The sequence below is a fragment of the Paenibacillus oleatilyticus genome (genome assembly GCF_018998565.1).
Lineage (GTDB): Bacteria > Bacillota > Bacilli > Paenibacillales > NBRC-103111 > Paenibacillus_G > Paenibacillus_G oleatilyticus.
The window spans coordinates 1-48,032 of record NZ_JAHNZO010000046.1 but is presented as its reverse complement, the minus strand read 5'-3'; the positions used below and the strand labels follow the sequence as shown (position 1 = coordinate 48,032).

The 48,032-nt window shown below is 53.4% G+C and carries 50 protein-coding genes and 5 tRNA genes; 41 read left to right on the top strand and 14 right to left on the bottom strand.

Annotated elements, in window-relative coordinates:
- From KQX66_RS34575 to KQX66_RS34550, 6 genes are all read left to right on the top strand, one after another.
- Positions 1-75 (top strand) — tRNA-Gly (locus tag KQX66_RS34575).
- Positions 76-78: 3 nt separating this feature from the next.
- Positions 79-152 (top strand) — tRNA-Cys (locus KQX66_RS34570).
- A 13-nt stretch (positions 153-165) separates the two neighbouring features.
- Positions 166-254 (top strand) — tRNA-Leu (locus KQX66_RS34565).
- A gap of 19 nt (positions 255-273) precedes the next feature.
- A tRNA-Arg gene (locus tag KQX66_RS34560) sits at positions 274-350 on the top strand.
- A 3-nt stretch (positions 351-353) separates the two neighbouring features.
- A tRNA-Leu gene (locus tag KQX66_RS34555) sits at positions 354-432 on the top strand.
- 201 nt (positions 433-633) lie between these two features.
- Positions 634-1,260, top strand: a complete 627-nt coding sequence (locus KQX66_RS34550; protein ID WP_216798084.1) for an SGNH/GDSL hydrolase family protein — start codon at positions 634-636, stop codon at positions 1,258-1,260.
- 103 nt (positions 1,261-1,363) lie between these two features.
- Here the strand turns inward: KQX66_RS34550 and KQX66_RS34545 are convergent, their stop codons facing one another.
- The 3 genes from KQX66_RS34545 to glpX all read right to left on the bottom strand — a co-directional run bounded on the left by KQX66_RS34545 (position 1,364) and on the right by glpX (position 4,428).
- Positions 1,364-2,437: a polysaccharide deacetylase family protein gene (locus tag KQX66_RS34545; protein ID WP_216798083.1), complete on the bottom strand. Its 1,074-nt coding sequence runs from the start codon at positions 2,435-2,437 to the stop codon at positions 1,364-1,366.
- Between the two features lie 125 nt (positions 2,438-2,562).
- Positions 2,563-3,381: a sulfite exporter TauE/SafE family protein gene (locus KQX66_RS34540; protein ID WP_216798082.1), complete on the bottom strand. Its 819-nt coding sequence runs from the start codon at positions 3,379-3,381 to the stop codon at positions 2,563-2,565.
- A gap of 75 nt (positions 3,382-3,456) precedes the next feature.
- Positions 3,457-4,428: a class II fructose-bisphosphatase gene (gene glpX / locus KQX66_RS34535; protein WP_216798081.1), complete on the bottom strand. Its 972-nt coding sequence runs from the start codon at positions 4,426-4,428 to the stop codon at positions 3,457-3,459.
- A gap of 211 nt (positions 4,429-4,639) precedes the next feature.
- Between glpX and KQX66_RS34530 the strand changes: the two genes are divergently transcribed.
- The 6 genes from KQX66_RS34530 (at position 4,640) to KQX66_RS34505 (ending at position 10,702) form a co-directional block, all read left to right on the top strand.
- Positions 4,640-5,308 (top strand): helix-turn-helix transcriptional regulator, encoded by a 669-nt coding sequence (locus KQX66_RS34530; RefSeq protein WP_010500069.1) that lies wholly within the window; start codon positions 4,640-4,642, stop codon positions 5,306-5,308.
- A 31-nt stretch (positions 5,309-5,339) separates the two neighbouring features.
- Positions 5,340-6,146, top strand: a complete 807-nt coding sequence (locus tag KQX66_RS34525) for a pyruvate, water dikinase regulatory protein (protein ID WP_010500068.1) — start codon at positions 5,340-5,342, stop codon at positions 6,144-6,146.
- A gap of 133 nt (positions 6,147-6,279) precedes the next feature.
- Positions 6,280-7,575: a molybdopterin-dependent oxidoreductase gene (locus tag KQX66_RS34520; RefSeq protein WP_216798080.1), complete on the top strand. Its 1,296-nt coding sequence runs from the start codon at positions 6,280-6,282 to the stop codon at positions 7,573-7,575.
- Between the two features lie 118 nt (positions 7,576-7,693).
- A complete protein-coding gene (gene mobA, locus KQX66_RS34515; protein ID WP_216798079.1) occupies positions 7,694-8,350 on the top strand; it encodes a molybdenum cofactor guanylyltransferase in 657 nt (218 codons plus the stop codon).
- Between the two features lie 84 nt (positions 8,351-8,434).
- On the top strand, positions 8,435-9,442 hold the full coding sequence (gene moaA, locus KQX66_RS34510; protein WP_216798078.1) for a GTP 3',8-cyclase MoaA: 1,008 nt from the start codon (positions 8,435-8,437) through the stop codon (positions 9,440-9,442).
- 3 nt (positions 9,443-9,445) lie between these two features.
- Positions 9,446-10,702, top strand: a complete 1,257-nt coding sequence (locus tag KQX66_RS34505) for a molybdopterin molybdotransferase MoeA (RefSeq protein WP_216798077.1) — start codon at positions 9,446-9,448, stop codon at positions 10,700-10,702.
- A gap of 48 nt (positions 10,703-10,750) precedes the next feature.
- Here KQX66_RS34505 and KQX66_RS34500 read toward each other — a convergent pair whose 3' ends face one another.
- Positions 10,751-10,846, bottom strand: coding sequence for a YjcZ family sporulation protein (locus KQX66_RS34500; RefSeq protein WP_216798076.1), 96 nt, complete (start codon positions 10,844-10,846; stop codon positions 10,751-10,753).
- 338 nt (positions 10,847-11,184) lie between these two features.
- Here KQX66_RS34500 and KQX66_RS34495 point away from each other — a divergent pair, with 338 nt between their 5' ends.
- The 10 genes from KQX66_RS34495 (at position 11,185) to KQX66_RS34450 (ending at position 18,761) form a co-directional block, all read left to right on the top strand.
- Complete coding sequence (locus KQX66_RS34495) at positions 11,185-12,369, top strand: GNAT family N-acetyltransferase (RefSeq protein ID WP_216798075.1); 1,185 nt, start codon at positions 11,185-11,187, stop codon at positions 12,367-12,369.
- Between the two features lie 393 nt (positions 12,370-12,762).
- Entirely contained in the window at positions 12,763-13,176 is a 414-nt protein-coding gene (locus KQX66_RS34490; RefSeq protein WP_216798074.1) for a VOC family protein, read from the top strand.
- A gap of 283 nt (positions 13,177-13,459) precedes the next feature.
- The gene (locus tag KQX66_RS34485; RefSeq protein WP_216798073.1) at positions 13,460-13,759 is read left to right on the top strand and encodes a LiaF transmembrane domain-containing protein; all 300 of its coding nucleotides are present in this window, start codon (positions 13,460-13,462) and stop codon (positions 13,757-13,759) included.
- Between the two features lie 51 nt (positions 13,760-13,810).
- Positions 13,811-14,491: a PspA/IM30 family protein gene (locus KQX66_RS34480; protein WP_216798072.1), complete on the top strand. Its 681-nt coding sequence runs from the start codon at positions 13,811-13,813 to the stop codon at positions 14,489-14,491.
- Entirely contained in the window at positions 14,488-15,006 is a 519-nt protein-coding gene (locus KQX66_RS34475) for a PspC domain-containing protein (protein WP_216798071.1), read from the top strand. Before KQX66_RS34480 ends, KQX66_RS34475 begins: the two co-directional genes overlap by 4 nt.
- A 2-nt stretch (positions 15,007-15,008) precedes the next feature.
- Positions 15,009-15,707, top strand: coding sequence for a PspA/IM30 family protein (locus KQX66_RS34470; protein ID WP_216798070.1), 699 nt, complete (start codon positions 15,009-15,011; stop codon positions 15,705-15,707).
- Between the two features lie 137 nt (positions 15,708-15,844).
- A complete protein-coding gene (liaF, locus tag KQX66_RS34465; protein WP_216798069.1) occupies positions 15,845-16,495 on the top strand; it encodes a cell wall-active antibiotics response protein LiaF in 651 nt (216 codons plus the stop codon).
- A gap of 19 nt (positions 16,496-16,514) precedes the next feature.
- Positions 16,515-17,591 carry a sensor histidine kinase gene (locus KQX66_RS34460; RefSeq protein ID WP_216798068.1) on the top strand — a complete coding sequence of 359 codons (1,077 nt, stop codon included), beginning with the start codon at positions 16,515-16,517 and terminating at the stop codon, positions 17,589-17,591.
- Positions 17,572-18,219, top strand: coding sequence for a response regulator (locus KQX66_RS34455; protein WP_216798067.1), 648 nt, complete (start codon positions 17,572-17,574; stop codon positions 18,217-18,219). The genes KQX66_RS34460 and KQX66_RS34455 overlap by 20 nt, the downstream gene beginning before the upstream one ends.
- 260 nt (positions 18,220-18,479) lie before the next feature.
- Positions 18,480-18,761 carry a hypothetical protein gene (locus KQX66_RS34450; RefSeq protein ID WP_216798066.1) on the top strand — a complete coding sequence of 94 codons (282 nt, stop codon included), beginning with the start codon at positions 18,480-18,482 and terminating at the stop codon, positions 18,759-18,761.
- A 17-nt stretch (positions 18,762-18,778) separates the two neighbouring features.
- On the opposite strand, the gene KQX66_RS34445 is transcribed toward KQX66_RS34450, so the two are convergent.
- Positions 18,779-19,474, bottom strand: a complete 696-nt coding sequence (locus KQX66_RS34445) for a hypothetical protein (protein ID WP_216798065.1) — start codon at positions 19,472-19,474, stop codon at positions 18,779-18,781.
- Between the two features lie 346 nt (positions 19,475-19,820).
- Between KQX66_RS34445 and KQX66_RS34440 the strand changes: the two genes are divergently transcribed.
- Positions 19,821-20,267: a GNAT family N-acetyltransferase gene (locus KQX66_RS34440; protein ID WP_216798064.1), complete on the top strand. Its 447-nt coding sequence runs from the start codon at positions 19,821-19,823 to the stop codon at positions 20,265-20,267.
- 93 nt (positions 20,268-20,360) lie between these two features.
- Here KQX66_RS34440 and KQX66_RS34435 read toward each other — a convergent pair whose 3' ends face one another.
- Complete coding sequence (locus KQX66_RS34435; RefSeq protein WP_216798063.1) at positions 20,361-20,726, bottom strand: hypothetical protein; 366 nt, start codon at positions 20,724-20,726, stop codon at positions 20,361-20,363.
- Positions 20,727-20,962: 236 nt separating this feature from the next.
- Between KQX66_RS34435 and zwf the strand changes: the two genes are divergently transcribed.
- The 8 genes from zwf (at position 20,963) to KQX66_RS34395 (ending at position 29,733) form a co-directional block, all read left to right on the top strand.
- Positions 20,963-22,483, top strand: a complete 1,521-nt coding sequence (gene zwf / locus KQX66_RS34430) for a glucose-6-phosphate dehydrogenase (RefSeq protein ID WP_216798062.1) — start codon at positions 20,963-20,965, stop codon at positions 22,481-22,483.
- A gap of 147 nt (positions 22,484-22,630) precedes the next feature.
- A complete protein-coding gene (locus tag KQX66_RS34425; protein ID WP_216798061.1) occupies positions 22,631-23,698 on the top strand; it encodes a metallophosphoesterase family protein in 1,068 nt (355 codons plus the stop codon).
- 74 nt (positions 23,699-23,772) lie between these two features.
- The gene (locus tag KQX66_RS34420; RefSeq protein ID WP_216798060.1) at positions 23,773-25,356 is read left to right on the top strand and encodes a peptide chain release factor 3; all 1,584 of its coding nucleotides are present in this window, start codon (positions 23,773-23,775) and stop codon (positions 25,354-25,356) included.
- Between the two features lie 140 nt (positions 25,357-25,496).
- Entirely contained in the window at positions 25,497-25,772 is a 276-nt protein-coding gene (locus tag KQX66_RS34415; protein WP_216798059.1) for a hypothetical protein, read from the top strand.
- Between the two features lie 206 nt (positions 25,773-25,978).
- Positions 25,979-26,659, top strand: a complete 681-nt coding sequence (locus KQX66_RS34410) for a response regulator transcription factor (protein WP_216798058.1) — start codon at positions 25,979-25,981, stop codon at positions 26,657-26,659.
- Positions 26,656-28,065, top strand: a complete 1,410-nt coding sequence (locus KQX66_RS34405; protein ID WP_216798057.1) for a HAMP domain-containing sensor histidine kinase — start codon at positions 26,656-26,658, stop codon at positions 28,063-28,065. The genes KQX66_RS34410 and KQX66_RS34405 overlap by 4 nt, the downstream gene beginning before the upstream one ends.
- Positions 28,066-28,098: 33 nt before the next feature.
- Positions 28,099-28,686 (top strand): undecaprenyl-diphosphatase, encoded by a 588-nt coding sequence (locus tag KQX66_RS34400; protein WP_216798056.1) that lies wholly within the window; start codon positions 28,099-28,101, stop codon positions 28,684-28,686.
- A gap of 273 nt (positions 28,687-28,959) precedes the next feature.
- Positions 28,960-29,733, top strand: coding sequence for a YheC/YheD family protein (locus KQX66_RS34395; RefSeq protein WP_216798055.1), 774 nt, complete (start codon positions 28,960-28,962; stop codon positions 29,731-29,733).
- Between the two features lie 54 nt (positions 29,734-29,787).
- Here the strand turns inward: KQX66_RS34395 and KQX66_RS34390 are convergent, their stop codons facing one another.
- The 5 genes from KQX66_RS34390 to KQX66_RS34370 form a co-directional block, all read right to left on the bottom strand.
- A complete protein-coding gene (locus tag KQX66_RS34390; protein ID WP_216798054.1) occupies positions 29,788-31,266 on the bottom strand; it encodes an ATP-binding protein in 1,479 nt (492 codons plus the stop codon).
- 2 nt (positions 31,267-31,268) lie between these two features.
- The gene (locus tag KQX66_RS34385; protein WP_216798053.1) at positions 31,269-31,964 is read right to left on the bottom strand and encodes a response regulator transcription factor; all 696 of its coding nucleotides are present in this window, start codon (positions 31,962-31,964) and stop codon (positions 31,269-31,271) included.
- Positions 31,965-32,152: 188 nt separating this feature from the next.
- Positions 32,153-32,782 carry an NADPH-dependent F420 reductase gene (locus KQX66_RS34380; protein WP_216798052.1) on the bottom strand — a complete coding sequence of 210 codons (630 nt, stop codon included), beginning with the start codon at positions 32,780-32,782 and terminating at the stop codon, positions 32,153-32,155.
- Positions 32,779-33,207, bottom strand: coding sequence for a MerR family transcriptional regulator (locus KQX66_RS34375; RefSeq protein ID WP_216798051.1), 429 nt, complete (start codon positions 33,205-33,207; stop codon positions 32,779-32,781). Before KQX66_RS34375 ends, KQX66_RS34380 begins: the two co-directional genes overlap by 4 nt.
- Positions 33,208-33,343: 136 nt before the next feature.
- Positions 33,344-34,108, bottom strand: coding sequence for a 4'-phosphopantetheinyl transferase superfamily protein (locus KQX66_RS34370; RefSeq protein ID WP_216798050.1), 765 nt, complete (start codon positions 34,106-34,108; stop codon positions 33,344-33,346).
- 185 nt (positions 34,109-34,293) lie between these two features.
- Here KQX66_RS34370 and KQX66_RS34365 point away from each other — a divergent pair, with 185 nt between their 5' ends.
- The 4 genes from KQX66_RS34365 to KQX66_RS34350 all read left to right on the top strand — a co-directional run bounded on the left by KQX66_RS34365 (position 34,294) and on the right by KQX66_RS34350 (position 38,402).
- Positions 34,294-35,367, top strand: a complete 1,074-nt coding sequence (locus KQX66_RS34365; RefSeq protein WP_216798049.1) for a LacI family DNA-binding transcriptional regulator — start codon at positions 34,294-34,296, stop codon at positions 35,365-35,367.
- A 76-nt stretch (positions 35,368-35,443) separates the two neighbouring features.
- On the top strand, positions 35,444-36,598 hold the full coding sequence (locus KQX66_RS34360; RefSeq protein ID WP_216798048.1) for a Gfo/Idh/MocA family protein: 1,155 nt from the start codon (positions 35,444-35,446) through the stop codon (positions 36,596-36,598).
- Between the two features lie 17 nt (positions 36,599-36,615).
- Positions 36,616-37,296: a ThuA domain-containing protein gene (locus KQX66_RS34355; protein ID WP_216798047.1), complete on the top strand. Its 681-nt coding sequence runs from the start codon at positions 36,616-36,618 to the stop codon at positions 37,294-37,296.
- 2 nt (positions 37,297-37,298) lie between these two features.
- Positions 37,299-38,402: a Gfo/Idh/MocA family protein gene (locus KQX66_RS34350; RefSeq protein WP_216798046.1), complete on the top strand. Its 1,104-nt coding sequence runs from the start codon at positions 37,299-37,301 to the stop codon at positions 38,400-38,402.
- Between the two features lie 59 nt (positions 38,403-38,461).
- Here KQX66_RS34350 and sspI read toward each other — a convergent pair whose 3' ends face one another.
- Positions 38,462-38,665 (bottom strand): small acid-soluble spore protein SspI, encoded by a 204-nt coding sequence (gene sspI / locus KQX66_RS34345; protein WP_025847231.1) that lies wholly within the window; start codon positions 38,663-38,665, stop codon positions 38,462-38,464.
- A gap of 156 nt (positions 38,666-38,821) precedes the next feature.
- Here sspI and KQX66_RS34340 point away from each other — a divergent pair, with 156 nt between their 5' ends.
- Positions 38,822-39,481, top strand: coding sequence for a potassium channel family protein (locus KQX66_RS34340; RefSeq protein ID WP_216798045.1), 660 nt, complete (start codon positions 38,822-38,824; stop codon positions 39,479-39,481).
- A gap of 17 nt (positions 39,482-39,498) precedes the next feature.
- A complete protein-coding gene (locus KQX66_RS34335) occupies positions 39,499-40,332 on the top strand; it encodes a TrmH family RNA methyltransferase (protein ID WP_216798044.1) in 834 nt (277 codons plus the stop codon).
- Between the two features lie 172 nt (positions 40,333-40,504).
- Here KQX66_RS34335 and KQX66_RS34330 read toward each other — a convergent pair whose 3' ends face one another.
- Positions 40,505-41,653 (bottom strand): serine hydrolase domain-containing protein, encoded by a 1,149-nt coding sequence (locus KQX66_RS34330; RefSeq protein WP_216798043.1) that lies wholly within the window; start codon positions 41,651-41,653, stop codon positions 40,505-40,507.
- 33 nt (positions 41,654-41,686) lie between these two features.
- Positions 41,687-43,042, bottom strand: coding sequence for an erythromycin esterase family protein (locus tag KQX66_RS34325; protein WP_216798042.1), 1,356 nt, complete (start codon positions 43,040-43,042; stop codon positions 41,687-41,689).
- A gap of 284 nt (positions 43,043-43,326) precedes the next feature.
- Here KQX66_RS34325 and KQX66_RS34320 point away from each other — a divergent pair, with 284 nt between their 5' ends.
- The 4 genes from KQX66_RS34320 to KQX66_RS34305 all read left to right on the top strand — a co-directional run bounded on the left by KQX66_RS34320 (position 43,327) and on the right by KQX66_RS34305 (position 46,858).
- Positions 43,327-43,503 (top strand): hypothetical protein, encoded by a 177-nt coding sequence (locus KQX66_RS34320; protein ID WP_216798041.1) that lies wholly within the window; start codon positions 43,327-43,329, stop codon positions 43,501-43,503.
- 298 nt (positions 43,504-43,801) lie between these two features.
- Positions 43,802-44,098 (top strand): hypothetical protein, encoded by a 297-nt coding sequence (locus KQX66_RS34315; RefSeq protein WP_253957632.1) that lies wholly within the window; start codon positions 43,802-43,804, stop codon positions 44,096-44,098.
- Between the two features lie 354 nt (positions 44,099-44,452).
- Complete coding sequence (locus KQX66_RS34310) at positions 44,453-45,028, top strand: sensor domain-containing protein (protein WP_216798086.1); 576 nt, start codon at positions 44,453-44,455, stop codon at positions 45,026-45,028.
- Between the two features lie 54 nt (positions 45,029-45,082).
- A complete protein-coding gene (locus KQX66_RS34305; protein WP_216798085.1) occupies positions 45,083-46,858 on the top strand; it encodes a helix-turn-helix transcriptional regulator in 1,776 nt (591 codons plus the stop codon).
- Positions 46,859-48,032: the final 1,174 nt, after the last annotated feature.

The window sequence follows — 48,032 nt, the reverse complement described above, 5'->3', positions numbered from 1 at the left end:
GCGGAAGTGGCTCAGGGGTAGAGCATCGCCTTGCCAAGGCGAGGGTCGCGGGTTCGAATCCCGTCTTCCGCTCCATATGGCGCCATAGCCAAGTGGTAAGGCAGAGCTCTGCAAAAGCTTTACCCCCAGTTCGAATCTGGGTGGCGCCTCCAACTTTCTTTCTTCGCCGGAGTGGCGGAATCGGCAGACGCACAGGACTTAAAATCCTGCGGTAGGTGACTACCGTACCAGTTCAAGTCTGGTCTTCGGCACCACTCCAACAATTTAAAATGTGTGCCCTTAGCTCAGCCGGATAGAGCGTTTGACTACGAATCAAAAGGTCAGGAGTTCGAATCTCTTAGGGCACGCCACTTGCCGATGTGGCGGAATGGCAGACGCGCTCGACTCAAAATCGAGTCCGAAAGGGTGGAGGTTCGAGTCCTCTCATCGGTATAAATAAGCCTTAAAGATCCCAAAAAGATCTTTAAGGCTTATTTTCTATTGTATTGAGCTTGTTTTTTATGCTCTGGAGAATGATTTATTGTATCCTCAACTTCTTTTGTCGATTCTTCACATTGCGATATACAAATCCGGTAACTTTTAGTATGGTACTAGAAGAAGAACTATATATCCTAAATGTTGGAGGAATAGGTCATGACAAAAATCGAAGATGGGGCGGTTGTCTTGTTTCAGGGAGACAGCATTACGGATTGCGGAAGAAACAGGGAAACCGGAGCGGATTTAGGCCGGGGCTACGCGCTCATCGCTTCCGCGTTATTCGCCAGCAAATATCCTGGGAAACAAGTCCAATTCATCAACCGCGGAATCAGCGGCAATCGGGTAAAGGATTTGCAGCAGCGCTGGCAGGAAGATTGCCTCGATTTGAAGCCGACATGGGTTTCGATCTATATCGGAATAAACGATACATGGCGGCGTTATGATCGAAACGACCCGACTTCAGTGGAAGCGTTTGCGGCTGGATACCGTGATCTGATTGTTCGTACCAAGGAGAAGCTTGATGCGAAGCTCATTTTAGTCGAACCTTTTGTGCTGCCGGTGCCGGAAGACCGGAAACGATGGAGAGAGGATTTGGACCCGAAAATAAACGCCGTTCGCGAGCTCGCTCGGGAATTTGAAACGCTGTACGTGCCATTAGACGGGCTGTTCGCAGCGGCAAGTACCAAAGCCCCGTCGGCCTATTGGGCACCTGATGGCGTACATCCGTCACCGGCAGGCCACGCGCTTATTGCCAACGCTTGGCTGGAAGCTGTGCAAGCCTAAAGCAACGTAGCCTATACAAATAACAATCCTAGGGATGCCTTTCTGCTAGTGCGAGGGGCGTCCCTTTTTAAGGTTGAACCGTTCTGATGGTAGAAGGCATTACTCAATCCAATTGCTTGGATACCTTCAAAAGCTCAGGTAAGGTAACCATTTTCAGGTTGCGGGATTTTAAAGTCTGAATGACGGTCGGGAGCGCTTTGACGGTACCGTTCAAATCTTGCCCTGGCCCGCCGCCAGAATGCTGTAGGATGATGGAACCCGGCTTAACGTTCGTGAGAATGTTCGAAGTTACTTTTTCTTGCCCAAGCTGCTTCCAATCAAGCGAGTCGACATTCCAATTCACAATGCGGTAGCCGTGTTCCGATGCCCACAACAATTGGCTTTCGCTGATCTCGCCATAGGGCGGCCGCAGCAAGCGGGGGGAATATCCGATCAGCCGCTTTAAAGTTTGCTGGGTTTGAAGCACCTGCGACTGAAACAAATCGTCGGACAGCTTTGTAAATAGCTTGTGACTGTACGAATGATTGCCGATCACATGGCCTTCGCGGAGGATTCGCTTAACCATCTCCGGATGCTTCTCGGCCTGGGCGCCGACTAAAAAGAAAGTGGCGCGAACCTGATATTTTTTCAATACATCCAAAACTTGCGGAGTAAATGTCGTGTCTGGGGCATCGTCAAACGTTAAAGCGACCTGCCCGGAGGCGGCTGACCCCCGCAGCAGCAACAGCTCCGGATATTTGCGCACAAGCTGGGATAAAGACAGCCTTTGGCTTTGACCAGATGTTTCTTTGGACGGTTTGGCGACAGGCTCCTTAGATTTGGATTTGGGCTTCTTCTGCGTCTTGACCTCCGCCGGCGGAACAACCGCCGGTGTGGGAGTAGGGGCAGGCGGCGCCGGAGGGGGCGGAACCTGCTGCACGGTTGAAGGGGCTGGAGGTCCAGCCAGAGACAGCGGGCTGCCGGTGCCCGTTTCCGTTGCTTTAGCCGTGCTCCGAGGTGCAGCTTCGACAGGCCCGATCTCCGGGGGCATCGCTTGCGGTGAATTTGCGGCAGGCGTACATGCCGTTAAAGCCAAACATAAGGCTAAATTGGACAAAAATAAACTGGTTCTGATTCGAAGCGGGATGAACCGATGAGCGGATAAAAGCAAAAAGGCCGCAGGCGTTCGCTTTTTCATGGGGGCTTAGTCTCCTTTGGGCAACAGGATTACGTTACCTTAGTTTGGGATAAGGAGAGACGAATTATCCACTCATGAAAATGATGACACGAACGCCGCGGCGCATAAAAATATATGGGTATGAATCAGGCAAAGACCAAGCCTTCCCAGATCATTTTGAACGATACGATAACGAAGGTGATACGCAATACCCAAAGCAGTTTTTTGCTGCTCAGCCGACTGGCGATTTTGGCGCCGAGCCAGCCTCCGACAATGGCGCTAGGTGCCAAGCCTAAAACCATCCACAGGTTCACTTCTCCCAAGCTAAAATGCGTAAAGCTGCCCATAAGGGATGACAGCAGGATAACGAACATGGAGGTCGCTGTCGCTACATGGGGAGGGTACCGGAAAAGAAGCACCATCGCCGGCACGAATAGAGAACCGCCGCCGATCCCGAACAGTCCCGAAATGAATCCGACCAGCAGTCCGATGATCAAAGCGGGCAGTACGCTGTAGCCGTAATGATATGTATTGCCATTGCTGTCCGTATACGTGCGCTGAATGTGCCACTTCATGTTCAACGGCTTCAAGTAGTCGCGCAGCACGAGCAGTATGGCCATCAGCAGCATGAAGAGGCCGAAGCTGAGCTGAAACGATTTGGCGTTGACAAATTGCGTGGTATACGAGCCGAGCATGGCTCCCGGGCCGCATGTGATGAACAAGAGCCAACCGCTTTTGAAATCGACTCTTTTCTGCTTGACGAAGGTCAGGGTCGAAGACAATGCCGTGAAGATCAGGACGGCCAGCGAAGTGCCTACCGCCGTCGGTACCGAAATCGTCTGTCCGACGAACGCGGGGCCTAAATAAACGAGAGCGGGCACAATAATAATACCGCCGCCGAGACCGACCAGGCTCCCAAAGGTGGCAGCGATCAACCCGACAGCGGTATAAAATAAGATACTCATGCGCAAACCTTCTTCCGTGTCGAATAGTTACTTTATGGTAATAGTAACACAGGAAGAAAATAGTTCAATACCGGGTTATCCGATATCGTTAAGAATATTTTTATTAGGCAAGTAATGGATCGATTGAATGAATCGGATCGTTTTTGTTTTTGCCCGCATGACGATCGAATGTGTCTCCGCCCGGGAGTCCGGCAAATAGCGGACGCCGTTTAAAAATTCGCCGGGGGTAATGCCCGTTGCGGCAAAAATAACGTCGTCCCGGCCGATCATATCCTCCATGGTCAAAACTTTGTGCGGGTCAGCAAGTCCCATGGCAATGCAGCGGTCGTATTCTTCCTGGTTGGAAGGCAGAAGCTTTCCTTGCAGCTCCCCACCCAGACATTGCAGCGCCGCGGCCGCCAGCACACCCTCGGGTGCGCCGCCAGAACCTACATACATGTCAATGCCGGATTCGGATAAAGCGGGAGCCATAGCCCCTGCGACATCGCCGTCGCTAAGAAACTTAATCCGTACGCCGACCTGACGAAGGGTATCGATCTGCTTACGGTGCCTGTCGCGGTCAAGAATCATAATCGTAAGATTGCTCAGCGGCTTATCCAAAATGTCGGCGGCCCGTTGAAGCGTCGTTTCGAGCGGGTCCGTCAAACTAAGCTTGCCGGCAAGAGCCGGTCCGACAGCCAGTTTTTCCATATACATATCCGGCGCATGCAGCAGATTGCCTTTGTTGGCAATGGCGATGACGGCCAGCGCGTTGTTCAATCCTTTGGCAACCAGCTCCGTTCCTTCGAGCGGGTCGACGGCCACGTCCACCTCTGGACCTTGTCCGTTGCCTACTTGTTCGCCGATATACAGCATCGGCGCTTCGTCCATTTCTCCTTCTCCAATGACGACGGTCCCGCGGACAGAAACGGAATCGAACATGGCGCGCATGGCGGTCGTCGCCGCACCGTCGGCTTGAATCTTATCGCCCCGGCCCATCCATCTTGCCGCGGACAGCGCCGCCAGTTCCGTTACCCGGACGATCTCAAGTGCCAATTCCCTTTCCACCAGCTCAGCCCCCTATAAAATAAATGGTCACGTTTCAACATATATAGTATAATTAATAAATAAATAATGCGCAATAAATACTTGAAATGAATTGAGTAGTGCGCTAGATTGAAAATGGAACCTTCGAATGAAAAACGGTTCTATGAGTTTCGGACTATTTTTGGTACAATTGGATTGGAATGCGGCACAGCGATAAACCGCAAAGGCTGCTTTGAGTGAGGAGGGACCGGTCATCGAACTGACTGCGCGCCAACTGCAGATCGTAGAATTGGTAAAGGCACACGCGCCCATTACGGGCGAACAAATAGCGGAGATGTTAGGTTTAAGCCGCCCAACCCTCCGGTCGGACCTGGCCCTGCTTGTCATGCTCGGGCTTGTGGATGCCAAGCCGAAGGTGGGCTATACGCCGGGCTCTGCCATGACGCCGGGCTCCCAGGTTTCCCGCAAGCTGCTGGGCATGAAGGTAAAGGATGTCCAATCGATTCCTGTCGTTGTCCGGGAAAATGCTTCCGTCAACGACGCGGTCGTGATGCTGTTTATGGAAAACGTCGGCAGCCTGATCGTCGTGGATGACGAGGCTTGCCTGTCCGGCGTCATTTCCCGTAAAGATTTGCTTAAATTCACGCTCGGCAATACGAATGCGGCTTCCATGCCGGTCAGCATGGTCATGACCCGCGAGCCGAACGTCATCCATGTCTCCCCTGACGAGTCGGTGATCGACGCCGCGCGGAAGATGATTCATCATCAAGTCGACAGCCTGCCTGTCGTCGTGGAATCCAAAGCTGCCCAGGTGAGCGGAAGATCCCGGTGGGACGTTGTCGGACGGGTGACAAAAACGATTATGACGAACATTCTGGTCGATCTGGCGATGGACCGTTAGGGCATTCATGGACAAAGGAGAAGAAAACCGGATGAAGGAAGAGCAACAGTACGAGATTACCATCTGCTCGGATTCCGTCGGGGAAACGGCGGAGGCGGTCGTTAGAGCGACTATTCGCCAGTTTGACGCCCACCAAGTGAGAACGAAGCGGATTGGCCATATCAAAACCGAGGATGAAATCCGTACCATTATGGAAGAGGCGGCCAAACGCGGCGGATTTGTGGCGTATACGCTGGTACAGCCGGAGCTTCGGGAAATGATGAAGGAAGAGGCGGTCCGACTGGGCGTCCGTGCGGTCGATATCATGGGACCGATGATGCAGGCGTTCATCGATACGTGGGGCGATGCACCGAAGCGGAAACCGGGCTTGCTTCATCAATTGGACGAGGATTATTTCCGCCGCGTAGAAGCGATCGAGTTCGCCGTCAAATGCGACGACGGGCGCGATACGAGCGCCCTGCTGAAGGCGAATCTGGTCTTGATCGGCGTCTCGCGGACGTCGAAGACGCCGCTGAGTATCTTTTTGGCGCATAAAGGGATAAAAGTATCCAATCTGCCGCTCGTGCCGGAGGTTAAACCGCCCAAGGAGCTGTTTCTGGTGCCGGGCAACCGGATTGTCGGCTTGACGATGGACGCAGACAAGCTGTACAAAATTCGGACAGAGCGGCTGAAAGCGGTCGGTTTGCCGTTCGGGGCGAAGTACGCGGCGATGGAGCGAATCGATGAAGAGCTCCGCTATGCACAAGCGTTGATGAAACAGGTCGGATGCTTGGTGATCAACGTAACGGATAAAGCTATTGAAGAGACGGCCGGCATTATTATGGGGTACTTGAATTGATGGCAGACTAGAGGCTTGAACCGACGGGTTCGGGCCCTTTTTGCCTTTGTCCATAAAAAACCTTCCCCGGCAAACCGGAAAGCCCGCAGCATGCGTATTCTCAAGTAGACGTAAAGCGAAAGGTGGCTGTGTAATGAAACCGAAACGGGTATGGACGAATTGGCTTTCCGGCGTGCCGTATGGAAAAAGGCTGGTCAAGCTTCACCGCTGGAACGCATGGCTGCTGGCGCTGCTTGTGGTGACCGGGATATTGCTGTTTGTGGAGCCGGTACGGGCACTGGGAGCGGGCCGTGTGTGGCTGAAGGAAGGACATCTATGGATCGGTGCAGCTTCAATGGTGGTGGCTGCGCTATATTTGCCGCTGCTCCCCCGGCATTGGAAGCAGCTGTGGACGAAGCCGGCGCAGCGTTGGAATTTGGGACTCGTTCTGTTCCTGCTCGCGGGCTGGAGTGTCACCGGCGTGCTGCTTTGGCTGGTGCGAAGCTTGCCTTCCGATTGGGGCAACGCCGCATTGGTGCTCCACGATCTGTTTACCTGGGTAGGGGTTCCTTACGCCATCTACCATTCGGTCTCCCGAAGCCGGTGGGTCAAAGCGGCCCAAAATCGGCCGGAAAACCACGTGGAAGAAGAGGCGACGGAAGCGGACGACGTACCGTCGTCCGAGCCCGGAAGAATCGTACAGATGCTCAGGAACGCTCCGATCTCCAGGGCCGCGTTCCTCCGTACGGCGGCAGGTCTGCTGCTCGTGTTCGGTTTAGGACCGTCGTTTTACCGGTGGCTGATGTCCGCTTCCGATACGGGAGGCGCGGAGCTTGAGCGGTTAGCCCGGGAGGATGCGAACCGGATGCTGCCGCCGCCGGTTCCGTCTGCGGAATCCAATCCTCCGCTCGGTGGAGGCGGACAAGGGCAGTTTCGGGTATATACGGTGACGCCGATCCCGGCTTTTTCGAGCGAGGATTGGAAGTTCGCCCTTACCGGACTTGTCGACCGGGAATATGCTTGGAATTGGGAGCAGTTTCTGGAGCTCAAACGAACGGTTCAGGTCAGCGATTTTCACTGTGTGACGGGCTGGTCGGTGTACAAGGTCACTTGGGAGGGAATTCCGCTTAAGGAGCTGCTGGAGCTGGCCAACGTAAGGAACGAGGCGAAGTTCGCCAAATTTTATTCCGGGGACCGCGTCTATACGGATTGTTTGTCGCTGGAACAGGCACGGATGGAAGACGTCATGGTGGCGGTCTTGATGGACGGAAAGCCGATTCCTCAGCAGTTGGGCGGCCCGGTAAGGCTGGTCGTTCCTCAAATGTACGCGTATAAATCGGTCAAGTGGCTCCAGGGCATCGAGCTCATCGATAAAGAGCACATCGGGTATTGGGAGCTGCGAGGCTATGATAACGACGCTTGGGTGCCGAAGGGAAGAGAACAGGCGTAGAACTGAAGGATGGGGCGCATGGTGGGCACGTCTGTAAGGGCTAGGCATGAGGCGTATGCAAGGAATGGAAACGAAGTAGATTATAAGGCTGCTAAATAAGATAGGAAAGACGGAAGGAATGAAGGCGATGGAGCGGTACGGCGGACAAAAGCAAGCCATGACAGGCGTAATCTTGGCAGGCGGGCAAAATCGGCGGATGGGCGGACAAAGCAAAGCGCTGCTTATGTACGAAGGCGATACGTTTTTGGCCAGACAGTTGGCCGAGCTTGGAAGCCTGTGCGCGGAGCTGCTTGTCGTGACGCAGGAGCCGGAACGGTACGAGGCCGTCGTCCGTACGTTCTCCGGGGAGTCTCCGGTGCGGATCATTCCCGACCTGGAGCCGGGCCGGGGGCCGCTAGCCGGTTTTCAAGCAGCTATGAGAGCGGCCTCGTACGAGGAGCTGTGGATCGTCGGTTGCGATATGCCGTGGGCCGACGCCGAAGCGGCGAAAGCCCTCTCGGAGCTGCGGAACGGCGTTGGCGCAGATGCTGTAGTTGCGAAAATCGACGGAAGGCTCCATCCGCTGCACGGCGTGTACCTCAAGAGCTGTCTCCCCGAGACGGAGCGGCTGTTGGCTGCGAACGATCTGCGGTTGATGAGGCTGTTGGATTTGGTTGCTCTGCAGGTGGCGGACGAATCGTTTCTGGAGCGGAAGGGGATTTCCACGGGATTTATCCGGAATATTAACGATCCGGACGAATATGAGAGGCTTACCGGCAAACGACTAAGGTTTTAGCCGTTTTTGTGATTTTTGTTAATGGAAGACGGGTCTGTTTTGTGACATAATGGGGGGTATATCCTAAAACGGGGGGCATGCAGGATGTCACAGATATTGAAGGACCGTTTCGGCCGTATTCATGACTATCTTCGAATTTCCGTGACGGACCGGTGTAATTTGCGCTGCGTATACTGTATGCCGGAAGAAGGTATGGAATTCGAGCCGGAGGAAAAGCTCTTGACGTTCGAGGAAATCGCCGAAGTGGTGCGGGTGCTCGCCGGGTACGGAGTTCGCAAGCTGCGGCTGACCGGAGGCGAACCGCTCGTGCGCAAAAACCTGGAGCAGCTCGTGCGGATGCTGAGCGCGATCGACGGCATTGACGATATCGCTTTGACGACAAATGCGATCCATTTCGCTTCGCGGGCGGAAAAGCTGCGTGAAGCCGGGCTCACAAGAATTAACGTGAGCCTCGATTCCTTGCGGTCGGACCGGTTTTCTCTCATTACGCGCGGAGGAGATTTGTCGCGTGTGCTGGCGAGTCTGGAAGCGGCGTACCGGGTCGGGCTCGATCCGATCAAGCTGAACGTCGTCCTGATGAAGGGCTTGAACGACGACGAGATCGAAGATTTTCTGAAGCTGACGTTGGAGCGCAGCCTCCACGTGCGCTTTATTGAATATATGCCGATCGGACATAACGATGACGGCTGGAAAACGAAATATATTTCGCTAAATACGGTACTGGAGCGCTGCGAACAAACAGGATGGCAGGTCGAGACGCTAGAGGGGGCGGTTCTGGGGAACGGGCCTTCGCAAAACTTCCGGATCGCCGGGGCGGCCGGGACGTTCGGGCTGATTCATCCGGTCAGCGACCATTTCTGCGAGACGTGCAATCGGCTGCGCCTCACAGCGGACGGCAACATCAAGCCTTGCCTGTACTGGTCCGACGAGTTCAATGTGCGCCGTTATATCGGTGACGATCAGGCGCTGGCCGAGCTGTTCTTTCGGGCGCTGGACGTGAAGCCGGAAAGCCACGAGATGGCTAAAGCGCTTCTGAGCGAGCAGCATAGTCATACGCCTACCTCCCGGCGCATGTCGCAGATCGGGGGTTGAAGCATGAACGACTTGAAATTCGGGCGACAGACGATCAGCCTGGAAGAGGCGCAGCGGCGTGTACTCCAGCATGTCCGTCTTCAGGAGACGGAAGAGGTGCCGCTATTCGAGGCTTACGGCAGGCGGCTGGCGGAAAATGTTTGCGCCGGCAGCCCGCTGCCGCATTTTCGGAGGTCGGGTGTCGACGGCTATGCTTTGCGTGCATCGGATACGGCTGGCGCTTCCCTTGCGGCGGCGGTCTGCTTAGAAGTGGTGGAAACGGTTCCTTGCGGCTCGGTGCCGGTGAAGACGATCGGCCCGGGCCAAGCGGCCAAAATTATGACTGGAGCTGCCGTTCCCGAAGGGGCGGATGCGGTTGTGATGCTGGAGATGACCGATGCGGTGCATCAGGAGATCGGCCTTGGAGGCACGGTGGCGGTTTGCAAAGCGATGAATCCCGGGGACAATGTGACCCCGGTAGGAGAAGAGGCTGCTGCCGGGGAGCAGCTTCTGCAAAAGGGCTGCATCGTCGGACCGGGGGAAACGGCGGTGCTGGCCGCCTTCGGCCATAGCCTTGTGAAGGTGTACAAGCGGCCGAGGGTAGCGATCTTCTCTACCGGCTCCGAGCTGCTCCCTGTGGACGCGCCGCTCGAACCGGGGAAAATCCGGGGCAGCAACGGCTATATGCTGGCCTGTCAGGTACGGCAGGCGGGCGGAGTGCCTCTGCTGATGCCATTTCTTCCAGACGAAACGGACCGGTTGGAACGGGAACTGCTGGCCGCTGCGGACCAGGCGGACCTGTGGATAACGACCGGTGGCGTGTCGGTAGGAGATAAGGATGTTTTGGCCGAGCTGTTCGGCCGATGGGACGGCAAGCTGCTTTTTAACAAGATCGCGATGCGTCCGGGCAGTCCGACATCAGTCGGTCTTTGGCGGGACAAGCCGTTATTTGCTTTGTCCGGCAATCCCGGAGCTTGCTATGTAGGATTCGAACTGCTGGTACGCCCCTATCTGCGCGCCTCGCAAGAGGCTCCCGACCCGCTGCCTTCCGCAGCGACAGCAATATTGGATGCCGATTACGATAAAGGATCGGCATATCCCCGGTATATCCGCGGAGCTTCGCGTGTGGAACATGGGACAATCCGTGTGAGGCCCGCCGGTCGCGATAAATCCAGCATCATGGTTTCCATGAAAGAGACCGACTGCTTAATCTGTCTTCCGGCGGGCGGGCGAGGAGCCCGGCGGGGCGAGTTGGTGCGGGTTTTGAAGATCGGAGATTGAAGTAAAAACCCCCTGCCAGAGTAAAATACCTGACAAGGGGGCGGTGCATTAAATGAACAATGAACGGGAAACGATGACGAGCAGAATAAACAGCACTAGAATAACACCAGTGGAAGTAAAGCCGAATCCGCCAACGTGGCTCATGTGACATCCCCCTTTCAGAAGGCATGTTAAATGATATGAACGAATACCGGGTGCTGATTGGACGTATGCCCGATTATTCAACGAAAAATACAGCTGTCTGCGAACAGGAGACAGTACCCTGTCTGTACCGGACGAATCAGGGACAACTCATTGCCGCGATTTGTGCTGTGTCCCCCACGGCTTCCAGCGAAAACAAGTAAAAAGGAATTAGAGGTAGAATTTGTTGGAAAATTGGGCTACAATGGCCGAGACAAGGTGCGAAGGCATAAGAAGCGCCGATAAGCGGAGTACCGGACGAAGTCCCCGGTCACCGTAAAAAAGCGGAGAGGGTGGATAGCGTGAACCAGCAGTTGGAGATTCGCAATATTCCGAATGTGCATTTTATGGACAGCCTGCAAATGTCAGCATTCGCCTTTCAATACGAGCTTACTCCCGAAAAAGTGGAGAAGTGGATGACACTTCTCGATTCGAACCAAATGTGGGGAGCTTATGTGGATGATACACTCGCGGCGAAAATGACGATTTTCGATTTTCAGACTTGGATTCAAGGCAAGGCGTTCGACATGGGCGGGATCGCAGGCGTCGTCACATGGCCGGAATACCGGCGCGGCGGTCTGGTGGCCAAGTTGCTATCGCACGGATTGCGGGTAATGCGGGAGAAGGGCCAGACGGTGTCGTTCCTTCATCCATTTCAATTCTCGTTCTACCGTAAATATGGCTGGGAGACGTATGCTGAGTATAAATCGTATGAAATCTCCGTCCAACAGCTTCCAAAACTGGGCCCGCAGCCGGGGCGGATCGTTCGGACCGGCCACGATATCAAGCTGCTGAACGGGATCTACGAGGCTTACGCCAGCAGGTACAATGGTACGCTTATTCGAAACGAATCCTGGTGGCAGCATCGCATTTTCGGCAATACGCAAGGAACTGTAGCCGTATATTATGATGCGGAGAATCAGCCTGCGGGCTACGTATATTATCAGGTAAAGGACAATATCCTTAAGGTTCACGAGCTGGTGTATCTGCATCATGGGGCTTGCTTGGCTTTATGGCGCTTCTTGGCCGACCACGACTCGATGCTGGAGAAGCTGGTGATGAAGGCGCCTGCTGACGACAGGCTGCCGTTTCTGCTGGATAATCCCCGGATCAAGCAAGAGATCGTGCCTTATTTCATGGCGCGGATTGTGGATGTGGCCGGCTTTTTGACCAAGTATCCGTTCGCTTCGGGGGCAGAATGGTCGCTGCAGCTGGAGGTAAAAGACGAGCAAGCGGAATGGAACAACGGTTGGTTCCTGCTGCAGGTGGACGAGTCGGGGACGGCGCGTGTAACGCCTGTCGCAGACGCTTCGCCCGAGCTGCCGGCCGCCAGCTGCACGATCCAGACGCTTGCCGCTATGCTGACAGGGTACCAACGTCCATCCTTTTTGATGGACATCGGCAGGCTTACCGGCACGACGGAGGTGTGCGAATCGCTGGAGCGGCTCATTCCCTCACGCCAGACCTATTTGCCCGACTTTTTCTAACTTCTTCTACAGACAAGTTCAGGCCCCTTCGAGGCTAGCATTCGAAGCGGGCTTTTTTTGTTGTAAGTGGGCCCAAAACAAGCAGGATTTTGAAGGGGACACACGAATATACATTCGTGTCAGAGTGTTGAGAAAGTGGTCAAACGGGATTATAGAGGTAACGAAGGGGTGGGGTATCCACTTCCGACCACTCTTGTCTTCGGGAAATTTGATTGGAAGCCGCTTACTAGCGGACATTTCCCGAAGACAAAGGCGGCCGCTATTCGCTTCTCCAGCGGATACCCCACCTCCGTATGTTTCTCTATTTTTGCTTAGACCACTTTCTCAACAAGCTCACACGAATATACATTCGTGTGTTTACGGATTATAGATTGGAACCGGAGGATGGATGCTATGGCAAACCAAAAGCAAATCGGCAGCTCCCTTACCGTTCTATTGGTATCGGACCTTAAGCGTTCTCAGCAATTTTACCGGGAGCGGCTCGGCTTTAATGTAACGGATTGGTGGGCGGAGCGGGACGGCCTTCAAGGAATCGCCCTCAAGCTGCTGCAAGCGCCGGACCGATCGGCGGTGCGTCCCAACCCCGTAGCACAGGGGGAAATCCGGGCGTATGATGTATACGCTTACGTCGAAAACTGGGCTGCTTTGGACAGTCTGTACGAGGAGTTCCGCAGCAAGGATGTCGTGATCTCCGGCGAGCCTGTCATTTATCCGGACGGCGGTCCGTGGAAAGAGTTCGTTATTCAGGATTGCGACGGGTATGGCCTCGCTTTCGGCGGAATCGACGCTCCTAATAAGGAAGGCTGAAAAACGGCCGCAAAGAAGGGTATAACAATCGAATATGTACAATCGATCCTCAGCGCTGAAAACCGGCAGCTGGGGATTTTGTTTTGGAGAGGAGACCGCGGGGACAAGCACAAGCAATTCCTTGTACATAAGGCGGGGTCTCCTCTTGTCCAAGGCCGGGTGACGTACTGGACTTAGGTCCAGTTCCAAAAACCGCCGCAGGTCCGTTTTGGGAAATGGCGGATTCACCTAGAATAAAGACATAAGCAAAACGACAACAAAAACGAAAGGCGGTGAGTCATCCATGAAAATGAACCGGCATACCGGACTCGCGTTCCTTCTGATCTTCTTCGGAGCGTTGATCCTGAGCAACAAGCTTGGCTTTCACCTCGGGCACCATATTATGAGCTTCTTGTTCCCGGCAGCTATGGTAGGGCTCGGATTCGTAGGACTGAGAAACGGAAAAACGATCATCGGGTGGGGGCTGATCATCCTTGGCGGCCTGTTCCTCTTCGGTAAATTGTCCGGACTGTTCGCCATCCTGATCGCCATCGGCTTGATCTGCTACGGCATCTCGCTGCTGCGTAACAAATCGGTATATTAAATCAAAACAAACGACGGATTGAAATTCGGAGAAAAGGTGGTTGAGCAAAGCATGAGTTTAGGAAAAAGATTCCGGGATATTACGGTTGCGCACTTCAACGAAATGCTGGAAAACGCGGAAGACCCGGTTCGCCTGATCGATAAATATCTTGCGTCCCAGTCGGAGCAAATCCGCGAGTCCGAACGGCTGCTGCAGCAGTGCCTGTCTCACGCCGCTTCGCTGCGCCAGCAGTACGTATCGGCGGAGCAGCTCAAGGAGCGCCGCGAGCAGCAAGCGATGCTGGCGCTGAGAGCCGGCGAGGAAGAAGTGGCGCGCATCGCGCTTCAAGAGAAAATGCAGCAGGAGGAAAAAGCGACGCAGTACCGGGCGCTGTACGATCAAAGCAAGATGGGGATCGTCGAGCTGGAGGAGCAGCTTCAACAGCTTAAGGCCGATTTCGATGAAATCGCCTCGAAACGCAGCTACTATATCGCGCGGCTGGAGTCCGTTAGGCTGCAGCAGCGGATGAACGAAAGGCTGCGTTCGATGGGCACGGGTCCGAATCCGCGGATGTTCGACCGGCTGGACGAGCGGGTCTCCGATATGGAACTGACCGCGCGCACCTTGCGGGAAGTGAGGGGCCAAGTCCGTGAAGCATGGTCCGCCGTAGGCAGTGCGGCATCGCAAGCGCTGGAACAAGAGCTGGCCAAACTGCGGACGAAACTGAAACAGGAGGGCTGGGATAAATCATGAGCAAACTATACCGTTCCCGTTCCGATCGCAAAGTAACCGGCCTGTGCGGTGGTCTCGCGGAATCGATGAACATTGATGCCACACTGCTTCGTCTTATCGTGGTGGTAACGGCTTTCTTTTCCGGAGGCGTCGTGATTCCGTTGTACTTCCTGGCAGCGTTGGTCATCCCAAGCGAGCCTTGGACCGGCGGGCCTCACGGCTACGGACCGTCCTACGGCGGCGAGGGCTACGGGCAACCTGGCGGCCAATATCCCAACTGGAGAGAGTGGAGACGCGCTGAGAAGCACTACCGCAGAGCGCAAAGACATGGCTGGGTTCCGCCGCAAGAAGGCAACCGCTATGAAGGTGAATATGCGGCTTCCTCGAATCCGGGCGGTACCGCTAGCAGCGATCTGGACGATATGATGAAAGATATCGAGAAAAAAGCGATGTGGAAAGAAATCGAAGAGCTGCGCAGCAAAGTGGCGCAATACGAAAAAAACCAAAATCAAAAACCATCTAAAGGAGATGTTTAACAATGGGAGTATTTTCTAGAATTAAAGACATGACGAAGGCATCGCTGCATGAGCTGCTTGACAAGGTTGAAGATCCGATCGTCATGTTGAATCAATATCTGCGCGACATGGAAGAAGAAATCGCTCAAGCCGAAGTGACGGTGGCCCGTCAAATCGCCAGCGAGCGCAAGCTGAAAGAGCGTCTGGAAGAAGCGGTTCGTCTGACGGCGCAGTACGAAGGACAAGCGAAGGAAGCGCTGAAGAACGATCAGGAAGCGACGGCACGCCAAGCTTTGGAGCAAAAGCTGTACTACGAGGGCAAAATCGCGGAGTACACGGAAATGCACGAGCAGGCCAAGGCGCAAGCGGCCGAGCTGGTTCAGCAGCTGCATGAAATGAAAGACGCGTTCTACCAAATGCGCAACAAACGCAGCGAGCTGATCTCCCGCGCTCAATTGGCGAAGGCCAAAAAGCAAATGGCCGAAGTGACGGCAACCAACGTGATCGAAGGCGGCAACGCCGTAAAAGGCTTCCGTCGCATGGAAGAGAAGATCATGTCGCTGGAAGTCGAAGCGGAAATCGCGCGCAAGCCTTACGTCGGCGGTGGCTATGCGGGTTCGGTATACAGCAGCGCCGTGTCGGTCGACCCGGCGAAGCAGCAAAAAATCGACGATCAGCTGCAGCTTTTGAAAGAAAAGATGTCCAGCGAGCAGGGGAAATAATCTTCACGAAAAAGCTGTTGGAGCAAAAGCGGCACTTGTGATATGCTATGTAAGGCAAAAGCCATGGACGTCCTTCCGTAAGGCGCTGTGGCTTTTGCCGGATCAACCAGAATTCACCGGGAAAGGGGGCGACACGGATGAACCGCAAACGAAACCGCAACATCGCGTTGGTCTTGATCGGCGCAGGGCTTTTCCTTCTGGCGGACAATCATCTCGGATTTTTCACCGTGCTTGCCCTCTTTTTGCTTTTGCTGGGAGTGTATAAGGTACGTTCGGGCGCCGAGCGCAAAGGCTACATCATGATGGTTATCGGCCTGCTGCTGCTCGCAGGGGGCAATTTTACGCTAATCTTGGCCATTATCCTCATTTCGCTCGGCTTCTTCTACAATAAATCGCGTAAAATTCACCGCAGCGAACAGCATTACCGCAAGCAAAGCGTCATCGACAGCATCCGGTGGGGACGGGAGCCCTGGGTTCTGCGCAACATGTCGATCTGGAACGTGCTGGGGGAGCTGCAGATGGATTTGACCTACGCGATCCACGAGCAGAAGGAGACGACGATTATTTTGCAGGGGGTCATCGCCGATATCGATCTGATCGTTCCGGAGGATGTGGGACTGTCTGTCACGGCATCCGTCTTATTCGGGCAAACGAGCATCGGGTATGACAAAGAGGCCGGGGTGCTGAACAAGATGGTGTGGCAGTCGCCCAATTACTGGACGGCGGACCGTCAGGTGAAGCTGGAAATTTCGTATATCGTAGCCGATATTGATATTAAAATTGTTTGATGCACGGAGGACGGCAGGAATGGACGGACATGATAAGCGGTTAACCAACATGATATGGAGAAGCATGGCGGAGTCCATCGGGCTCAGCCTTGTTTTGTTTGCCGTGATCGTCTATTTCCTGCAGTCAAACGGCTATTTGAATGCTTTCGAAACATGGCAGGAAGGCGTGCGCATGAGCCTGACGCTGATTGCGATCGTTGCAGCGGTCGGGGGCTCGTACGGCCTGTGGCACAGCAGCCGGATGAAGCACCGGCTGGAGACGCTGCGCGAGGTGATGCTGTCGCTGGAGAAGGGCAACCTGAGCCGTTCGGTGCCGCCGCTCGGCGAGGATGAGATCGGCCGGCTCGGCGATCAGTTGAATGCGATCACCAAAAAATGGGAAGAGCAAGTATCCTCGCTGCAGCGCCTGTCCAGCAATAATGCCCAACTGGCGCAAAAAGCGAAATATTCGGCCATCGTGGAAGAGCGGCAGCGGCTGGCGAGGGAGCTGCACGACGCCGTGAGCCAGCAGCTCTTCGCGATCTCGATGACCGCGACGGCCGTCGGCCGGACGCTGGACAAAGATTTCGAGAAAGCGCAGCGACAAATTTTCCTCATTGAGGAAATGGCCTCGGTAGCGCAGTCGGAGATGCGCGCTTTGCTGCTTCACCTGCGTCCCGTCCATCTGGAAGGGAAGCGTCTGGCCGAAGGCTTGATCGAGCTGGTGCAGGAGCTGTCTTCGAAGGTGCCGATGCAGATCGACTGCGAGCTGACCGAAGACATCAAGCTGCCGAACGGGATTGAGGATCACCTGTTCCGTATCGTACAGGAGGCGTTGTCCAATGCGCTTCGCCACTCCAAAGCGACAAAGCTGGAGGTGAAGCTGACCCAGCCGTCAAGCGATGCGGTGCGGCTGCTCATTCGGGATAACGGCGTCGGCTTCGAGCTGGATATGAAAAAACAGGCTTCGTACGGGCTGGTGACGATGCGGGAGCGGGTGAACGAAATCGGCGGCTCGCTCAACTTAATCACGGCGCCCGGCAAAGGAACGCGCATTGAGATTCGCATTCCGATTATGGCGGAAGGAGGACTTGAGATTGGAAGAGACGACGATTAAAGTGTTGCTGGTCGACGATCATGAAATGGTTCGTATCGGTCTTGCCGCCGTGCTGAGCACGGAGGACGATATCGAGGTGGTCGGCGAAGCGAGCGGAGGACAGGAAGGCATCCGGCTGGCATTGGAATACAAGCCGGACGTGGTGCTGATGGATTTGGTCATGGAGGGCATGGATGGCATCGAGACGACCAGGCGTCTGCTGCAGCAGCACCCGGAATGCAAGGTGATCGTGCTGACCAGCTTTATTGACGACGAAAAGATTTACCCGGTGATCGAAGCGGGAGCGTTCAGCTACTTGCTCAAAACGTCGCGTGCCGCCGAAATCGCCCAAGCGATCCGCTCGGCCATTAAAGGCCAGTCGGTGCTGGAATCCCAAGTCGCTTCCAAGCTGATGAATCGCTTCCGCGGGCCGAAGCAGGCTGCGCAGCCGCATGAAGAATTGACCGAACGCGAGATGGAGGTGCTCCGGCTCATTGCCGCAGGCAAGTCCAATCAGGACGTGGCCGACGAGCTGTTCATCGGGGTCAAAACGGTTAAGTTTCACGTCACCAACATTTTGGCAAAGCTTGGGGTGGAGGACCGCACGCAAGCCGCCATTTATGCGTACAAGCACGGTTTGGTCGAGTAATATCAGGGTAATAAGCTCTCAAGAGGCCCCGAAGATGTCGGGATTGCCTGCTTGGGAGCTTTTTTTGCATGTCGTATTTTGGAGCCTTTTGCGATACTCAATTTTAAAGTTTTCTTAATAAATGTAAGTTTTGACACGTTTCCTTCGTCTATATAAATATAGATGTTCAAGTCGAAGAATTCGTTCCGTTTGTCGGATCATAGGAATAGTAAAATATATACAACGGATCGTGGACATCAAGGAGAGGAGATGAGAGCCGGATGAACGGATTAGCCGTTAAAGACCGGAATGAAACCAGCATTCCATTAACGTTCGGGGAAAAAACGGAACTGTTGAAGCGGTACGAAGTGTATTGCTACCAGGTCGCATTTTATTTATTGCAGCAGGAGGCGGGAGCGCGCCTCGCGGCCGAGGAAGCGCTGCTCGCCTTATACAAGCTGGACGGTTTCTTTGCTCTGCCGGAGCACGAGCGCAAGGAAAAGGTGAAGGCTGCCGCCATCCGGCACGCATTGGCGGTGCGAAGCGGACGCCAGTCTTCTTGATGCACGAACAAAGCTTCTTAATAACGAACATTCATAAGAATACCTGTGAGTGGCGGAACAGGCCAATAGCTGTGCGGCCTTTTGCCCGGCAGTGCGGTATAGTGGCCGAAGGCGCGGGCTTCCGTATCGTGCCGCTCCAGCAGGTCCGCCGGAGGGATGGCATGCAGGGCGGCAGCCGCCTGCGTCAGGCGCAATATCCAACCGTCGATGTCCTGAAGCACGGCATTCGCATGCTTGTCCCCGCTGTCGAGCTGCGTCAGCAGCTTATGCTCGTCCAAGCTTAAGGTGCCGTCGGCCTGCGGGACCACGCCCAGACGGTCAAGTTCTTCCTCGGCAGGGGCGGCGAGCCCTTGTTTTCTCCATGCGGGCCGCAGAAGGACGCCGGCTTCGGACAGGGCGTTCGCCAGCTCGTTGTAGCCGCCGACAAGCCCTTCCATCAGACGGAGCGATGCGCCGTTACTCTGCAGGGCGGCCCTGGCGTTATCCGCCGTTTCTTTCAAGGCGCCAGCCGCCGTGACGATAGTTCTGGCATCCCCTGCCGCCCGTTCGGCAAAGCGGTCGAACGCATAGGAGGGTTGTCCTGTTCCTTTCTGCGGTCGTCCGCGGTAACGTTTGCCTGTTAAGTCATCTTGTCTTCTGTGCCGGTCTTCCAAGGCAAACCACTGCTTATGAATTTGATACGAACGAATCACGCTCTGAATCGGAGCGATCATGCCCGATCACCTCACTGTCAATGGAACATTTTTCTTTACATTATAGCGGAAGACCTTCCGTCCGTAAACGGATACATGCTTGACACGCTGCAAAAGGATGAAGTATGATGATTTATCAACCAAAACCTGTCAAAGGAGCTCGCGTCAGCACATGAATTGGGTTCAATGGATTGTCATCGCCGCCGTTTTGCTTGTCAGCGTGCTGTTTATGAAGTTTGTCGGCAAAAAATACAAAAAGTAACCGCATGTTTTTTTTCGCCCCGCATTCATTTCTTCTTAACGTTCCGACACCGCCTGTCATACGATAAAGTACTTAAACTTTATGCGCAGAAAGGCGGTCTTAGCCATGCTCCGAAAACGTATTCCCCGGCAGGACGACGGCATTATATACGGATTGGTGGAAAAGCTGCTCCTTCCCTTTGCGCGGCAAACGGTACCCGATCTTCGCGTAAGCCGTACGGATATTCTCAAACGACTCAAATCCTGTGTCACTTACGTCGATACCGCGGCCGGACGCTTGCCGGTCGGATTTATCGCGCTGCGCGTGGATCGGGATAAGCGCCTGTCTGTTGATATGCTGGCGGTGAATCCGAAGTTTCAGGGCCGCGGTATCGGCACGCGCTTGATGCGTCAGGCGGAGCGTACGGCGGGGAACCAGGGATGCCGCGAAGTGGTGCTATGGGTGGACGATGCGAATACGCAAGCTCAAACTTTCTATGTACAAAAAGGCTACGATCCGGTTCACTACGACGCCAGGCTTCGCTGCTATATGATGATGAAGCGGCTGGGCTAGCCGCAGATGCTGCCAGCCCCAAGGCTCTCCTGCACGATAGCGGCGAGAGCCTTGGCTTGTTGCGCTGCGCAGGCGGGCCATTGTTCGGCCGCGTCAGTCAGGCACGATCAAGGCCCCGACGTTGTCGATGTCCAATTCAAACGGGCCGCCAAACAGCTCGGAGTTGGGATAAGGGACGGGGAGCGCTTCGCTCGCGGCGGTTGTTGTCGCCTTGTCGAATTTTTTCGTTTGGCTGCGGGCTTTTCTCAGACTGCTGCGGCTTGCTCCGCTTCGCCTGCTTTTGGCAGACGCGCTTGCATTCGTTTGAAGGCTGGCCGCCGTCTCGTTAAAATAGAGCTTTCCTTTGTCCAACCGGCTGAGCGTGCCGACAAGCTCCGTACCGTCCTTCAATATAATGAAAACCGGTTGGCCGTAATACGGCCTGCATTGTTCTTCGTTAATCGGATAAATCGGTCTCACGCGAGGGTCACCTCCGAAGTTGATTTCTACACTTCAGACTATGCGGCATTTGTGCCGGTTGTACGGGATAAATGTCCCATAAGCATATGCCTATTTTCCGTGAACGCGCTTGCATTCGACAGAGTATTGAATCTCTCGGCGGTTTTCGATATGCTAAAGGGGTAAAGGGAACGGACAGGAAACAACTGCCGTTCCTTATCTCCTATTCTCTATAGAAAGAACGAGGATCTGAAGCCATGACGAGTGCCGTGTTTTTGATTTTCGGAGCGACCGGGGACTTGGCCCGGCGCAAGTTATTCCCGGCGTTTTACAGCCTGTACCGTGAGCGTAAGCTGGGCGACCGATTTGCGGTAATCGGCCTCGCGCGGCGTTCGCGCACGAACGACCAGTTCCGCGACGACGTCTACGAATCGATTCAGGAATTCGCACGCTATAACGTGACGAAGGACGAGCAATGGGATGCGTTTGCCGAGCATTTTGAATACATGTCGCTGGACATTAATAACGTTGACGGCTTCCGTCAGCTCCGTGAGCTGACCGACCGGCTCGACGTCAAATTCGACATCGGCGGCAACCGGTTGTTTTATTTGGCCTTGGCGCCGGAGCTGTTCGGCAATGTGTCGCACAATCTCAAGGCAGGCGGACTGCTCGAAGGGGCCGGCTGGCACCGGCTTGTGATCGAGAAGCCGTTCGGCTACGATCTTCCGTCCGCGGAGAAGCTGAACGCCGAAATCCGCCAGGTGTTCGAGGAGCAGGACATTTACCGCATCGACCATTACCTCGGCAAGGAAATGGTGCAGAATATCAATGTCGTCCGGTTCGCGAATGCCTTTTTCGAGCCGCTGTGGAACAATAAGTACATCGCCAACATTCAAATCACGCTGAGCGAAACCGTAGGCGTGGAAGAACGCGGCGGCTATTACGAGCATTCGGGCGCGCTGCGCGACATGGGACAAAACCACATGCTGCAGATGCTGGCCATCATGGCGATGGAGCCCCCGAGCCGGATGCATCCGGAGGATATCCGCGACGAGAAGGTGAAGGTGTTCCGCAGTCTGCGCGGCTTCCAGACGGCGGCGGAGGTGCGGGCCAATACGGTGCGCGGGCAGTATGTCGCGGGCAATATCAAAGGCGAGCAGGTGCGCGGCTACCGCGACGAAGACAAGGTCAACCCCGAGTCGACGACGGAGACGTATTTTGCCGCCCGCGTCTTCGTGGACAACTTCCGCTGGGCCGGCGTTCCGTTCTATATCCGTACGGGAAAACGATTGCCGGTGAAAACGACGGAAGTGGTCGTCGAGTTCAAGAACGTGCCGAACAACGTTTACTTGTCGCGCAAGCATAAGCTGGAGCCGAACCTGCTCGTGTTCCGCGTCAATCCGGTGGAAGGCATTTATTTCAAAATGAATGCCAAGCAGCCGGGGTCGGAAGGAACGATCGTTCCGGTCGCGATGGATTTCTGCCAGAGCTGCCAGATCGGGCTGAATACGCCCGAAGCGTACGAGCGGCTGCTTTACGACGCCGCCCGCGGGGATTCCACGTACTTCACCCGCTGGGACGAGGTCGCGCTGGCATGGAAATATGTCGACAAAATCGCCTCCGCCTGGGGTGAGCGTACGGATGACTTGCATCTGTACCCGGCAGGCACTTGGGGACCGGAGCAGGGGCAGCAACTCGTTGCCGAAGACGGCTTCCGTTGGTGGCCGGTGAACGGGCAGGACGAAGGCGAGGTCACCTGGGGACATACGCAGATGTAATCGCCAGTCGAAAAAAATCGAAAGAGCAGATCCGGTTTGCGCCGGGTTCTGCTCTTTTTTGCTGGCGCATGTTGTGTCTTTTTTTCACCTCTTGAAATATGGTATGATGGAGTGTACAGTGCCGGCTAACGCAAGGGGGATCTTTACATGTCCAGACGCGCTTTTATACGCTGGATGCTCGGACTTCTGGTCATGATCGGGGCGGTGCTCGCAGGACTGATCAAGCTGCTGCAGCAATCGGTCGACCGGCAGGCGGTCGGCGGGGCACAAGCGTCGGGTGACATCGTGCTGCCAAAGACGGAGCGGGTGACGAATCCCGATCCGGCGGCGGGGAATCCGACAGCGCCGTTGTTCTCGTTCATGATTCTCAGCGATTTGCACGTATCGCCTGACGATCCTAACACGGTCCGGCATTTGAAGCAAGTGCTTGATGATATGAAGCAGTTCGAATCGCCGGTCGAGGCGCTCGTGCTGACGGGCGACGTAACCGACTACGGGCGGGAGAGGGACTACAAAGAGTTGAAAAAGACGTTGTCCGCTTACAAGCTGCCTCCGGTTTACGCCAACATGGGCAACCACGATTATTATGACATTTGGATCGACCGGAAAGGGGCTTTCAATAAAGAGACGATGCCCAACGGCAAAACGGACTGGCAATCGCGCGAGCGGTTCCAGAAGTTTTTCGGATTGTCGAAGCCTTATCACGACGCTTGGGAGAAAGGGTACCACTTGATCCTGCTGTCGCAGGAGGCTTATGTGCAGGAGAAGCCCGAGGTAAGTGAAGGGGCATGGTATTCCGACGAACAATTGGATTGGCTGAAGGAACGGCTGGCTTCGCACAAGGACGGCAAGCCCGTCTTTATCATGACCCATCAGCCGCTGCCGCCTGCCGGACAAGACGGAGGATCGCACCAATTGATTCCGGCGAAAAAATTCCGCGAGCTCCTGAAGCCTTACAAAAACGTGTTCGTGTTCTGCGGGCACCGGCATCAGGATTTTCAAGGCACGGTGGAGCATTACGCCAAAGAAAGCTTTCACTATTTTCATAACTCCTCGGTCGGACGCGTGCTGAACCGCAATTATCAAAATGCGGCCAAGGAGAAGGCCCAAGGATTGTATGTGCAGGTATATCGAGACAAAGTGACGCTGCGCGGCCGGGCGTTCGAATCGGGAACGTGGCTGAAGGAAGCCGACTGGACCGTCAAGCTGACTTAAACCTGCGGTGACATGAAGCTGCTGCAGCTTCCGGACCGCATCACCGAATAAGATTGAGGAAGGAATTAACCGATATGAGCACCGGATTATCCGAGAAATTAAAAGAAGAAGTACAGAAGCGGCGCACCTTCGCTATCATCTCCCACCCCGACGCGGGGAAGACGACCTTGACCGAGAAGCTGCTGCTGTTCGGAGGCGCGATTCGGCTGGCCGGTACGGTCAAAGGGCGCAAAGCGAACCGCCATGCGACGAGCGACTGGATGGAGATCGAGAAGCAAAGAGGGATTTCGGTCACCTCCAGTGTGATGCAGTTCGATTATGAAGGACATCGGGTCAATATTCTCGACACCCCGGGCCACCAAGACTTCAGCGAAGACACGTACCGGACGCTAACGGCGGCCGACAGCGCCGTCATGCTGATCGACTCGGCTAAAGGGGTCGAGGCCCAGACGAAGAAGCTGTTCCAGGTGTGCCGCAAGCGGGGCATTCCGATCTTCACGTTCATCAACAAGCTGGACCGCGAGGGCCAAAATCCGTTCGATCTGCTCGAAGAGCTGGAGCAGGTGCTCGGTATCCGCTCGTATCCGATGAACTGGCCGATCGGGATGGGTAAACAATTTCGCGGCGTGTACGACCGGAAGCTGACGCAGGTCGAGCTGTTCCAAGGCGACGATCATAAAGAAATTCAAGTGCGCAAAGTGAGCGGCTATGACGACCCGGTCGTGAAAGAAATCGCAGGCGAATTTTTTTATGACCAATTGGTGCAGGACTTGGAGCTGCTCGATGTGGCGGGCGATGAATTCGACTATGAGAAGGTACAGAAGGGCGAGCTGACGCCCGTATTCTTCGGCAGCGCGATCAACAATTTCGGCGTGCAGACGTTCCTTGAGAATTTTCTGCAGCTCGCTCCGACACCGACGCCGCGCAAAAGCAACGAAGGCTTGGTCGATCCGCTGCACGAGAAGTTTTCCGGCTACATTTTCAAAATTCAAGCAAACATGAACCCGGCTCACCGCGACCGGATCGCTTTCCTGCGGATTTGCTCCGGCAAATTCGAACGGGGCATGTCGGTGAAGCACGTGCGGGTCGGCAAAGACATCAAGCTGGCGCAGCCGCAGCAATTTCTCGCGCAGGACCGCGATATCGTCGAGGACGCTTATCCAGGCGACATTATCGGGCTGTTCGACCCGGGTATTTTCCGCATCGGGGATTCGCTGTGCCAAGGCGGCGGCTTGGAATTCGACGAGCTGCCGACGTTCTCCCCGGAGCTGTTCTCCAAGGTGACGGTCAAAAACGCGCTGAAGCACAAGCAGTTCCAGAAGGGCGTGGACCAACTGACCGAAGAGGGCACCATTCAGGTATTCAAAACGATCGGCTTCGAGGATTTGATTCTCGGCGTCGTCGGACAGCTCCAATTCGAGGTGTTCGAATACCGGATGAAAGCGGAGTACAGCAGCGAAGTGCAGCTGTCCCGGATGACCTACCAGTTCGCGCGCTGGCTCGTCGGCGACGACATCGATCCGGCCAAGTTCCGGATCAACTCGCAGCTGGTGAAGGATAAGAAGGACAATTACGTCGCGCTGTTCGAGAACGAATACGCGCTGCGCACGGCGATGGAGAAAAATCCGAACCTGAAATTTTTGGAGACCGCGCCCTAATGGTGCCGATCCGATAAACAACAGCCCTTCGCGGTCTACGTGGCCGAACGAAGGGCTGTTCTTTTTTTGCCGGGAGTGGTTAAGTTTGATAAAATAGGGATACAGTGGGAGGAGAATGGGAACGGGAGGGATGCTTAGTTATGAAAAGCAAACCATACAATCCGTACGAAGATGTCGCCCTGCACGCTACGCAGCCGAGCCGAACGTTGATTATGGAGGACCGGAAGGCTTTTAACGATGCGATTCATCATTTCGACGTCGTCCAAGGGGTATCAACGCTCAAACGTCTGGACCATTACCCCAGCCGCATTAAAAACCCGTTTCGTTTATACGTGATTATCTCGGTAGGATCGATGGCGGTCGCGCTTGCTTACTCCTTTATCCAAAATGTATGGGCTGCCTTGAACGGAGGCTAGAGACGCCTCGAATGGCCGGTCAGTTGGGACACGGAGCCCGGCCGGCCGTTTGCTTTTTTAGGGGATTTAGCGGAAGCGAAATTTTTCTCTTTTCTCATCGAATTTTCAGCTTCGTTGTGTATAGTTAAAGCAGCGGCAGAGGGGCAATAATAGAACCGAGACCATTGCCGCTTTTTACTATTTCAAGAGCAGCCAGAGGGAACAGGATGAAAAGGATTCTTATCGTGGAAGACGAGCGAAATTTTGCCCGCTTTATGGAATTGGAATTGATGCACCAAGGCTATGCCATTACCGTCGTCGGGAGCGGTCAGGAAGGCCTGGAAACCGCGACCCGCGATGCCTGGGACGCCATTCTGCTTGATGCCATGCTGCCGGGACTGCACGGCTTCGAGGTGTGCCGCGGCATTCGCCGTGCCGGCTTCGCGACGCCTGTCATTATACTGACGGCTCGCGACAGCGTTATGGATCGCGTATCGGGGCTGGACAGCGGAGCGGACGATTACTTGCCGAAACCGTTCGCGATCGAGGAATTGCTGGCTCGGATTCGGGCGGTGCTCCGGCGGAGCAAGCGGGGGACGGCCGAACCGGAAGACGCATTGACGTATCGCGATCTTCGGATCGATCCGGTGACCAGAACCGTAAGCAAGGCTGGCGTACCACTGGACCTGACCAAGCGTGAACACGAGCTGCTGCTTGTACTTATGACCCATAGGGACAGGGTATTAAGCCGGACGATGCTGCTTGATCTGGTCTGGGGATACGACTGCGAAGTTGAAACGAACGTGGTCGATGTGTACGTCCGCTATTTGCGCAACAAAATCGACGATCCGGCGCAGCGGAGCTATATTCAAACCGTCCGCGGCATCGGCTACGTCATCCGGTCATGAAAAAGCTGCGAATGCGCTTCACCCGGCTGCCGATCAAATGGCAAATGACCTTATGGTCGGCTTTCATGCTGTTCGTCTTGTTTACGGTCTACAACGCCGTTCAATATATAGGCATCAACCAATGGATGAGCAGCCGCGAGGTGGAATCGGTGCGCAAAACGATGGGCGAGCTGCAAAGTTATTTTACGGAAAAAAGCGATATACTGGATGCCGGCCAAATCGTCAGAAGCAGACATTTCATTCAGAGCATCAATCAAAAAAATCAATTGATCCGGATTTTGGACGGAGAGGGAAAGCCAGTGCTGACGGTACTTACGGCGCTGCCGGAGGATTGGGTCGTGCCGCGGCCGGTCACGAAGGTCGAGCTTGAAAGCGTGTGGCATCAAGAGGAGCATCTGCTCGTTCTGCGCGCCCCGGTCGTATCGGAGAAATTCCGCGGCACGATTGAAATCGTCAGCAATCTGGAGACGTTCGACGAGCTGGAAGGGGTCATCACGCTGGTCATGATTCTGGGCGGTATCGGCGGAATCCTGCTGAGCGGCCTGGGCGGTTTGCTTCTGGCCAGCCGGCTGCTGAGACCGGTCCAATGTATAACGGAAACGATGAGAAGAATCCAGCGGAACGGGCTGCAGGAGCGGGTGCCTTTTTACGACAATAAGGATGAGATTTCGGCGCTGGCTCATGTGTTCAACGAGATGATGGATCAATTGGAAACGTCGTTCCGCAAGCAAAAGCAATTCGTAGAAGACGCTTCGCATGAGCTGCGGACCCCGATTGCGATCATTTCCGGACATTTGTCGATGCTGAATCGTTGGGGCAAGCACGACCCGGTCCTTGTGGACGAATCGCTCAGTGCTTCGCTAGAGGAGCTTGAACGTCTGAAGGGACTCGTGCAGGAGCTGCTGGAGCTTACCCGCGCGGAAAATGCCAGTCCGGACGGCGCCATCGAGCTGTTCGATCTGGGAGAAACGATCGCCCAAATCGTAAAGAACGTCTCCGTGGTTCATCCCGAGTTCGAGATTACGACGGATGTGGATGCGCTGAAAGGCGTCCAAATCCGGCTGGTTCCCAATCATATCAAACAAATTTTGTTGATTTTGTTGGATAATGCAGTGAAATATTCGACCGAACGAAACAAAATCCACGTTTCAGCCGTCTTGGTAGAAGATAGGATGCTGCGCATCGCCATCCGCGATTACGGCATGGGCATTCCGAAAGAGGAAGTGGAGCACGTGTTCGACCGGTTTTACCGGGTGGACAAAGCCCGCAGCCGCAAACGCGGCGGCAGCGGTCTGGGACTTTCGATCGCCAAGCGGCTCGTCGAGAAGTATCATGGGGACATACGTTTGGAAAGCGAAGAGAACCAGGGAACGACGGTGACGGTACAATTGCCGTTCAGCCGTTAACGGATCGGATAACGGGAAGAGGAGAGATCGCGTATGTTATTGAAATGGGACTATGATTTATTTGAAATGATCAACGGCTTGGCTGTCGATCATACGACGCTCAACGTATGGATGCGCTTTTTCGCGGAATATGCGGAATATTTCTTTTATTTGGGCATCCTCGTGTACTGGTTTACCCGAAAGCAAGAGAACCGCCGGATGGTGGCCAAAGCGCTCTGTTCCGCTGTTGTGGCGATGGGGATCGGTTCGCTGATCGGCATGTTGTTTTACCGGAACCGGCCGTTCGTCAGCCACGAGGTTCATCAGCTGATCGAGCATGCGGCCAATGCGTCGTTTCCCAGCAGCCATGCCATCGGCGCTTTTGTCATCGCCACCTCGATCTGGCTGTACCGTCGTAAGGACGGATACGTCTGGCTTGCACTGGCCGCATTGATCGCTTTGTCCCGGATCTGGACCGGCGTCCATTATCCGATAGACGTAACCGTCGGAGCACTGCTTGGCATCGGCTCCGCCGTAGCCGTCAACAAGCTGTTCACCCAATGGACGCTCGCCCGACGAGGGTTGGCCGCGGGGTTGTCGTTTTTTGCAAAAATCGAGCGCAAGCTCGGCTATAAATCGTAGTTTTGAAGCAGTTGCCTGCATCGCGGCAGCTGCCTTTTTTTGCGGAAAATCGGCCGTACCGCCGGTCTTTGCCTGCTCGGGCCACCTATCGTAGGCCTCTATACCTGACCATGCTGTGGCGGGGGGCATACACTATGGTGGACGAACGAGGACAGATTCAGGCTCAGAGGAACCGGATAGCGGGAGCAGAAGGTTCGTCAAAGGCGCTGCAGAGGAAGATGGGGGCAGCCTGGTGCCAACCGTTCTCCGGCCGAAGGAAGAAAGGTGGATGAAATGAAGAAGAGCAAACCGAATTACAGCAGCTACATCGTGAGCAAATGGGCCAAAACTCAGGCGGTGATTCCGAACCGAAAGCTGGCCAAATACATCCCCGAGACGCGCAAGCTGAACCGCGAAAGCTTGAGGGGGATGCTGAGCCGATACGGCATGGTCTATGTCAAGCCAAACAGCGGCACTTACGGCATCGGCGTGATGCGGGTGGAGCGGCTGGCCGGCGAAGGGGGCGCATCTTATCGCTGCCATATCGGAACGAAGATTCACACTTTTACTCATTACGATGACTTATACAGACATATCGTGGGATTGACCCGAAAACGGATGTACTTGGTGCAAAAAGGCATTCATCTGCTTAAATATAGGAAGCGGCGCTTCGATCTTCGCGTCATGGTGCAAAAGACTCCGACCGGGAACTGGCAGACGACAGGATTGATCGGGCGCGTCGCTGCACCGGGGAAGGTCGTGACCAATGTGCATAACGGAGGAAAGCTCAAACCCGTAGAGGTTTTGCTGCAAGGGCATGCCAGTGGCGCTGAAAAGACAAGATTAACCTCAGGGCTGCGCAGACTTGGCACTTCCGTTGCACGGCAGCTTCGTATTAAGTATAGAAGGCTTAAGGAAATCGGGCTGGACGTCGCACTGGACCAGAAGCTGCATCCATGGATTTTGGAGATTAACACGGCTCCCGACCCTTATATATTCCGAAAGCTGAAGGATAAGCGGATCTTCGCGAGAATTTACCGGTACGCAAAAGCTTACGGACGGCTCTGAGCAGCCGTCCGTTCGTTATGAGGGAGGGCCTTGCGCAGCTCCCCGGTATCCGCGTTATCCCGCTTCGCCGTCCTTGGATGCGGCTTGGTCGGTTTTGGGAAGGGCGATCGTGAACGTGGTGCCGATGCCGGGCGTGCTGTCCGCTTCGATCGTGCCTGCATGGGCTTCGACCAGCTGCTTGACGATAGACAGGCCGAGTCCGGTCTCGCTGTTGCTCTTGGACCGGGACGGATCGGCCTTGTAGAACCGCTCCCAGATGAGGGACAGCTCCTCCTCGGACATGCCGCGGCCGGTATCCGCAATCACGATCACGGTATGCGTTTCCGTTTCGGAGCCGGTCAGGCGGATCGTGCCGTATGCCGTAAATTGGATGCTGTTTTTGACCAGATTGATGAGAATTTGCATAAGCCGGTCGTAGTCGGCATACACCTGCAGGTCCGGCCCGCATTCGATAAGAATGTGCAGGCGCTTCTCTTCAATCAACACTTCGAGCGACTCGTGAACGATTTCGAACAGATCTTTGAGCGGCGTCCGTTTTTTGTTCAGCGTGATGAGGCCGCTTTCGATTTTCTCCATGTCAAGCAGCCCGTTAATGAGCCGGATCAGGCGGAACGTTTCCTTCTCGATGATGCCGTAATAATTGGTCCGCTCCTCCGGCGAGTGAACGAGATCGTTCTTCAGCCCTTCGATGATGCCGCGGATCGAGGTAAGCGGCGTGCGCAGCTCGTGCGTCACGTCCATAATAAAATGGCGGCGCCGCGTCTCGAACTGCTGCAGCTTATGCAGGGCGAGCTCGAGCTGCTGGGCCATGGAGTTGAAGTCGCCTGCGAGCTCGCCCAACTCGTCCGACCGGCGCACCGTGGATCGGGCGGCATAATCTCCCGCAGCAATTTGGCGGGTCGTTCGGCGCAGTGACAGAATACTCATACTCATGCTTCGGGAGAATATCCAACTGACCGCGACGGCTAGTACGAAAATAACGACGATCATATAGATCAGCGCTTGGTTAAGCGCCTCCATCGTCTCTTGGATGCCGTGAAGCGGGGAAAAGACGAAGAGGTGCAGCTCGGTTTTTTGCGGCTTCAGCTTGGTTTGCCTGTAAACGACGACCCACGGCTCCTCGGCTCCGCGTTCGACGATGAAGCTTTCGTTGTTCTTGGTGTCGGACATGTGCGACCGCAGTTCGTCCAAGAATGCCTTGCCGCGCAGTGCGCCGGGCATCCTCGGATCGCGATAAGCGATTTCGCCGGCTTGGTCCAGCAGGATGAACGACGTCCGGCGCTCGGCCAGCAGGGTGCGATACGCTTGAAGCGCGCTGGTCGGGTCTTCCCCTTCTCTTGCGAGCAGGCGTACGATTCCTTTGGAGACGCTGGCCAGTTCTTCCGTCTCGTTGTCGAACGTTCGCTCCTTCATATAGTAAGTAAACCCGGCCGCCAGCAGGACGAGAATGAGCATGGACAGAAGAAGATGGGATAGAAACTGCCGCTGGAAAAACGTAAACCGGAAGCGCGGCCGCAGATGGCTCAGCTTCATTGTCATTCCTCCAGCTTGTAGCCCACGCCCCAGACGGTCACGATCAGCGGATGCTCCGGCGAAGACACCTTGTTGCGCAGCCGCTTGATATGGACATCGACCGTGCGCTCTTCGCCCAAATAATCGTAGCCCCACACGCTTTCCAGCAGCTGTTCGCGGGTAAAGACGCGTCTGGGATACCGGACGAACAGCGAGAGCAGGTCGAATTCCTTCGGCGTTAAGTTGCTGATCGTATTCCCGCCGACGGTGGCGGTCCGGGAGGACAGGTTGACGACAATCGTCTTGTGCTTAAGCAGCTCATGCGGCTCGGCCGCCCCTTCTGCCTCAGCCCCGCCGCCTCGATGGTACCGGCGAAGCACGGCTTTCATGCGGGCGATCAGCTCCATCGGGCTGAACGGCTTGCTGACGTAATCGTCGGCACCGAGCTCCAGCCCCATAATCCGGTCCTGCTCCTGATCCCGTGCCGTAAGCAGGATGACCGGCGTTTCCCCTTTACGGCGTATATCTCTGCATAGGGCCAGTCCATCCTTGCCGGGAAGCATCCAGTCCAGGATGACAAAATCCCATGTGTACCGGTCAAGCTGGTCCTGAGCGCTAAGCCCGTCATGAACGAAGGTTGTATCGTACTGTTCTTTTTGAAAAAACAAATGCAGCATTTCGCAAACGGACGTATCGTCCTCCGCGATCAACAGTTTCATGGCGGCACCTCCATCGAAGTCGGAATGGTTCGGTTAAGTCTGTTACTTCCAGCATAGAGGCTTCCAAGCGGGATAGCAAGTCAAGCGGGAGGCCGAACGGATTATTGCGCTCGGGGTATGCACAAAGACAAGCCCTCTGCTTGCCGGGCTTGTCTTGGATTGACGATCATATAGGCGCTTGATTTCCGCTAACTTCCGCTTAGAACCGGGTTGTCCATACCCCGCCTTAATATCCGCAAACCGTAATCGCGTCCAAATTGAGGAGAGAGTATGCTCCAAAGCGTCCCTATAGCTGCTTCTATCTTCTCCATGCTGGCCGAATCGCCCACGTCCACCGGATCGAGGCCGATGTCGCGGGACAGTCGGGCAACGATTTCTTTGGCCTCGGCATCATCGCCGCTCAGAAACGCAGTTGCGTTGCCCGTTCCGTATTGAGGGTTCGCCAATACTTCCCAGGGCAGGGTGTGATAAGCCCGAACGATACGGGCGTTTTGTGCCAGTCGTTGGACTTCCATGTCCGCGGATTTTCCGTCAAAGCGGTTTGTGCAGTTGATGAGGATTTTATTGTCCAGATCCCCTGCTTCTTCAAGGACGCGTTCCACATCGGAAGGGAGAACTGCCAGAAGAATCACCTCGCCAAAGGCAGCGGCTTCCTGCACCGTTCCTGCTTGAGCGTTGGTTCCGGCCTCCTGGAGCAGTGTGCGTATCCTATCGCTTTGCGGGTCGCGCGAGCCGAACATGACTTGATGCCCGTGCGCTGCCCACCTTTTTCCCAAGGTTCCGCCCATATTTCCCGAACCGATAGAAGCTATCTTCATTTTTGAACCTCCTTATCTTCTTCTAAGTTTACATGTTCGTTCAACATCTTATCGTAATAGTCCAGTTTCTCTTTTGTAAGTTGAATGATGTTATCCAGCTCCCGGCGTTGTTGTTCCATTCTGTCCAAATGCCCCGAAAGAATTTTTCTTCGGCTCGATAACGTCTGGATCTCGTCCGGCTCCCACACGGAGGAATGATTGGCGAAACATTGGCCTTCCTGAAAAAACTCCTTAATCTCTTCCAGCGATAATCCCGTTTTCTTCAGACAATTCAAAGATGCCAATAGTCGAACGTTATCTTCGCTATACCTGCGTACACCGCCCGGACCTCTTGGGGGCGACTTTAATATACCTATCTTTTCGTAGTATCTCAGGGTATCGGGACTAAACCCCGTAAGCTCGGCCGCTTGCCGGATTGTGTACATATTCATCACCGCCTCTCTTTTCCGTATTCTATCCGCTGGAGTCAGCTCCAAGTCAACACCCGGGATGCCATCTCGATAAAAAGAACAGGGATCGGCTGACCTCATTGGGTTAGCGATCCCTTCACGTAGCTTCCGGTCACCGGGCATCGGCGGCAGACAATGTACCGAAAAGCCGCTGAATCTCCGGGATGTTCACTTTGAATTCGGTTCTCTTCGGATGGGTGATCGAGCACATGTAGCGACCGATGCGGAACGAAATGGTACCATATTGGGCGAAATTCGTGTAGCTGGTGACGATGCAGTCTTGTCTGATGTCCAGATGATTGATTTCATACACGGGGAGCGGGGTCATGAGTCCGGTCTTCAAGATCTTCGACAAGGATTCCTTGGATGTCCATAGCATTGTAAGCGCGGCCTCGTATTCGAGAGAGGTGTCCGCAATCATTTGCTTCTCGGACGCTGTAATCTGCGATTCGATCGCACTGACGTTGGCGCCGTCGATTTTTTCCAAGTCGATCCCTAACGGGTGGGCCTCGGGGAATGCAACGGCAGCCGCGATATGGTCGCAATGCGTAATGGTAATCTGAAGAGGCTCGGTTCGCGGAAGCATGATCACCGGCTGCTGGAACACTCCTGGCGACACCCATATTTGCCTAAGCTGAGGTTCCGCCATACGGGTGTAAGCGGAGATCGCCTGCTTCGCGCAGTAGCGGCCGAGTACAAAGCTGTGCTTTCTTTTATATTGAAGCTTCCGGTAATAATCCAGTTCCTGTTCATGCAGGATGGTCAATGCTTCCGTATCTTCATATGGATATGTACGGCTGCCAAGACACAGCTGCGCTTTAAAACGATTGTCAGGCCTTATTAATGCCAACTCCTCCAAATACGATAAGGTGTCCAACTTCATCTCTCCCCTCGGTTTTCGTTCGTGATCAACGTCGTTATGTAGTTAATCGTTTCCCATAATTCACTAGCTGTCAATAGGTGAAAATGTTTACTATTTATTGAAATGAATGCCTGCATTCAGGGTTGACATAAAAAGCGGAAACATGAGATAATGAACGCGCGTACATTTATTTGAAGGAGGTGGCTGAAATCGTAACCCGAAAGGAAGTTGCAGAGCTGGCGGGCGTATCCGAAGCGACGGTTTCCCGCGTTTTCAACGACGTCGGTCCGATGAAAGAGCAGACCCGGCTGCGGGTGCTTCAGGCCGCCAAAACATTAAATTATCATCCGAACGCGATTGCTCAAAGTTTCGCCCGCCGCAGAAGCGGCAACTTGGGCGTTGTGCTGCCTTACGTACCGAAAGTGCATATTTTCTCGACCTACTATTTCTCCGAAGTGCTTAGCGGAATCGGGGAGCAGGTGAAGGCTTCAGGCTACGATATGCTGCTGAAATTCCGCGTTCCCGGAGAGGAAAGCGATTACAGCAGTATTTTTCGTTCACAAAAGGTGGATGCCTGCGTGATCCTCGGAGCGACGGATACACCCTCGGAGCGGGCGGAGCTGAAAAAGTTGGAAGACGGCGGGTTCCCGTTTTGCCTGATCAACCAGCATATGAGCGGAGAGCGGTTTAATGAAGTGGATGCGGATCATGAGGAAGGAAGCTATCGTGCGGTAAGATATCTGCTCGACCTGGGATATCGGGATATTGCGTTTTTGAGCGGCTCGCCCGAATTTTCCAACAGCGGCGACCGGCTGCGGGGATACATGCAGGCCATGCGCGAAGCGGGACTGCTGCCGGCGGATGCCAAGGCTCCGGGCGACCTGCCCGCGCATCTGTACTACGAAGGCAACTACAGCCGAACGAGCGGGATGAAAGCGGCATCGGCGATGCATCCGCACCTGAGCCGGATTGAGGCGGTGTTCGCCTCGAACGACCGGATGGCAATCGGTTTGATGCAGGGGCTTCGCGAGTACGGGCACGTTCCCGGCCGGGATTACGCGATTGTCGGGTATGACGATTCGGAGGCCGCCCGCGTGACTGACCCGCCGCTCACGAGCGTCGCCGTGCCATTTTACGAGATGGGCCGGCTGGCGGCAGAGCGGGTGCTGAGACGCATCGGTGTAGGAAACGATGGGGGCGGCGCATCGGATAGCTTCAGACTGAAGCTGGAGACGAAGCTTGTCGTGCGGCAGTCGTGCCGCATCCTGCGGTAACATCGTCGCTGCGAACGATTCGATAAGGGACGATGAAGGGTAATAAGTGAAAGGTCAACGGAGGGAGGAGCCGAAGATGAAACAAGTCCGCATAGGGATGGTCGGGTACAAATTTATGGGCAAGGCGCACAGCCATGCTTACCGCGATGTACCGATGTTTTTTCCGAAGGTGCCGAAACCTGTGATGAAGACGATCTGCGGGCGCGATGCCGAAGCCGTGGCGCAAGCGGCGGAGCAATTCGGATGGGAAAGCTGCACGACCGACTGGCGGGATCTCCTGCAGCGCGAGGATATCGATCTGGTCGATATTAATGCGCCGAGCCATGTGCACAAGGAGATCGTGCTGGCCGCCGCCTCTGCGGGCAAGCATGTGTTCTGCGAGAAGCCGCTTGCTTTGACATTGGCCGAATCCCGTGAAATGCTCAGGGCCGTGGAAGCGGCCGGCGTCAAGCATATGGTCGGCTTCAATTACCGCTTCGTTCCCGCGGTTCGGCTGGCGAAGAAGCTGATCGACGAAGGGCGTTTGGGGCAAATTTATCACTTTCGCGCCTGGTTTATGCAGGACTGGCTTATTGATCCGGAGTTTCCACTCGTATGGCGGCTGCGGAAGGAAGTGGCCGGCTCCGGCGCTCACGGTGACTTGGGCGCGCATCTGATCGACCTGGCGCATTACTTGATCGGAGATATGACGGAAGTCGTCGGAATGAACGAGACGTTCGTCAAGGAAAGGCCGCAGCCGGAATCGGCGGCAGATGCGGCAGCGAACGGACAACAAGCTCGGGGCCCTGTTACCGTCGATGACGCAACCTTGTTCCTTGCCCGGTTCGCTGGAGGGGCGCTGGGCAGCTTTGAGGCGACGAGGATCGCGGGAGGCTGCCGCTGCCGAAATGCGTTTGAAATCAACGGCAGCGAAGGCAGCGTTAAATTCGACTTCGAGCGGATGAACGAGCTTCAGGTGTTTTTTGCCAATGATCCGGACGACGTGCAGGGCTTCCGGCGCGTGCTGGCGACCGATCCGTCTCATGCGTATGCGGAAGCGTGGTGGCCTCCCGGGCATACGCTCGGCTACGAGCACACCTTAATTCACGAGACGGTCGAGCTGCTGCAGGCGATTGGAGAGGAGCGGCAGCCGGTCCCGAACTTTCGGGACGGCGTGAAAAGCCAGCAGGTGCTGGAAGCGGTCGATCTGTCGATTGCGGAACGCCGCTGGGTTTCCATTCAGGAAGTGTAGAAAGGGGACATCGAGGGATGAAAAAAGCATTGATCGTGCGGGGCGGCTGGTCGGGACATCAACCCGAGGAAATCGCCGGCCTGTTCCGGGACCTATTGATGGACGCGGAGTTCGAAGTGGAAGTGTCGGATACCCTCGAGGCTTTCGCCGATGGTGAAAGGCTGAAGACGCTGGATCTGATCGTGCCGGTATGGTCGATGGGGGAAGCCGATCCCGCACTCATCCGGAACGTCTCGGCGGCCGTTCAGAACGGCACCGGTCTCGCCGGCTGCCATGGGGGGATGTGCGACGCGTTCCGCACGGACGTCGAATGGCATTTTATGACCGGCGGACAATGGGTTGCTCATCCGGGAAACAACGAAGTGGATTACGAAGTCAAGCTTATCCCGAGCTCCAACCCGCTGCTGGACGGCATCGGCGATTTCCGCGTACGGAGCGAGCAGTATTATATGCACGTCGACCCTGCGGTCAACGTTCTGGCGATCACGCGCTTCCCGGTTGCGCTTGGACCTCACTCACCGAATGGTGCCGTCGATATGCCCGTCGTCTGGACAAAATGGTGGGGAGCGGGGAGAGTATTCTATTGCTCGCTTGGTCATGAGAAAGGCATTCTGGAAATCCCGCAGGTGAACGAAATCATGCGGCGCGGCTTGCTGTGGGCTTCGGACGGGCGGGCGGAAGCGGCCCGGAGGACTTGACTATGAATAAGCTTAAAGCGGGAATCGTCGGCTGCGGCAAAATCAGCGGTATCTATTTGCAAAATTTAACCGCGAATCCGGAGCTTGAAGTGGCGGCTTGCGCCGATTTGAACGTGGCACGGGCCCGGGCGAGCGCCGACGAATACGGCATCTCGAAAGCCTGCACACCTGCCGAGCTGCTGGCCGACCCGGCTATTGACATTGTCGTCAATTTGACGATTCCCTCCGCGCATGCCGAAGTATGCCTGCAAGCGCTGGAGGCCGGGAAGCACGTCTACGTCGAGAAGCCGCTCGCCGTAACCCGGGAGGAAGGGCGGGCCATTCTGGCAAAGGCAGCGGAAACAGGGCGGCTCGTCGGCAGCGCCCCGGATACATTTCTTGGCGGCGGCATACAGACCTGCATCAAGCTGATCGAAGACGGCTGGATCGGCGTGCCGGTAGCCGCCTCTGCGTTTATGATCGGACGGGGCCACGAGCACTGGCACCCCGATCCGGAATTTTACTATGCGAAGGGCGGGGGGCCGATGTTTGATATGGGGCCTTATTATTTAACCGCCCTCGTGGCTATGCTTGGACCGATCCGCCGGGTTACGGGCTCGGCCGGCATCTCGTACCCGCAGCGCACGATAACAAGCCAGCCTAAATTCGGCTGCACGATTCAGGTGGAGACGCCGACCCATATTGCGGGCGTAATCGACTTCCGCAGCGGCGCGATCGGAACGATCATCACCTCGTTCGACGCGTTCGGCGGAACGGAGCTGCCCCGGATTGAGATTTACGGAAGCGAGGGGACGCTTAGCGTGCCCGATCCGAACACGTTCGGAGGGCCGGTACGGGTCCGCCGCTATGACGCGACGGAATTCAGCCTTATGCCGCTTACCCATGGCTCTACGGACAACTGTCGCGGTCTTGGCGTACTGGATATGGCCGCAGCGATTCGACAAGGGCGGACCAACCGTGCCAACGGGGAGCTGGCCTATCACGTATTGGAGGCCATGCATGGCTTCCATGACGCTTCTACGCATGGAGAGCATTATGAGATGCACAGCAGCTGTGAACGTCCGGTGCCATTGAAAGCCGGGCGCGCCCGAAGTATTTTCGACTAATTGCAATAATATGACGGAAAAGCGCGCAGGGGCCGTTCCCCGCACGCTTTTTTGCCGTTTTAAGCCAAATGTTCTTTGAGCGTCGCGACCATTTGGTTCTGCGCATCCGCTTCGCTGTGCTTCCAAATAATTTCGAACAATACTCCAAGGCCCGGCAGCACACGTTCTTCCGCATCCATCGAATCCGCAATAACTTCAAAGAGCTCTTCGTTGCTTTTGTCATGCATGCGCTGAATGATCGCTTGCCGCAAATTCAGGTTCATGGCAGTTCCTCGCTTTGTTGTCTTTTCCACTTGGTTGATGCGATTTCGCTTTTATTAATATGCTCCGCTTGAATTAGTTTCATGCTTCGGCACGAACTTTGGTGAACTGCCGCGCTTCTTGATATAATAAAGAAAGGAGAAGGGGGATGAGCACGGATGAAAAAACAATTCGCCGTCATCGGCATGGGACGCTTCGGCTCCAGCGTAGCCAAAACGTTATCGAATCTCGGCTTTGAAGTGCTGGCGATCGACAGCAGCGAGCAGCGGACGCAGGAAGTGTCGAATATTGTGACGCACGTCGTTCAGGCCGATTCCACCGATGAAGAAGCGCTGCGCGCTCTCGGATTGCGCAATTTCGACGTCGTCATCGTCGCAATCGGACAAGATATTCAGGCTAGCATTCTGACAACGATCATCGTCAAGGAAATCGGCGTGCCGAAGGTTGTGGTCAAGGCGCAGAACGAGCTGCACGGCAAGGTGCTCGCGAAAGTAGGGGCGGATAAGGTTATTTATCCGGAGCGCGATATGGGCGTCCGGGTGGCCCATCATTTAATTTCATCCAACATTATCGATTACATCGAGCTTTCGGAAGACTACAGCATCGTCGAGGTTCAAGCGGTTGGGCAAATGGTCGGCCGTAATCTGAGAGAGCTCGATATTCGCGCCAAATACGGCTGCAACGTGATGGCGATCCGAACCGGAGACAAGATGAACATCGCTCCGCACGCCGAAGATATCATAAAACATAACGACATTCTGGTTGTCGTAGGGACGAACGAGGATTTGAAAAATTTCGAAAAGACGTTTGCGGAATAGAGGGCAAAAGAAATCGTATGAACGATAAAAAAAAGACAGTTTCCAGTGAATCGGCCATCCTTAGCTCGGTTCAAAACCCGCGGGTAAAGCAGTGGACCGAGCTGCTCAGCCGTAAAGGGAGGGACAAGCAGGGGCGCTTCCTGATCGAAGGCGTCCATCTCGTGCAGGAGGCGCTCCGCACCGGCGACCTGATGCCCGAGGTATTGGTTTACGCCGCAGATAAGAAGCAAGCGATTGCCGGGCTGCTGGAGGATGCGGCGGCCAAAGGAGCGGAATGCGTCCCGGTAACGGAAGCCGTGCTGGCTAAATGCACGGACACCGAGACGCCGCAGCCCGTATTCGCGGTCGTCCCGAAGCTGCCGTGGCGCGGAAGCGATCTGCTCGCGGCCAGTGAGCCGAACGGGCTGGTCGTCGTCATCGACGGCATCCAAGACCCCGGCAATCTGGGCACGATCATCCGTAGCGCCGATGCGGTAGGCGCCTCCGGCGTACTGCTTGGCAAAGGGACCGTCGATCTGTATAACCCAAAAACGGTCCGTTCGACGATGGGGTCGCTTTTCCATCTGCCGATCGTCCAAGGCGACTTGACTGAATGGTTGCCGCAGGCGGCCGAGTCCGGTGTGCAGGTTGTCGCTACAAGCTTGCAAGGAGCGGTTAGCTGCTACGAGCACGATTTTCGCAAATCCACGTGGTTTGTCATCGGCAACGAAGGGCAAGGCGTCTCCGAAGAAGTTCGGCAGCTCGCCCGGCATCAGGTACTCATCCCGATGAAGGGACGCGCCGAATCGCTGAACGCGGCGATGGCCGCTACCGTCGTTCTGTTCGAGGCGATGCGGCAGCGGGGGCTGTGAGACAACTAATGTATCAAGTTGTGAGTTATAACGTAAATTGAGACTGTTTATAAGATAGTTTGAGACTGTTTATCTCGGACATTCCGTCGCGGGCAGAGGAAACGGTCGGGGCCGAAATGGCAGCAAGCTGGCACCGGAATAGGAAATTTCCGGTGCCAGCTTGCTGGTGTTCTTAATGTGATGAAGAGCAAATGAGTTGCTCGGCAATGCTTTTGGAAAGAGGCAACGTATTATCAGAAGGCATCGCATTGATATTAAGGGTTTGTACATAATCCCCGCCGCGAGTTCCACCTGTGAACGTTGCGAATCCTGGAACGTTGCCGCCATGCCCCCAAATCGTAATACCATTCGTCAGCTTTATTCCAGCGATCCCCAAGCCGTATTCACCTGCTGGAGATTCAACCCCAGTTAACATCTGATCTAAAGTAGCTGGTTTTAATAGCTTGCCACTAAGTATAGCATGGAAGAATGTATTCATATCATCCGCTGTGGAGATCATAGATCCCGCAGCATCTGCCCAAGAGGGATTCATTTCGGTTCTGTCTATGAATTGACCGTCGAGTACGAAGTATCCTCGTGCATGTTCACCTGGAATAAACGAGTAGTCGTCGGGTACATAAGTGCTCGTTAGCTTAAGGGGAGCTATGAAACGTTTCCTAATATGTTCCCCGTATGTTTCTCCAGTAGCCTTCTTAATAATCATCCCTGCCAGTACCGTATTCGTATTGGAATAAACCCATTTCTCTCCAGGCTTAGAGATTGCCTTCATGTTCAGTCCAGTACGAACTAATTCGTCAGCAGTAAAGGAATGTAACGGGTTTGGGAGAAATTTATCGAGAAAATCCTGGTGATCTGAATAGTCAGGAATACCGCTTGTTTGGTTTAATAGTTGCCGAATCGTGATATGATCCCCTTCATATTCAGTACCCTTAACAACATCAGGCAGCCATTTGTCTATCGTGTCATCCAGGTTCAGTTTTTGTTCATCAACAAGCTGAAGAACGACCATTGCAGTAAACGTCTTTGTTAGACTACCGATCCGGAAAGTAAAGTTCGTCTTAACCGGGTCAGTACCGTAAATGCTTGCTTCACCGGAAGCATATGCCCATTTTGATCCTTTGTTTAAGGAAGCTACAATTATGCCCGGTATATTTTGTTGGTTAGCAGCTTCATCGATAAGTTGCTTGGCTTTGGTCTGCGAATCTTGACTGTAAGTAGTAACGAGGGGATCCGCCTGCTTTGCAATACCAGTTCCTTGTAATGGCAGTAATAGAGTCGCGGTAATCATTGTCGATACAGTGAGCATAGAAATTTTGTTCATTTCGTTTCTCCTTTTGATTATGGAATCGTCGTATTATTCATTCATTTGTGATGGAGTGACCTTATTGATATAGAAAAAGATGTCAAATGTCTTGCCGAATGCAGCGTCTACAAACAAAGGTACTTGAGGTCCCAATTTTGTTATTCCGGCAAATAGAGGACGGGTTTCATCTAACCAAGTTTTCACCGAACCGCTTGCTTTGCGCAAGTCTACAAAAAATTGATCTTGTTTGACTTGTCCGAAGGTATAGTTAATACTATTGGGGTCATCGCTTTTAACCGTTCCGTAAGGACCGAATTTGCCGCTTTCATTAATACCGTTATATGAACCTGAATTGATTGAAGTCCCGATGGATACGTATTTGTCGCCGTAATGTTTAGCCAAATGTTGTCCTGACATCTCCGGATATACGAATGGAAGAATATTGGTTTTGGATATATGTCCGTTATGACCCCATACAATGGTTTTCCCCCATTGCTCTTGTGTCCACTTCGCATTTTCATACATTGCAATATCATGTCTTAAGAAGAACTCCGGCTGTTCTTCAGCTGCAAACATATGAATAAATTGCTCGATAATACGGGCGCTATGCAATGCCCATGCGTAATCTTCTTTTTGCTTGCCGGTATTAGCTTCATTTTTTTCTAGCAGCTCAATAATAGACCGGGCATTGGAAAGATGCTTTTCTTTCTCATCTTTGGGCAGTTCCGCAAAACTTTGCTCATCTTTTGTTGCGGGAATAAGCTCTTTCATTTTGCCATTTAATTGAGAAATCAAATTCGGATGATATTGTTGGATATAGTCCGAAATTTTGTTAAACACATGTTCATCTAATTTTTGTTGATCCATCCCGATTACACGTACTTTGTTGACATGTTTGGGATTTGCATTGTAGTCACGAATCCATTCCAACATCTGTGTCTCTTCTTTATTGTTAAACGTGGGGCTGAGATTTTTGCTTGGATGCCCTTCACCTGTAAGAACATAGCGATCAAGCATCAATCCGTTCCCCCAGTTCTCTTCTAAGACAAGGTTTGTAAACCCCAATTCCGTAACCATATACTGTACGATACGTTGTTTCATTGTGAAGATTTCATGCATGCCATGAGAAGCTTCGCCTAAACCAACAATAGAAGCGGATCCTATCATCTCTTTAAGTGGTTGTAAATCTTCCAAAGAAGCACGAGGCTCAGTTGTTGTTAATTTGATTGCATTCTTCTCCAGCCACTGTAATGGAGTCTGGTTGTCCTTCATGTCAGTTTCAAGTTTAGATGCAGGCGTATTGCCCGAACTGGATGGTGTTGATGGGATTTCTTCTGTGGAACAACCGGCCAAACTTATACTACATATTGTAGTAAGCGCCAGTCTCGTTAATAATTTCTTGTTCATTTTTTTCCTCCCTAGGGTTATTGTTTGACATTCGTTGCGAAGCGATTTGTCTCCCCGAGTATTGCAAAGTAATTGTCATACTGCCAAGATGCATTATGTCACCATGACGCGTATTTACTGTCATATGACGGCTTATCGCCCAATGCTTTCTGGGACCGAAGTGAGCAATTCGGCTTCACGACAGAAGCTTATTCCTTGGATGAAGCGTTACAAGCGGCGGCAGAGGAGGCGGCGAGATCGATCATTTTGTCGGATACCGGCGATAACCCGCGGCAGGCGCTAGCATGGATTTGACCCTCGTTCTGAAGCGGCTGCTAGAGTTGGATTGGCGGGAAACGCTTGTTGCCGTCATCGTTGATGCGGCAGCGTGGGAGATGTGTTCGAAGCAGGTGAAGGCGGGCGTGGCGGACTCGGTCTCAGACGGTTCTATCCGACATTTGCTTGCGGTGATTCGCAGCTAGCCGTCCCGCAGAGGTCGTCACGCTGGGAACCGTTCGCGGCAAGGCATGCGCTGTCGTCCAGAGCAGTGGGGTTACCTTATATTTAATACGAAAGAAATGACGATTGAATGGATTCGGGTCTATAATAACAATCCAGACAATGATCAAAAAGTGCGTATCATAGGCATGTGGAAACGATTAGCGAAAATGTCTATGAATCGATCATAGAGTATGTGCAACTGCATAAACCGGAACTTGTGCCACTTTTGAACGATAAGTTTAAAGACCTTATCCTCGAACGAAGGATGCGTACATTTACATGAATCTTTCGGAAGAAATGAAAAACAAATATCATGAAGACACCGAAGAAATTCGTAGGTTGCTCGAACAGAATACAATTGAACGGGGAATCCCCAGAATTCACCTGGATCGAACAGCATGCTGCCGTCATCGAACAGTTTACCAAAATGATGGGATACTTACCGGAGAAGACTTTTACAATCAGTATGATATTGCGATGTACGAAAATGCCAGATGGACGGAGGAGAAATTTGGGAAGTCGATCGTCTGGGCGCGCAACGGCCACACCGCGAAAACAAATCATTTCGTTGACTGAATCCAAATAACTTATCATTTGACAATCCAGGACTACGTTTGTAATATGTTATTTTGGATTACGCAAGTAGTCAATTTATCCAGAGAGGAGTCAACGATCCATTGAAGCACATACCTCAAATTACCGAAGCGAAGTGGGAGATCATGAAGGTTCTTTGGGTTCGAAATTGCGAAACGTCTTTGTCCGATGACAATAATACAATCTCTTGAATGCCGATTAAACAGCTGTTTTTTTGTTTTCGGGATAATCCTCTCTTTGGAAAGTATCACATGACATTTTTACACTGGCGCAAATGACACAGGAAGCTGTACGATACGGGTATTACTGGAGAGGAGCGATGAACCTATGAAGAACATTGTGACAGGTTTCATCCAAAATGGTTATTTTTTATTATTGACTTTTGCTACAGGTTTGTTTTACTTTTGCTTCTATCTGGTTGCTCTATCGTTTAGTTTAAGCCTTTCTTTTACAGTCATTGGCATTCCTTTAGTCACTCATGTTTTACGAACAACTGCAACGTTTATTCAATTTGAGCGAACGCAAACAAAAATTTATACCGATGTTACGATTGCCCCATACGACAAGAAAGCGACAACGGAAGGATCGGTGTGGACTCAAGCCAAATCCGAGCTGACGGATCGTCGCAATTGGGTCGCCGTCTATTGGTTGATGCAGAAATTAGTGATTGGGCTTATCAGCCTCGTCAGTGCCGCAGCGCTCTATGTAGCTCCTTTTATGTTACTCCTGACTCCACTGCTGTATCGTTACATTGATATGAATGTTATTATTATGCGTGTAGATACTTTGGCAAAATCGCTCATTGTGATGGCGGTCGGAGCCGCATTTGCTTTGATCAGCTTCAAGCTAGCCGATCGCTTGGTGAAATCGATCGGAGGTTATACTCGTATCATGATTCGACAGTTAAAATGACAGCTATGAAAAATATCAGACGTTGGATACAGGGGTTGAAACGAATTGTTGGACATGGTTAAACAGTGGATATGGTATGACTGGATTATGTTGGCGACCCGCTTTATAAACAGCACTACGCTCATCATCACGATGATCAGTGTTCAGGAAGGTTTGACACTACCGCTTTGGATCGTTGTTTTCTGGGGAATCGCTGCCTTCTCCATTCCTTGGCTTTGCTTGCAGTTCAGTTATAAATACTACCTGTTCACGGAAATGCTGATCTATGGCGGACTGTGCATCTATTTAACTTCATTGTTCCCTGTTGCTTTCGTCTCATTTCTTGTCTCTGCGTTTCTCATCGCGGCGAATAGCGCCCACCGATCTTATCGTTGGACGGCTCCGGCCACGATCCTTATTTTCCCCGCCTTGTTCTATACGGTAGCGCAAAGCAACGATTACTTTATTACGATCAGTTATTATGGGCTTGCTTATGTGATGGGCTTCGCCTTTCATTTATTGATCGTCAATCATCGGCAAAATGAAACGATTCGTAAGCAAAACGCGGTGCTCGAGCAATATATGTCCCAGATCGAGCGCATTACGCTGACGGAAGAACGAAATAGGCTGTCGCGGGAGCTCCACGATACGGTTGGGCATGCGTATACTTCCATCATCATGGGAATGGAGACATTGCGTGCCGAGCTTGTTACCGAAACAGGCATACAAAGACTAGATTCCTTGCTTGAACTGGGCCGCAAAAGCATCGAGGAAGTGAGGGGCTATTTGCATCAAATGGGATCAGCAGAGGATTCGCTGATTCAGTCTCTGCAACTGCTTGGAGATGAATTTCAGGAGCATGCCCAGGTCAATGTCATTTTCCGAGTGTTGGGAGAGGAGTATATGTTGTCACGGCAAGCGAAAATGGCCTTGACTCGCTGTATGCAAGAGTCGCTTACAAATGCCGTTCGTCACGGCGAGGCGACGGAAATGACCGTTTCACTACAATTCGAACAGCAATTTACGAGGCTTGAGGTGCAGGACAACGGGCGAGGGATGGAAGAGTGGCGCGAGGGGTTCGGCATTAACGCGATGAAGGAACGAGCGATGAATTTGCAGGGCCAAGTATCCGTTTTTACGAAACCGGGGGACGGGACACGGGTCACTTGTACTTTGCCCCGACAAGCGGAGACGTTGGAAGAGGAGATACGTTTGCTGATTGTCGATGACCAACCGTTTATTCGAGAAAGTTTGCGGACGCTGCTGGACAAATTCCCGGATTTGGTCATAGTCGGCTTGGCTGAGGACGGCGAGCAAGCTGTCGACTTGTGCGGACGTCTTCAGCCTCACGTGGTGCTCATGGATTTGGACATGCCGCGCAAGGGTGGAGCGGAAGCGACCACGATCATCAAGGAGCAGTGGCCTCATATCCGGGTATTGATTTTCACCACGTTTCAGGATAGCGAGCAAGCGCGGGATTTACTGCGCAACGGCGCGGACGGTTTCCTGCTGAAAACGACGGAGCCGCTTGAGTTAGCTAATAAGATACGGATTATTCACCGTGGAGACACGTTGATCGAACAGGGAATGTCCCGCAAAATATTTGAAAAGCTCGATGAGAGCAGCGTATTACCGCGATCGAATACGGCCGATACCTATGATTTGACACCCAGAGAAATCGAAATATTGCAGCTTGTCGCCAAAGGTCACCGGTACAAGACGATAGCGTCCAAATTGTATTTGTCGGTCGGCACGGTCAGAAACTACGCCAGCTCAGTTAATACTAAGCTTGGCGTCAGCAACAAGGAAGAAGCTGTTATGAAAGCTTTGGAACTTGGAATCATCGCATAAACCCGGATGATAACGAGCGGCATATACAATTGGCTTCGTTTATATTTTGAAGAACGCAGTAAAAGAAAAGAGGAGTATAATCAAGAACGTCTGGAAGACGACGATCTCGTGGAGTTGGCAAATGCTCACTTTCATCTCTTTGGAATGGACGAAACGGCCAATTTTCTTTTGAATTGGAAACCTCGTAATGTAACGTATCGAATCACGGGTCCATTTATTAAACGACTTGTTGATGCTGGAGAATTAGAATTTTTTCCATATAGGAATAATTTACATGATGTTTAACCATCTCATTAAACAATCCGGAGCTGCTTTTGCAGCATTAACTTTTATTTTCGATACAATTTTATTAGGAGAGCAGAGCGATACAAAGACGCGGTTTGTTTCCCTGTAGGGGAACAAGAATGTACAGTTATATCGATCTGTACGCGGCGAACGTTATTAATATTTGCAATTTCTTGTTCTTTAATTCCGGACAAGGAATTGCATTTACTCTTCGCTCTTACTCCACTGTTTTTAAGGCATAAAACGGCACCGAGCATATGAACACCGCTCCACTTCCCTTGGTTTATGCTGCCGTTCTCCCCTAACACCTAAGCCTGCCCAAATGGAAGTCGTGCTCAAGATGACTAAGAAAATGATGTTTGTCTAAGGTTATCTTATAAAAATATAAGGTTTGTCCAATCGGATATTATAAACAGTCTCACATTGATGTTAAAAAAAACAGCCTAAAATGGGCTGTTTATGTCTCAAATGATCGTATAACTCACAATATGACAAGATTACTTGAATAAGAAGACTACCCAAAAGGAAGAAAATGTTTGTTGCTTAATATCAATTAACATGATATATTGTTAATCCGGCCGTTGAGAGGCGGACGTGAGTCAAGCAAATAACGGATGATCTGCTTCGATTGATTCGTACTTTCGAGACGGATTGGAAGAAAAAAATGCTATTGACTTTCAAGTGGTTAACATGATATATTATTTCTCGCTGCTTCGGTAGCAACGTTGAGTAAGACGAATTTGTTCTTTGAAAACTGAACAACGAGTAACGTGCGAATCTCATTTTGAGATTCAATTAAGCTAGTAAACGAATTGAGCTTTAATCAGCTTTTCTTTAATGGAGAGTTTGATCCTGGCTCAGGACGAACGCTGGCGGCGTGCCTAATACA

Bases quoted from the DNA above. Each gene is read 5' to 3' on its own strand.
- liaF (WP_216798069.1), top strand. From the start codon at position 15,845: ATGAACCGCAAACGAAACCGCAACATCGCGTTGGTCTTGATCGGCGCA.
- KQX66_RS34315 (WP_253957632.1), top strand. From the start codon at position 43,802: ATGAATCTTTCGGAAGAAATGAAAAACAAATATCATGAAGACACCGAA.
- KQX66_RS34385 (WP_216798053.1), bottom strand. From the start codon at position 31,964: ATGAAACTGTTGATCGCGGAGGACGATACGTCCGTTTGCGAAATGCTG.
- mobA (WP_216798079.1), top strand. From the start codon at position 7,694: ATGAAGGCGATGGAGCGGTACGGCGGACAAAAGCAAGCCATGACAGGC.
- zwf (WP_216798062.1), top strand. From the start codon at position 20,963: ATGACGAGTGCCGTGTTTTTGATTTTCGGAGCGACCGGGGACTTGGCC.
- KQX66_RS34540 (WP_216798082.1), bottom strand. From the start codon at position 3,381: ATGAGTATCTTATTTTATACCGCTGTCGGGTTGATCGCTGCCACCTTT.
- KQX66_RS34460 (WP_216798068.1), top strand. From the start codon at position 16,515: ATGGACGGACATGATAAGCGGTTAACCAACATGATATGGAGAAGCATG.
- KQX66_RS34350 (WP_216798046.1), top strand. From the start codon at position 37,299: ATGAATAAGCTTAAAGCGGGAATCGTCGGCTGCGGCAAAATCAGCGGT.
- KQX66_RS34325 (WP_216798042.1), bottom strand. From the start codon at position 43,042: ATGAACAAGAAATTATTAACGAGACTGGCGCTTACTACAATATGTAGT.
- KQX66_RS34305 (WP_216798085.1), top strand. From the start codon at position 45,083: ATGGTTAAACAGTGGATATGGTATGACTGGATTATGTTGGCGACCCGC.
- KQX66_RS34375 (WP_216798051.1), bottom strand. From the start codon at position 33,207: ATGTACACAATCCGGCAAGCGGCCGAGCTTACGGGGTTTAGTCCCGAT.
- KQX66_RS34330 (WP_216798043.1), bottom strand. From the start codon at position 41,653: ATGAACAAAATTTCTATGCTCACTGTATCGACAATGATTACCGCGACT.
- KQX66_RS34335 (WP_216798044.1), top strand. From the start codon at position 39,499: ATGAACGATAAAAAAAAGACAGTTTCCAGTGAATCGGCCATCCTTAGC.
- KQX66_RS34485 (WP_216798073.1), top strand. From the start codon at position 13,460: ATGAAAATGAACCGGCATACCGGACTCGCGTTCCTTCTGATCTTCTTC.
- KQX66_RS34360 (WP_216798048.1), top strand. From the start codon at position 35,444: ATGAAACAAGTCCGCATAGGGATGGTCGGGTACAAATTTATGGGCAAG.
- KQX66_RS34470 (WP_216798070.1), top strand. From the start codon at position 15,009: ATGGGAGTATTTTCTAGAATTAAAGACATGACGAAGGCATCGCTGCAT.
- KQX66_RS34355 (WP_216798047.1), top strand. From the start codon at position 36,616: ATGAAAAAAGCATTGATCGTGCGGGGCGGCTGGTCGGGACATCAACCC.
- KQX66_RS34500 (WP_216798076.1), bottom strand. From the start codon at position 10,846: ATGAGCCACGTTGGCGGATTCGGCTTTACTTCCACTGGTGTTATTCTA.
- KQX66_RS34525 (WP_010500068.1), top strand. From the start codon at position 5,340: ATGAAGGAAGAGCAACAGTACGAGATTACCATCTGCTCGGATTCCGTC.
- KQX66_RS34425 (WP_216798061.1), top strand. From the start codon at position 22,631: ATGTCCAGACGCGCTTTTATACGCTGGATGCTCGGACTTCTGGTCATG.
- KQX66_RS34320 (WP_216798041.1), top strand. From the start codon at position 43,327: ATGGATTTGACCCTCGTTCTGAAGCGGCTGCTAGAGTTGGATTGGCGG.
- KQX66_RS34545 (WP_216798083.1), bottom strand. From the start codon at position 2,437: ATGAAAAAGCGAACGCCTGCGGCCTTTTTGCTTTTATCCGCTCATCGG.
- KQX66_RS34440 (WP_216798064.1), top strand. From the start codon at position 19,821: ATGCTCCGAAAACGTATTCCCCGGCAGGACGACGGCATTATATACGGA.
- KQX66_RS34505 (WP_216798077.1), top strand. From the start codon at position 9,446: ATGAACGACTTGAAATTCGGGCGACAGACGATCAGCCTGGAAGAGGCG.
- KQX66_RS34550 (WP_216798084.1), top strand. From the start codon at position 634: ATGACAAAAATCGAAGATGGGGCGGTTGTCTTGTTTCAGGGAGACAGC.
- KQX66_RS34390 (WP_216798054.1), bottom strand. From the start codon at position 31,266: ATGAAGCTGAGCCATCTGCGGCCGCGCTTCCGGTTTACGTTTTTCCAG.
- KQX66_RS34475 (WP_216798071.1), top strand. From the start codon at position 14,488: ATGAGCAAACTATACCGTTCCCGTTCCGATCGCAAAGTAACCGGCCTG.
- KQX66_RS34450 (WP_216798066.1), top strand. From the start codon at position 18,480: ATGAACGGATTAGCCGTTAAAGACCGGAATGAAACCAGCATTCCATTA.
- KQX66_RS34490 (WP_216798074.1), top strand. From the start codon at position 12,763: ATGGCAAACCAAAAGCAAATCGGCAGCTCCCTTACCGTTCTATTGGTA.
- sspI (WP_025847231.1), bottom strand. From the start codon at position 38,665: ATGAACCTGAATTTGCGGCAAGCGATCATTCAGCGCATGCATGACAAA.
- moaA (WP_216798078.1), top strand. From the start codon at position 8,435: ATGTCACAGATATTGAAGGACCGTTTCGGCCGTATTCATGACTATCTT.
- KQX66_RS34410 (WP_216798058.1), top strand. From the start codon at position 25,979: ATGAAAAGGATTCTTATCGTGGAAGACGAGCGAAATTTTGCCCGCTTT.
- KQX66_RS34445 (WP_216798065.1), bottom strand. From the start codon at position 19,474: ATGATCGCTCCGATTCAGAGCGTGATTCGTTCGTATCAAATTCATAAG.
- KQX66_RS34395 (WP_216798055.1), top strand. From the start codon at position 28,960: ATGAAGAAGAGCAAACCGAATTACAGCAGCTACATCGTGAGCAAATGG.
- KQX66_RS34480 (WP_216798072.1), top strand. From the start codon at position 13,811: ATGAGTTTAGGAAAAAGATTCCGGGATATTACGGTTGCGCACTTCAAC.
- KQX66_RS34520 (WP_216798080.1), top strand. From the start codon at position 6,280: ATGAAACCGAAACGGGTATGGACGAATTGGCTTTCCGGCGTGCCGTAT.
- KQX66_RS34340 (WP_216798045.1), top strand. From the start codon at position 38,822: ATGAAAAAACAATTCGCCGTCATCGGCATGGGACGCTTCGGCTCCAGC.
- KQX66_RS34405 (WP_216798057.1), top strand. From the start codon at position 26,656: ATGAAAAAGCTGCGAATGCGCTTCACCCGGCTGCCGATCAAATGGCAA.
- KQX66_RS34420 (WP_216798060.1), top strand. From the start codon at position 23,773: ATGAGCACCGGATTATCCGAGAAATTAAAAGAAGAAGTACAGAAGCGG.
- KQX66_RS34380 (WP_216798052.1), bottom strand. From the start codon at position 32,782: ATGAAGATAGCTTCTATCGGTTCGGGAAATATGGGCGGAACCTTGGGA.
- KQX66_RS34400 (WP_216798056.1), top strand. From the start codon at position 28,099: ATGTTATTGAAATGGGACTATGATTTATTTGAAATGATCAACGGCTTG.
- KQX66_RS34415 (WP_216798059.1), top strand. From the start codon at position 25,497: ATGAAAAGCAAACCATACAATCCGTACGAAGATGTCGCCCTGCACGCT.